Here is a 57,671-nt window from a genome sequence, read left to right on the forward strand (position 1 = left end):
AATTATCGTTGGGGTAAGCTTGCCTGAGAATTCTGAATCCAAATATTTAAAGGAGGTAATATGAATATGGCAGATAAGACTATAACATGTAGAGATTGCAACTCAACATTCATTTTTAGTGAAAATGAACAAGCATTTTACAAGGAAAAGGGTTTTGACAATGAGCCCCAAAGATGTCCCGATTGCAGAGCAGCTCGAAAGCAGCAAAGAGGCAATAATAACAGAAATGGAAATAGAAGCTTTGGTGGCGGAAACAGATGGTAAAATCAAAAGGAGAGTGTCAACTCTCCTTTTTTAGTTAAAATTTAAAATATATGATAAAATATATAAGTGGAATATCCAATTTTTAAATTTTACATGTTTTGTAAACTTAAAAAAACAAATAAAAAAGAGGTGTATATTATTAAGAAAGATGAATTGCAATTAAATGAGGAAATAAAGGATAATGAAATTCGTGTCATTGACAGCGACGGCTCAATGCTGGGAATTATGCCGACAAAAGCAGCAATGGAGCTGGCTTTTGCCAAAAAGCTCGATCTGGTAAAAATAGTGCCTAATGCCGTACCCCCGGTCTGCAAAATAATAGATTACAACAAAAGTGTTTTTGAACAGGCCAAAAAAGAAAAAGAAGCCAGGAAAAACCAAAAGGTTGTTTCTTTAAAGGAAGTAAGGTTATCGGCCGGAATCGAAGAACATGACTTTGAGGTAAAATTGAAGAGCGCCTTGAAATTTCTACAGAACGGAGATAAAGTCAAAGTATCAATAAGATTCCGGGGAAGAGAAATGAGATATACCGGTGCAGGAAAAGAAGTACTGGAAAAGTTCGCTGATGCAGTCAAAGAGTTTGGAACTATCGATAAGCTTCCAAAACTCGAAGGAAGAAACATGATAATGATAGCTGTCCCTAAAAAACAGGTATAATCAGGACATCTTTATATACATTGCTCACAAAGTACATGCCGAAATTTTACAGTTCACCACAATTTCAAGGCGTGTACTTTTTAATGGAGCCTGCAATTTATTGAGGTTGGCAGGTCTGGCATTTATTCATTGAAAACCGTCCCAGGATTGGACAGGTTTTCTTTTGTTTTATAGTCTGCAAAGTCACTGAAAATTCATATAAATAATAGTTTGCCGCTTTCGATGTTAAATATCAGATTGATATTTGATAAAGTAGGGTGTTTTGTTATATAATGGTATACAAATGAATACTGTTTATTAGATATTTTGTTCTCAAAGTTGTGGAATGCATTTACATGGAAAAAAATTGTTTTTAGAGTGATTATATTGAGTTATTGGTGGTATTAATTATACTATTGCTCAATTATTACTATTTCCATAATTTTTATATGTATTTGCATGTCAAAAACTTAACAAGCTTATTGATTGTTTATAATTTTTTTGCTAAAATTATAAACATGTAAATGTTGAAATTTGTTGAAAAATGTAATTATTCAGAATAATACTGCTGGAGGAAAATATGAAAAAAAATATTTTGGTTATCGGAGCTGGGTATGCGGGAATACTAACAGCAAAGAAGCTAGCTAAAAAGTTTAAAAAAGATGATACCGTAGCTATAACAATCATTGACAAGAATCCCTTCCATACGATGCTTACCGAATTGCACGAGGTTGCTGCAAACCGTGTGGACGAGGATAGTATAAAAATAAGCCTTAAAAAAGTGTTCGCCGGCAGAAAAGTAAACGTAGTGCTTGACACAGTCGAATCCATAGATTTTAATAACCACAGGGTCACCGGTAAGAATAACAAATATGATTATGAATACCTGGTTGTTGCTGCCGGCTCAAAGCCGACTTTTTTTGGTGTGCCCGGTGCAGAAGAGTATACTCATAAGCTCTGGTCCTATGACGATGCGGTAAAATTGAAGGATCATATTCATAACTGCTTCAGACAGGCTGCAATTGAAACAGATCCTGAAAAGAAGAGAAGGCTGTTGTCCTTTTATGTGGTAGGAGCCGGATTCACCGGTGTGGAAATGGTTGGTGAACTTGCCGAATATGTTCCTTTCCTCTGCGAAAAATACGAAATAGACAGAGAATTTGTAGAGATGGTAAATGTTGATGTTCTGCAAAGGGCGGTGCCGATATTGCCTGAAAAGCTGTCTGCAAAGGTTGAAGCGCGCCTGGAAAAAATGGGTGTAAAGCTGATGCTGAATTCCGGAGTTTGCGGCGTTGGAGAAGACTTCATTGAAGTTAAGAAGAACAGCCAATGTATAAGATATACAGCCGGAACAGTTATCTGGACCGCCGGTATCGAAGGTTCCGATATTACCAATGAAGCGTCTAAAAATCTTGAATCGGTCAACAGAGGACGCATTAAAACCGATTCTTTCCTCAGATCGTTAAATGATGAGCGCGTTTATGTCGTAGGTGACAACATGTTCTACATTCCTGAAGGAGAAGAAAGACCTGTTCCCCAGATGGTAGAAAATTGTGAGCATAGTGCGGCAACATGTGCGAATAATATATATTGTGCAATTACAGGAAAAGGGGAGATGGAGGTTTACAAGCCATCCTTCCACGGTGTAATGGTATGTGTAGGCGGACGGTATGGAGTTGCAAGAGTTGGTCTGCCAAATCACATGTTCAACCTGCCATCCTTTTTTGCAATGTTTGCAAAACACTTTATCAATATTATTTATTTTATACAGGTATTGGGCTGGAATAAAATATTCAGCTACATTAAACATGAGTTTTTTACAATCAGAAATTGCAGAAGTTTTGTGGGCGGGCATTTTTCCAACAGAACACCAAGCTTCCTGATGGTTGCCCTGAGAGTCTGGCTGGGTGCCGTATGGCTCTTTGAAGGGATTATGAAAGTGGTTGAAGGCTGGCTGACCGCACCGAAGCTTACCGGATTTTTCGGAGGAGCTACCTCCTGGTACAACAGCATTCTAGCAACCTCAACTGCCGCAGCTGCCGGAAGTCAGGGTGCAGTGGATGCCGTAAGTTCGGCCACCAGTACGGGTGTTGCCGAAAGTACCGTGAAAGCGGCTGTTGACGCTGTAAGTGCAGCTACAAGCACAGGTGCCGCCGAAAGTACAGTCAAGGCTGCAGTTGATGCAGTTACTGCCGCGACAGGTGCCGCAACAGACGGTACGGTGCAGGAAGCTGTAAAATCCATAGGAACAGCTATAATGAATTTTGATTTTCTTGGTTTATTCCGTTTGATTTTTGTAAGCGGCAAAGACCTGGCCCACTCCACATTGAGTGATTACGCTTTTAGGATTGATGTACCTTTGATGAACTGGTTCCTGGACAAGTTTGTTATCCACAACAATTCGATGCAGTTATTCATGCAGGGCTTCATAGTAATAGCAGAAATACTGATAGGTCTGGCACTTATCGGCGGTCTGTTCACAACACCTGCATCGGCGCTGTCTTTGGTACTTCAGTTTATGTTTGTATGTACAACAGGACTTTATCTGGGAACCTTCTGGATGATATTTGCCGCAATAGCCGTGCTTATCGGTGCCGGAAGAACATTTGGCCTGGATTACTACGCAATGCCGTTCCTGAAAAAGCAATGGAAGAAACTACCTATTGTGAAAAGGTTGTATATTTATAATGACTAATGAAAACATGATGCCACATAAAGATCTTGAATTTATTGTTTATGACGGGGCACTGGAACTGGTGAAGGAAAAAGTAAACAATGCATTGTCCGCTGCTCCCGTTATTATCCGTAAATATACCGGGCATTTGACGGCCTCGACAGGCAAATACATCAGGGCCGTCTCACTGCTCATATGTGCTCAGAACAGGGAAGGAAAGATCCATCCGAATGCCGTCAGTTTTGCTGCGGCTATTGAACTGCTCCATCTGGCAACACTGGTGCATGATGATGTTATGGATGATGCCGGAATCAGGAGAGGCCGGGTTACCCTCCAGAAGAAGTACGGAAAAAAAACTGCGGTTATCTGCGGAGATTACCTGCTTAGTATTGCCTTGAAAATGGCTGCTTCGGTTCCGAACAGAGAAGATTATATCAAACTGAACATGCCTGACTATGTGAGCAGAGTGTGCCTGGGGGAATTAAACCAGCATATCAATAACGGTTTTTTTGATTTATCGGCCTTTAAGTATTTGAAGATAATATCGGGAAAAACAGCTGCCTTGTTTGAAGCAGCCTTCTGTGCCGGGGCTGTACTCAGCAATTACGATTCGCAGAAAACCGAAGGAACCCCTGAGCTTGAAGAGAAGACCTTAAATAAATACATGCGCCTGGGAAGGTATATCGGAATGATTTTTCAAATTCAGGATGACTGCATGGACTTTGAAAAAACCGAGGAAGTTGCAAAAAAACCGGTACAGTCCGATTACCAGCAGGGGGTTATAACTCTGCCGCTGATATATGCCTTTCGGAAGATGCTGGGGTTAAAGGAAAAAGCCCGGAGCAACAGCCTTACAAGAGAGGAAATAAATACTGCTGTTTCTCAGACAGGCGGTTTGGATTACACACACGGGATATCCGGAAGGTATTATGATAAGTCAATGAAGTTGATAGAACAGCTTGATATTTCTTCCGATAAACGGTCAAAGCTTATATACGTCCTTGATAAGGCTTACGGAAAATCCTGATTTAAAGCCGGAATGATGCAGGTGAATGAATGGTTCTGAAATTACTGAATTATACCGAAATTAAAACCAAGATAACAAGTATTTTTGCATTCCTATTAACGGCAGCTTATATTTTCTATGCCGGAAAACCTATTAATTGGAGACTGACACTTATATTTTTCATTTCAATGTTTGTCTTTGATTTGACTACGACAGCCATAAATAATTATATTGATTCTAAAACCAATCATCAGAACCTCGGCTTCAAAAGAGGGACCGCTCTGTTGATAATATATGTATTATTCGGGATATCTGCAGGTGCCGGCCTGTATCTGGCCTATCTTACCGATGTGGTAGTGCTGCTGCTGGGTGCGGTATGTTTTCTGTGCGGCGTTTTTTATACCTTCGGGCCTGTACCCATTTCAAGAATGCCTTTGGGGGAGATATTTTCCGGAGTTTTTTACGGAGTGCTGATACCTTTAATCCTGTTGTATGTCAATATGCCCCAGGGCACTTATTTAACTTTAAAGCCTGGATGGGAGACCATAAGTCTTAATATAAACGTAATGCCGGTTGTAACCATATTGTTGCTTGCGGTAGCTCCTGCCTGTACTACCGCGAATATAATGCTTGCCAACAATATTTGTGACGTGGATAAGGACATAGCCGTTATGCGTTATACCCTTCCGTACTATCTGGGAAGAAAGCCTGCTCTGTATTTGTTTGCAGCCTTGTATTATATCCCCTATGCAGCTGTTGTACTGCTGGTATGCCTAAAGGTTATTTCGCCCATATGTCTGATAACTCTGCTTACTCTGGTAATAGTTCAAAAAAATATTAAGGAATTTTTTAAACTTCAGGATAAGGAAAAAACTTTTATCTGTTCTATTAAAAATTATATAATTATTATGGCCTCCCTAACTTTGACGATTTTTATTTCGGGATTATTTTAGGGCTATAAAGTCAATTACTGTTAAGCCTCTGCAGCCTTAAACTCAAACCGGCAGCTTTGGGAAGATTGTAATTGACTTGGTTAAATAATTAACACCAGTCTTAACCAGAACGGAGGGTTACATGAAGTTTTTCAAAAAAAGTGACATCATACTTGTTTTGACAATTGTTTTAATTGGTATATTATCTATGTTCATATATAAGTTCAATTTTGCTGAAAAGCCTGCCAGGGCTGAAATATACTATAAGACACAGCTGATTGAATCAATAGATCTTACAAAGGGGAAGGATGTTCATTTCTCCATACCGCAGAACAAGAATGTAATATTTCATCTTGATCCTGACGGAAATATTTCCTTTGAACATTCCGATTGCCCCGATAAAATATGTATAAAAACAGGGAAACTGAATACGGTAGGCCAGACAGCCGCCTGTCTGCCAAATGAAATTTTCCTTAAAATCGTCCCGCAGGATGGACATGAAGAACAGGATATTGATATTATAGGTTAATGAAATTACCAAATCCGTGAAAAGGGGGCAGGCATTTACTGCTCATTATATACTGCTGCAGAGAGGGTAACGGCTGAAGATGAATTCAATAAAAAGCAATCTTTCAAAAACAAAGCTTCTGGTTTTAACTGCATTACTTTTTGCCGTGGCATTGGTACTTTCAGTTGTTGAAAACTCGCTGCCCTCCTTAAGCTTGTTGGTTCCGGTTCCCGGAATAAAGCTGGGGCTTTCAAATATAGCTGTTATGTATGCATTGTTTTTTCTGGATAAGAAACCGGCTTTTGCAATAGCTGTTTTAAAAGGCCTGTTTGTGGTGATGACCAGGGGTCCTATAGCCGGACTTTTAAGTTTCAGCGGAGGAGTGCTTTCTGTCCTTGTAATGTCATTGCTGATATTTGTTTTTAAAGACAGGATATCCTATCTGGCTTTGAGCATATTTGGTTCAATAATGCATAACGTGGGACAGTTTATTGTTGTATCGTTTATTTACAACAATATGTATCTATGGGTATATCTTCCCGTACTTTTAATCTCTGGCGTGGTTGCCGGAATAGCAACCTCAACTCTCTTAAGATTTATTTTACCGGCTTTTAACAGGCTGGTTTCAAATAAATAAAACAAATTAATCTATTTGGAGGAACTACTATGAAAAAATTACTTTCACTTGTACTGGTTTTGGTTCTTGCCGTTACTTTTGTAACAGGCTGCGGATCAACAGCAACTCAACCAGGCACAGATACCGACAGTGCAGCAAGTACTGCACCGGGTACAACATCAAATACCGAACAGGGCACAGGTGATGCGGTCAAGACCGGACTTGCAGTTATATCTACTGCCGGAAGCTCCACTGATGCCGGAGAGAAGGACGGACTGGCAGAAGTTGATTCCGTTGCCGTCGCAGTAGCCGTAGATAAGGACGGCAAAATAGTGAAGTGTGCTATTGATACTGCCCAGACAAAAATCAATTTTTCCAAAGAAGGTAAAGTACTTTCAGACCTTAAAGCAGAATACAAATCCAAACAGGAACTCGGTGCGGATTACGGTATGAAAAAGGCTTCAAAGATTGGCAAGGAATGGTTTGAACAGGCAAATGCCTTTGCTGACTATGCAGTTGGAAAGACAGTTGCAGAAATCAAGGGTATTGCTGTAAATCAGGAAGGTATTACTACAGATGCTGAATTATCAACATCTGTGACAATACATATCTCTGATTATGTAGCTGCTGTCGAAAAGGCCGTCAACAATGCCAAGGATTTAGGTGCAAAAGCCGGTGACAAACTGGGCCTTGCAATAGTAACAAGTATTTCCGGTTCAAAGGATGCGGGTGAAAATGATGGTCTGGCTCAGGCTTACTCAAACTACACTGCAACTACTTTTGATGCGTCAGGAAAAATAACAAGCTGCGTTATAGATGCATCACAGTCAAATGTCAATTTCTCAAAAGAAGGAAAGATCACTTCCGACTTAAAAGCTCAATTACAGACAAAGGATGAGCTGGGTGAGGCCTATGGAATGAAAAAGGCATCAAAGATCGGCAAGGAATGGTCTGAACAGGCCGATGCCTTCTCCAAATATGTTGTTGGAAAAACAGTTGACGAAGTTAAGGGCATAGCAGTAAACGAAGAAGGTGTTGCAACAGCCGCTGAATTGACAAGTTCGGTTACAGTTCACATCTCCGACTTTACAAGCGTTATTGAAAAAGCCTCAAAATCTGCTAAATAGTAATAAAAATTATTTAAGTTGTAAAATCTAAAATAGCATTATAAGATAAGTATAGTATTTTATAAACAATGGGAGGTAGTTGTTCAAACTACCTCTCTAACCATTTGAGGTGAGAATTTGTCTAAAAAGATTATCGCAATAATATTATTACTGGCAACGGCTTTTAACATAACCTCCTGCGGAAAACCTGAAAAGAAGCGATATGAGGCACAGTTCCTGGAACTGTTTGATACTGTGACACAGATTGTAGCCTATTCCGACAGTAAGGAAGAGTTTACAAAACAATCCCAGCTGGTATATGACACACTCAAGGAGTATCATCAGCTGTATGACATATACAATGATTATCCCGGTATTAACAATATCAAAACCATAAATGAGAATGCAGGCATAAAGCCTGTAAAAGTTGACAGGAAAATAATCGACCTGCTTCTTTTTTCAAAGAAGTGGTATGAAAATACAGACGGAAAATTGAATATAGCCCTGGGGGCGGTTCTTAAAATATGGCACAAGCACAGGGAAGAGGGCCTGGCGGATGAAGCCAATGCAACCCTGCCCAATATGGAAGAACTTAAGGAAGCAAAAAAGCATACAGATATAAACAAGGTAATAATTGATGAAGCCAATTCTACGGTTTTTCTTGAAGATCCCAAAATGAGTCTGGATGTGGGCGGAGTCGGCAAGGGGTATGCCACCGAACAGGTCTGCCTGAATGCTGCTAAAAACGGCTTTACTTCAGGGCTGATAAGTGTCGGAGGCAATGTCAGGGCCATTGGCAGCAAGGGCTCCCAACAGGAGATGTGGAATGTGGGTGTCCAGAATCCTGACAAGGAAAGTGATAAAAATACGCTGGATATTGTATATATATCCGATATGTCCCTGGTTTCCAGCGGAGTTTATGAAAGATACTACATTGTCAACGGAAAGAGCTATCACCACATCATTGACCCCGACACCCTGTACCCGGCCGACAATTATCTGCAGGCAACCATTCTCTGCAAGGATTCGGGAGTGGCGGATGCCACAGCAAAGGCAGCGTTCATACTTCCCTTTGACAAGGCGCTGGAATATATAAATTCCATGCCTGATGTAGAAGCCATGTGGGTATTTAAGGACGGCAGCATAAAGTACAGCGACGGTTTTGAGAAGTACTTGAAGAAGCCTGATAAAAAATAAATATTGTTTTATTCATTACTATTTTGTGGCCGCTATTGTGGCTCATGGAGGTTAATATGGAAAAAAGGAAGTTTGGCAAGACCGGGCTGGAAACGTCAATTCTGGGGTTCGGCGGGTTTCATCTGCTGGAAATACCTGTAGCCGAAGCAAAGTATCTTCTCAACAGGTATCTTGATGAGGGAGGAAACTACATAGAAACTGCCGCCAGTTATGGTGACGGCGAATCGGAGCGGAAGATTGGGCAGTCAGTGGCCCACCGGAGAGAGGAATTCATTCTGGCCACCAAGACGGGGGAGAGAACCAAAGCAAAATGTCTGGAATCACTTGACAGAAGTCTGAAGAATCTGAGAACGGATCATGTTGACCTTTTTATAATGCATGCAGTCGGTACAATGTCCGAGCTGGACACCATCCTCGGGCCTGGCGGAGCTCTTGAGGGAGCTCTTCAGGCAAAGCGTGAGGGAAGGATAAGGCATATCGGCATTTCAATGCACGGGCAGCCCGATGTATTGATCAGGGCATTGAAAGAGTACGACTTTGATGCGGTCATGACTACCATAAACTATTATGACAGGTTTAATTTCCCCGAGATTGAAGAGGTGCTGGTACCCCTGGCGCTTGAAAAGGAAACTGCAATCATACTTATGAAGCCGGTTGGAGACGGATTGCTCTGGAAATCGGTATTGCCGGCCTTCCGCTATGCATTTACCCAGCCCGCATCGGTAATTGTTGCAGGTATCAATAACAGGGAGATGCTTGAGACCGATCTGGAATTTGCCGAAAAGTTCTTTCCCATGTCAAAAGTCGAGATGGAGCAGCTTTATGCCAATGCCCCGGAGCTTGGAAACTATGTCTGCAGGCAGTGCGGAAAATGTGCCTGTCCCGAAGGGATACCAATTCAGGAAATTTTCAGATACGAAGGGTATTTCGACAGACAGATGGCCGATGGAATTGTAACCAATGCCGCCGAATATTCCCTGAAGGAAAGACTCCGTTTCTGGTTCGGAAACAGGGAGCTGGCCATGGAACGCTATGGAGCGCTTGCCGTCAAAGCACATGAGTGCAGCCGGTGCGGAAAATGTATTCCGGAATGTCCCTACGGCATTGATATTGTCAGAAAGTTATCCATTGCAGATTATAAGCTGGGCGGAAAAGACATATACTAACATTGGTTTAAAGAGGTTGCCGGTTAATTTGAATTACATTTACGTTCCGGCTGTAAATTTATTTTGATGAACGAAGAGAAGCAGATTAAAACAATGTGAAAATTGATAGTATTTCCGTCTGACATCCGTCAATGGATTGCCCACGAAGTTCTTGCCTGAAATAGTATGACTTACCAGAAGCACGTCCTAGCCGTCGCAGCAACTCGCCATCGTGGCTCGGTATGTTGCTCAAATTGACATCGTGTCAATTTGCCGGCATGACGTACTTCTGGTAAGTCTACGGATTTCGGGCAAGCTCTTCTAACCGGGCTTCCCATTGACGGATGCCGGCCTCGCATACTATCAAGATATATTGGTTTTAATCTGATTCCAGCCGGTATAAATAAATTAATGCCGGAAAGGAAATAGATCTACGCCGGCACAACCCGTTAAACCAATGTGAGATATATGAGGAATAAACCCGTTAAACTGATGGAGATGACCATGCAAACTTTTAAGGATTTATATAACAGATTGGTAAAAGCTGCTGTTCAAAACAGGGTGGAGGAAGAAGTTGAAGAGATACGGAAGCAGGATTTTGATCCCCACCAGCTGGACTGCCTTTTGCACCCGAAGGATTACGGACCTGTATGGCGCCTTGGGGATTGTGACTGCTGTGACGACGACGGGAAGAACTGTCCCACTAAATGCCTGTTTGACGCACTTGAAAAAGACGAAAAGGGAAATGTTTCGATTAATGTTGAGAAATGTGTGGGCTGTTCGGGCTGTGTGGACAGGTGTAAAGCTGAAAAACTTGTGGGGAGCAGGGATATACTCCCAACCCTGGATGCGGTCAACAATGCCCAGGGACCTGTATATGCAATGATAGCGCCGGCATTTACAAGCCAGTTCAGTGAAGAGGTCACGCCGGGCAAGCTGAGGAGCGCCTTTAAGCGTCTTGGTTTTGCAGGTATGCTGGAGGTGGCGCTGTTTGCCGATATTCTGACACTTAAGGAAGCGCTGGAGTTTGACCGGAACATACTTGACGAAAAGGATTTTCTCCTTACCAGCTGCTGCTGTCCCATGTGGATAGCTATGATAAGGCGGGTATACAGCCAGTATGTTCCCCACGTTCCGGGTTCGGTATCGCCCATGATAGCCTGCGGGCGGTCCATTAAACTTCTGGAACCCAATGCAGTAACGGTATTTATCGGGCCCTGCATTGCAAAGAAGGCAGAAGCCCGCGAAAAGGATATAGCCGATGCTGTGGATTTCGTACTTACTTTTCAGGAGGTCCAGGATATATTTGAGGCGGCTGGTATTGATCCGGCCCGACTGCAGGAGGATTCCAGGGATCATTCCTCAAAGGCGGGGAGGATATATGCCAGAACAGGCGGTGTAAGCGAAGCTGTCCAGACCACTGTAGAGAGACTCAATCCCCACAGAAAGATTTCTGTAAAAGCCAGGCAGGCCGATGGGATGCCTGCCTGTAAAGAACTGCTGGGAGCCCTTAAAGAGGGCCGGATAACTGAGAATTTCCTGGAGGGCATGGGCTGTGTGGGAGGCTGTGTCGGAGGCCCCAAGGCCATTCTGAACCGGGAGGACGGCAGAAAAAATGTCATAGCCTACGGCAGCCAGGCGTTATATTCCACACCCATCGACAATCCATATGTCATAGATCTGCTGCACCGGCTTGGCTTTGATACAATCGAAAGCCTTCTGGAGCGCAGCGACATCTTTACAAGGGAATTCTGAAAGCCCCAGAACTATAGCTGCCTCAGCTATTGGCTATAGGGTGAAAATATCACAGATTAAAGACATTAAGATTTTGTTTGCTTTACAGACAGATTATTTTAAATCAACTGGTAACGTGAGGACAACTTCATAAAATAAGATGCACGGTTAAAAACAATTACGCTAAATTGTCGACGAAGGTAAAGCGGTTTTGCCGGCAAAGCAGCAGGACGCTGCTTTGAGCTTCAAATCGAGACAGGATGTCGAGTTTGAGCGACGGCAATAACCACTTTAAATGAGGCGATACAATTTTCGTAATTGTTTTGGGTGCGCCCTTATTTTATGAAGTTAGTGCGGAAGTTACCTGTTGATTCTAAAAAATTACAAAGATAAAGCAAAATCACTTTAGTTATCTTAATCACCTTTTCTTGGCCGTAACTCATTATGGTAAACCGGCATATATTGTAAGGGGATGCTGCACTTATTTGCAAATCCTTTAGAAAAAAAGGAAAGAGTGATTTATTTGAGAATACATGTTGTACGCCGCGGAGACAGTATCTATACCATTGCACGCAGATATAATGTCTCTCCGCAAAAAATAATTTCCGACAATGAGCTTACAAATCCTGCGCAGCTGGTAATAGGACAAACTTTGGTCATACTTGAGGGAACCCGCAGGCATGTGGTGGCTCCCGGACAATCCCTGTATTCCATTGCTGCCATGTACAGAATCGGCGTGAATGAAATACTTCAGGCAAATCCTCAGATTACCAACCCTTCACAGATTGCAGCCGGTCAGACCATAGTTATCCCTCCCAGAACCATTAATTTCGGGAATATACAGGTAAACGGCTATACTTTCCCCAATATCAACCGGGACGTTCTCAGGAGAACCCTGCCCTATCTCACTTATTTAAGTATTTTCAGCTATCAGGTAAGGGCCGACGGCAGCATGAGAGGCATAGACGATGAACCCCTTATAAATGCGGCCAGGGCTGCCGGAGTGGCACCTTTGATGGTTATTACAAATCTGGGGGAAACGGGCGGTTTTAACAGTGATATCGCCCGTGCAATACTGACCAGTGAGGAGGTTCAAAACACCCTTCTGGACAATGCCATCAGCAACATGCGGGACAAAAATTATTTCGGGCTGGATATAGATTTTGAGTACATTTATCCCGATGACAGAGAAAACTATAACAATTTTCTGAGAAAGGCCGTTAATACACTCAGGCCGCTTGGCTTTTCGGTTACTACGGCACTGGCGCCAAAAACCTCGGCCGGGCAGGTGGGCAAACTCTACGAAGCGCATGACTATCCCGTACACGGAGCCCTTGCGGACCATGTAATTATTATGACCTATGAATGGGGCTTCACCTATAGTGCTCCTATGGCAGTCTCCCCAATACCGGGTATCAGAAGAGTGCTTGATTATGCAGTTACTGCCATTCCAAGGGAAAAGATATTCATGGGCATGTCGAATTACGGCTATGACTGGACACTGCCATATCAGCCGGGAACTGCTGCCAGAACGGTGACAAATACGGGAGCTGTGGACCTTGCCAGAAGAAGGGGCGCCGAAATCCAGTACGATGAAGAATCCCAGGCTCCGTTTTTCTATTACTATGATGACAACCGAAGACAGCATGTTGTATGGTTTGAAGATGCGAGGAGCATACTTGCCAAGTTGTCTCTGGCAAACGAATTCAGACTGGGAGGGGTCAGTTATTGGACAATAATGAATTTCTTCCCGCAAAACTGGCTGGTTTTGAGCAATGTTTACAATATTCAGAAAGTTCTGTAAATATATAAAATTTACCTTTTGTTTATAGTTATTGACATTAGGTTTTGCATGTGTTATTGTCTGCTTTGAATAGTTTATAATTATTCATAACTTAAGTGGAAAGCCTTGGAAGCGCAAGGTTTGAATGAAAGAAATCCATCGTATTTATGCGCGGGTGGATTTATGGACTCTATTTAATGAAAGGAAGCGGATATGAACAAGGCAGAACTTTTAGGTAGATGGACCAAAGAAAAGTCTGAGGAGCTTTACGGTATAAAAAACTGGGGTAACGGATATTTTTCCATTTCAGATAATGGAGAGGTTCTTGTAAACCCATATAAGGAAAATGAATCGGCTGCAGTCAGCCTTATGAATATTATTTCAGGTGTGCGTGAACGTGGACTGGATATGCCTGTGTTATTGCGTTTCGAGAATTTATTGGACTCACAGATTTCTTTCCTGAACAATTCTTTCAGTGATGCAATGAAGAAGCTCAATTATAAGGGGGCTTACAGGGGAGTTTATCCTATAAAGGTCAATCAGCAGCAGCAGGTTGTGGAGGAAGTGACCAAATTCGGTCAGCGTTATCACCATGGCCTTGAGGTGGGAAGCAAGGCCGAGCTGGTTGCTGCACTGTCGGTTATAAAGGACAAGGAAGCCTGTCTGATCTGTAACGGTTACAAGGATGAAGAGTTTGTCGACCTGGGACTATATGCCGTCAAGATGGGCTTTAAATGCTTCTTTGTCATAGAAATTCCCGGTGAACTGGAAATTGTATTGGAGAGGTCAAAGGCCCTGGGTATAAAGCCCAATATAGGCATAAGGATAAAGCTGTCTGCAAAGGCGGGCGGACATTGGACCGAATCGGGAGGAGACCGCAGCATATTCGGATTGAATATGTCACAGGTTATAGCAATGGTGGATGAGCTGAAAGAAAAAAACATGCTGGATTCACTCAAGCTTCTCCACTATCATCTGGGTTCTCAGATACCCAATATCAGGGATATCCGTTCGGCCGTCCTTGAGGCTGCCCGTGTTTATGCTGAGCTTGTAAAAGAGGGTGCGCCCATGGGTTATCTGGATCTGGGCGGAGGACTGGCAGTTGATTATGACGGCTCCAACACAAATTATACCTGCAGCCGTAACTATACTGTCGAAGAGTATTGCACCGACATAGTCGAAGCTGTTATGACCACCCTGGACCTGACTGACATACCGCATCCCATAATTGTGACCGAGTCGGGAAGAACCACGGTTGCATATTATTCGGTGTTGCTGTTTAATGTCCTTGACGTCGAAAAGTTTGAGGAGCACGAAATACCCGATAAACTGGATGAAAATACTTCTGAGCAGATAAAGAACCTGTTTGATGTCAATAAAAATATTACACAGAAAAATATTCAGGAGTGTTACAATGATGCTCTTTACTACCGCGATGAAATTCGAGACATGTTCAAGCATGGCAGGCTGAGCCTCAGAGAACGTGCTTTCTCCGAGAAGATATTCTGGAACACCATAAACCAGATTGCAAAGGAAAAGCAGAAACTGAAAAATGCCCCGCCCGATCTGGAAGATATTGAAAGTGCAATAGCCGATATATACTATTGTAATTTTTCAGTGTTCCAATCAATTCCCGACAGTTGGGCAATAGATCAGCTGTTCCCAATCATGCCTCTTCACAGGCTGCTTGAATTGCCAAAACGCAATGCTGTCATTGCCGACATCACCTGCGACTGTGACGGAAAGATAGATCACTTCATTGATCTGCACGATGTCAGGAATACCTTGCCTTTGCACGATATGAAACACAATGAGGATTACTACCTGGGTGTATTCCTTGTAGGTGCATACCAGGAGACACTGGGAGATCTTCACAATCTGTTTGGTGATACAAATGTAGTCAGCGTCAGGATAAATGGTGACGGAACCTATGACCTGGTCAAGGAAATTCATGGAGACAGTGTATCTGATGTTCTGTCCTATGTTGAATTTGACCCCAAGGATATGCTTGTCAGCTTCCGTGAAAAAGCAGAGGATGCTATCCGCAACGGTCTGATATGTGCCAGTGAAAGACCTGAAATCATGAGGGCGTATGATAACGGCCTTCGCGGCTATACCTATTATGAGAGGTAAGAGTAGGGCTTTTAAAATCATAAAACCCTGCTAAAAGGAACTGCCTGACACTGCCGGCGAAACATAAACGTGTTTTGCCGGCAGTGTCAGGCATTATTTGTTATTAATGGTGTATTACTGCGCTCTTTTATCTGTTACTGCAGCATTATTATTTGCCCACGAGAGTTCGCCGGCATCATAATGCGGAGGGCCGGCAGGAGTCTGTGCCGTAAGGACGATGTCGGCGTCATTGGGAAGTCCCTGCCAGGTGTTTTCCGCTACATTTGCATTTCCTCCGTCAACGAATATTCCGCATCTGGTGTCCGATATATTATTTCCGACAACTTCTCCCTGGGAGGATTCCAGCAGTTGAATACCGGTATCCAGGGATGAGATTTTGTTGTTTTTAATAATATAATTGTTTGCTCTTTCCTCAACGGTTGAAATTCCGGCAAGTAATTTAGCAGTTTCGGTTTTACCCGGCCCCGTCAGGGTACAGTTGAGAATTCTGGCTTCACTGGCCATAATTCTGATCAGCTCTGTCGGATAGTTGTGAGTACTGGTAATTGATATTCCATTCAAAGTCACAACAGGTACGGTAATGATTACCGGTATGGAGTCACTGGCCGCAATAATCTGTGGATCGTCCTCCCCCAGCAGAGTTACTCCCACCTTGGTAATATTTATTGTGCTCACGGTTTGAAAAGTTCCTTTAATATGAATGGTTCCGCCTGATTCCACCACTGACAGCGCCTGCTCAATTGTTCCGAACGGACGTGAACTGCTTCCGTCTCCGTTGGCGGCTCCGGCCTCTACGTATACATTTTTGAGGGCTGACGAATCTTCAGATTTTACCTGGACGGCCGTATTCGGGGATGCTGAAGATTTAACGGCAGATTTTTCTCCGGATTTTTCTGGAGCTTTAGCTGCTGACTTACCCGAAGATTTATTCGGAAGGTTGAATTTCCAGACAAAAATCAGGGCGGTCGTGCCGGTTTCAGCTTCTTCGGATTTATTGCTCAAGGGCACAGGTTGAGCAGTATCACGATATCTTACCGTTAATTTGTCTCCGGCCTTTGCATTTATAACCGACATGCCTATATCCGTTAAATCCGACTCTAAATCCATACCATAAATGCTTCCGGTAATTAAAGTGTCATTCTGGAATAGAGCAAATTGATTCTGGGACGGGTTGGCCACCGTGAACCATAATGCATAGGCACCGTCTTCTTCCACAGTTATGGAATCACTCCCGTCGATATAGGATACTCCCTGCATGAAGCCTTTTTCGTTGAGAGGGATATCGGCTTGAGGAACCACACCCTTAATTCCGGAACTGTAGCCATTGGAATTATCGGTCTCAGGGCCGTCGTAATTCAGAAATAGTTTTGGGAAATAGGGTTCCCAGCCTATTCTGCCGCTTCCGAACTCTACCAGGGATACGCCGTCCGGATTTGTCAATGCAATTCCGTGGTTCTCATATACTCCTCCCAACCAGTCGTTTACAAGCTGGGTTACATCAATTTGTACTGTTTTATTCAAGTCTTCCGAGGTTATTTTGAATTCCAGCGGGGTTGCAACCATCCCGGGTTTTCTGTCATATGTAACGTAGTTAGCGTCAAAAGATCCGGTCAATCTGTTGACAACTATTGAACTTTTATCTTCTTCTGTTTTTACCATAACGCTCAATTGCAGAATAGCACGGTCTACAGAATTTGTAGCTACTGTTGTAAAGTCGAATTTCAGTAAACTTGTGCAAGTTCCGAACAGTTCATCTTTACCTGCGTAAAGCAGCGGGTAGAAAGAAAAAATATTACTTGGCTGCGCCGACGAGATAAATGTGTTGTGGGCAGCGGTTAAAACTATAGGAGGCATTGATATTCCTTCCTTTCACAATAATATAGTTTTATAGTTTATATACCTACATAACATATTATTTTATGAGCCGGTGTAATGTTACCATCTCAGCAAAAATTGACATATGTATATCAACTTGATATAATAAAACTAAATCAAGTTGATATAGTTTTGTGTGCATTTCATTATTATTTTGTGGCCGCTATGCGGTTCAAAGCCATAACACGGCTTAGGAGGTCAATATGCCAAAAGAAAATACCACTGTTTATATTATTCTGGGATTGTTGAGCCATGAAGACTTGAGCGGTTATGATATAAAAAAGCGAATCGATCATCAGATAAGCTTTTTCTGGGATATTGGATACGGGCAGATTTATCCCACACTTTCAAGGCTTGTAGCAGACCGGTTGGTTACCAAACGAACCAGCGAGAGTTCCGGGGGTCCCGAAAAAAACCTGTACTCCATAACTCACCAGGGCAGAGAGGTTTTGAAAGAGTGGCTGAAAACTCCTGTACAAAAGGAATATACCAAATATGAGATACTGGTGAAGCTCTTCTTCGGGCATGCGGTTTCCTTTGAGGAAAACAAGGAGAGGATAGAAGCATTTAAGGTCAGACAACTTGAGACACTCAAGCTGATGGACATGTTTAAGAGAAATTTGGAAGAGGTTATGGACAGGGAGGAGGAGCATCTTTTTTATTATCTGACGGTTTTATTTGGTGAAAAGATATTCCAGGCCTATGTCCAATGGGCTGATGAAGCTGTAAATCTGCTTGAGGCCAGATATCAAAAAGAATAGATTAAGAATCGTGATTGGAGGGTAAAACCATGAAACTGCAAAAGACCAGAAATGCATTACTGTTAATTTCCCTGATACTGTTCCCTGTTACTATCAACTACCTGTCTCCCTATTTAATTGTATCAGGAAGCTTTGAAGGTATAGCCTCCGGCAGCTTTTTGCTGTTTTCAAGCCTGTTTGTGACTTCATTGTTTTTCGGAAGGGCTTTTTGCGGCTGGATTTGTCCGGCAGGCAGTTTACAGGATTGCTGCAGTAAAGTAAATAATAAGCCCGTAAGTTCAAAAATTAATGTTATCAAATATATGATATGGATTCCGTGGGTACTGTCAATAGCGGCAGGTTTTATAACCGCGGGAGGTATAAGCACCCTGGAACCGACTTATTTGACCGATTACGGCGTTTCAGTCAATAATGTCTATGGTTATTTGATATATTTACCGGTTGCAGCATTCGTAATAATTATATCCTTTGTTTTGGGAAGACGTTCACACTGTCATGCTGTTTGCTGGATCGCACCCTTTGTTATAGCAGGAAGCAAAATAAAAAATAAATTTAAATATCCTTCTCTCCATTTGGAGGGTAATGCTGATAAATGTATCGATTGCAAAATATGTGACAAAAATTGTCCTATGAGTCTCAGTGTAAGCAATATGGTGAAACAGGACAAGATGTACAATGACGAGTGCATACTCTGCGGTAATTGCAGCAATGTATGCAGCAGGAATGCCGTTTATTTCGGATTCCGCTCTTCGAAATGAAAGCTGTGAGACGCAGTATTCCTTGATATCGGCCCTCTCATTGTAAAGAATTCTTAAAATTTGTACCATACTTAAACAAACGTAACTTGATTTTTAGTCATATATGCACTATCCTCATAAAGTGATGATATATAAAGTAATGATATATTGAAACATGGATAGAGGAGAGACTGCCCGATATGGTTTTAATTCGACGCAATGAGAAGGCTGTTTTAAGGCTGTGTTTTTATCTGTTACTGTCATTATTCACTTTTCTCCGGCAGCCTGTATATGCAGAAGCCGGCAGCAAAACAGTCAAGGTGAGCTATTTCTATATTTCTGCCTGTTCCTCCTGCCATGATACCGAAGAATATCTTGCAGGGGTGTCGGACAGATGCTCTTCGGTTCTTAAAGAAAAGAACATTAATCTTCTCATATATAAATACAATACTGCCGAGGGTGAGAATCTAAACCTTCTTGAAACCTATCTCAAAGAGTATGATGTCCCCGAAAAGGAAAAAGATTTGCCCGTTGTTTTCTTCGGGGAAACATATATTTCAGGTGAAAAGGCTATTAAAGCCCGATTTGAAAAGGAACTGCTGGATTTAAAGCCCGGAGCTCTCAAAGTGCCCGGAGTGGTTAAAAGTGACAGTAATGAAGCTTTCCAGCATTTCAGCAGTTTCAGGGCTTTAAGCACATTTGCCGTTGGCTTTGCAAACGGACTCACACCCTGCTCACTGTCAATGCTGTTGTTTTTCATTTCATTATTGCTTGCAAGGGATATCAACGTCATAAAATTGGGCCTGCTCTATTGTGCCGGCAAGTTTGTAACATATCTTCTTTTGGGAACCCTGTTGTTTAAAACTCTGGGGAGTATAAATACAGGGTGGCTGGGGAGCGTTGTTAAAATACTGATGCTTGCAGCTGTGGCTATTTTTATCTGCCTTAATGCAATGGATTTTGCAGCCGCTAAAAGTGAACGTTACGACAGGATCAGACTGCAGCTGCCCGCCAGGATCAGAGGCTTGAATCATAAATGGATCAAAGTCGCAGCCAAGGTGGACAATCCGGCCGCATTATTGTGGATAAGCCTGCTGCTTGGAATATTGACATCCATAGGCGAGTTCCTGTGCACAGGGCAAATATATCTTACAACCATTCTCTATGTTCTGCATAGCAATACCGAGCTGAATATCAGGGCATTTCTATATTTTATCGAATACAATCTGGCCTTTATAGCTCCCCTGGCAATTATAACACTGGTCGTGTTCAAGGGCAGGGAACTGCTGGATGTATCTGAATTCATACGTAAAAACATGCATTATATAAAACTTGTTAATATAATAGTCTTTTTACTGCTTGGACTATTTCTCTTTTTCAATCTTTAATTGCTGTCAGCTGACGGAAAGCGGGGTGGACAAATGCCTGTTAAAAACATTTCTTTCTTAAACGGAAGGAAAGAGGTACTCAGAAGATATAAATTTACGTCACTTCCCATAAGGGAGCAGATGATAATTAATAAAAGTATCGAATTTTTTTCTGACCCCGAACCCTGTTTCATTCACAGGAGCGCAGTTTTAAAAAGGCTTCTGGCTGAAATCGAGAATTATTTTACCGCCGTGGCCCAGGGCGGCAGCAATGAGGTCAGGTGTTCGGCCTTCACTGAAAAATTCGGGGATATGATCAACTTCGGAGAGGGTGCGGAGAGTCTGGAATTTGATCTTGAGAGGTAAAGAGGCAGGACTTTTTGAGCGTTGAAAAATAAATCCAATAAAAGGTGGGGTCTTCCTTGCGGGCAAAGAAAAGCTTTAAGAAAATTCAAATTTTTAAAGGATTTTTACTATCATATATACTGATTCTGATCCTTCCATTTGCTTTTGGCAGCTTTGTATACTTCAAAGCTCTGGATATAATTGAGAAGGATGCCAAGGATGCCAGGATTTTTATGCTGGAACAGAGCAGTACCATCATAGACAATTATTTGAAGGATTTAAACAAAACGGTGGTATCAATGTCACTCAATCAGAATCTGAACACTCTGATGTACATGAATCAGCCTGGTTACGGATCTTCCGATGTTTATTATCTGAGTCTGACCCAGAAGGAAATGAAGTCTTTCAGTGCTTCCACTACCTTTGAAAGCAGCATTTATGTGTTCCTGAAAAAAAGCGATCTGGTTATGACAAAGACAGATACCGTATTCGGCATTAAGGAATATTATCTGACCAACCATTATAATATGCCATATGATACCTGGAATCAGCAAATTCTGGATTCGGTCCATAAAATGGATATAGATCCCGACAATATAATCATAGATCAATTAATTCCCCAAAATGAGAAAAGATACCTGACATATGTACAGACACTTCCCTTAAGCGCGCCCGAAAAAAAACTGGGCGCCATAGTTGCATTAATTAATACCGATGACATAAATAAACTGTTAATGGCGGTTGATGAGTCGGGAACCGGCTATACATATATCCTGGATAAGAATGGCAGGGTCATTACAGGAGTTTCAAATGACAGCCGCAGGGACTTTCCCTCGGTATCAATTGACCCCGGCACAGCCAGGGGATTTTTATTTGAAAAGATAGACGGTGAGGAGATGGCGGTAATCCATACGCAGTCCCAGTTCAACAAATGGACTTATGTTACGGTCCTGCCCACAAAGGTATTCTGGGACAAGGCAATATACATCAAAAAAGTCATACTGGCCATAGTGATTATTTCACTGCTGATGGGAGTGGGGATTTCCATATATCTGACAGGAAGGAACCTCCGCCCCATCCAGGAGACAATGCTGACTTTGAGGAAGGTATTTAAGGGCGAACTTGGAAATGGCAGGAACGAATATGATTTTCTGAAAAACGGTGTAACCAAATTGATAAATACCCATGAGGAAATGAAGAAATCCATGGAAAATCAGGCGCTGCTCATGAAGTCCACCTTTATCAGCAGACTTATCCATGGTGAGATAAACGATCAAAATGAAATGGAAATACTCTCGGAGCACCTTGATATCAATTTGACGGGTAAGAGGCATATTGCTGCAATTATAGTCCTTAACCGTTTTTCAAATCCCGTAAACAGGGAAGCTTTGATTGAACAGGATATTAACAGGGCAATCATTGAAAATGTGATAGAGAAGCATATGGGACTCAATTGTTTCACTCATATAATTGATGCCGACCAGATTGCTCTGTTACTGAACTTTAATATCGATGACGACAGGGAATGTGAAAAAATCATTGAAACCATATTTGACAATGTTAAAAATGAACTGCAGGAAATATTCAATATCAATGTAAATTTCAGCGTTGGAAACCTGTACGGGAAGGTCTCCGACATTAACCTGTCCTTCAGTGAAGCCAAGAATGCCCTTACGGCTTTTAACGAGATAAATACCGACAGCTCCATAATATGGTACAGGGATGTCAAAAAGGAGTCCTCCGGGTATTATTACCCTGTGGAGCTTGAGCTGCAATTAATAAATATGGCCAAGTCGGGGAATAAAAATGATATCGACAGGGTCATGGATATCATATATGAAGAGAATTTTGTACAGCGCAGTCTGACAAATTATATGGAGTACAACCTTTTCTTCGATATGAGGGGAACTATCATAAAAATTATCGGGGATACCGGCAGCAAACTGGATATTAAAGAGGTAATAAGCAGTAATTACAGCTCAATGGAAATCAGAGATATCTTCAATACTATGAAAACGGCCTATTACAGCATATGCAACGAGGCGAGGAACAAGAAAAAGAGCCATAACAGCCAGCTGCTGGAAAAGCTTGTGGAATACATCCAGTCGAATTATTTCTCCTCAGAGGTAAGTGCATGCAATATAGCGGCCCAATTCAATATATCCGAGTCCTATTTCTCACAGTTTTTTAAGGAGCAGACAGGAGAAACCTTCAGTGACTTTCTGGAAAAGATGCGGATAAACCGGGCCTGCGAGCTTTTGACCGGGAAGACCATGTCTGTTGAAGATACATCCAGGCTTGTAGGGTATAACAGTGCATATACCTTCCGGCGGGCCTTCAAGAGGGTAATGGGTGTTCTTCCCACCGAATACAGGGGTTGAGCCGAGGGATGATACATTTTCTAATGAAATGTATCATCCCTGTTTTATTTGTATTCTTGTAATTAATACCATTAAAGCCGCTTTATAATCAAATGTCACATCAAAAAAAGAACTGATTCTATCTTTTTTTTCCGAGCCGTTTTAAAATCACATTGTACTCATCCATATGGCCTGATTCACAGCAATATCAGAAGTAAAAGAGTGTGTTTGCAGAAATATTCAAACATACGGAATAAATAATAAGAATTTTGGGAGGTCTAAAAATGGCAGCAGCAGATGCAGTAATACAAAAAGGGAGGAAAGTTTTAAAACAGCCGGGTGCCGGGAGCAGCCTGTCAAAACGTATATTAAAACATTGGCAGCTTTATCTTTTAATACTGCCATCACTTTTAAGTGTTATTATATTCAAATATATACCCATGTATGGGGTTCAGATTGCATTCAGAGATTACCAGCCTGCCAAGGGCTTCATGGGAAGTCCTTGGGTCGGACTTAAATATTTTCAGGATTTCTTCAGCTCCTACCAGTTTTCCCGTTTGTTGATAAATACTCTTTCCATAAGTATATATTCATTGCTCGCATTATTGCCGGTACCGGTGATTCTGGCACTGTCTCTGAATGAAACCAGATGGAGATTTTTTAAGAAATCTGTTCAGACAATCACATATGCCCCGTATTTTATATCAACAGTTGTCCTGGTCTCCATAATATTTCAGTTTTTATCGCCATACGGCCTGTTAAATAATCTGCTGGGGTTGTTTGGAATTGAAAAAGTTGATTTAATGGCCAATCCTGCACTTTTTAAATCACTTTATGTATGGTCGGGCGTATGGCAGCAGGCAGGTTACTACGCAGTCATTTATCTTGCCGCGTTGGCAGGAATAAACAGCGAACTGTATGAGGCGGCCTGGATCGATGGAGCCTCAACCCTCCAGAAAATAATTCATATTGATTTGCCGGGTATTATGCCGACAATAATTATTATTCTCATATTAAATACCGCATCCATCTTAAATGTTGATTATCAAAAAATACTGCTGATGCAGAATCAGCTGAATATGGAAGTATCCGATGTAATTTCCACCTATGTATACCGGCAGGGTCTGGTTTCGGTACAGTATAGTTTTTCATCAGCCATAGGCCTGTTTAATTCGGTTATATCAATGATATTGTTCTACGGAGTCAACTTTATGGCCAGAAAATATTCGGAAACCAGCCTGTGGTAAAGGAGGAGAACAAATGGCAAATAATAAGCAGATTTTATCCCACAGTGACAGGATATTTCATATTTTTAACAATTTATTTTTAATCATATGCTTCATAGTTGTATTTTTTCCGCTGGCAAATGTGGTAGCCCAGTCCTTTAGTTCCCCTGCCAGTGTTGTTTCGGGAAAGGTGCTTTTCCTGCCTGTCAAACCGTCTTTGATAGGGTACAAAAATATAATGGAAGACAGGGAACTGCTGTCGGGCTTTCTTAACTCATTTATTTATACAGTTTTAGGAACCCTGATCAGCGTCGCTCTCACTGTCACAGGAGCATATCCCCTGGCAAGGAAGACCTTTGCCGGCAAAAAGGTTTTTACATGGATTTTCACATTCACCATGATTTTTAACGGGGGCTTGATCCCGACCTATCTATTGGTCAAGGACCTTAATATGCGCGATACCGTTTGGGCAATGGTACTCCCCAATGCTGTAGCTGTGTGGAATCTATTCATTGCCAGGGCGTTTTTTGAGAACACCATACCCGACGGGCTATATGAAGCGGCTGAGCTGGACGGATGCAATGATATAAGAATATTCACCTCCATAGTCCTTCCGCTGTCCAAACCCATCCTGGCCGTTTTGGTGCTGTTTTATGCCATTGGTATATGGAACAACTATTTTGACGGATTGATTTACCTTACAAAGGCATCAAAATTCCCGCTGCAGCTTGTTCTTAGAAATGTGCTTATAAAGTCACAGATGCAGACAATCCTCCAGGCCAGTTCGGGACAGGATCAGAGTGAAATAATGGCCTTGACCGAGGTAATGAAATATTCGATTATTGTCTTTTCAAGTTTACCTGTAATGCTGCTTTATCCGTTTATCCAGAAATACTTCGTAAAAGGGATCATGATTGGATCGGTAAAGGGATAAGGTTCTTATATAATTGAGGAGGTGGTGATTGAAGGATTTATTTGAACAGTAAAATTTTTATTAAAACTAATTAATCAGGAGGAACATGTATGAGAAAAAAATTAGCATTGATACTGGGCTGTGTTTTAAGTGTGTCAACCCTTCTGTCGGCATGCGGAAGCAATGCCCAGTCTGCCGGATCTGCATCGGCATCAAACGTTTCAGCGGCTTCGGGCGCCGATACCGGCCTGTCGGAGCCAGGACAATTTCCCCTTGTGAAAGAGAAGACGACAATAAAAGCCCTGATTGGCTGGGGAACACAGACCGACATAAACAAGAACTGGAACACCCTGGATTATGAGGAGAAGACAAATGTCCATGTTGAATGGCAGGTAGCCTCTGCCGGTGATTTCAGAGAAAAACGCGCACTTGTCATAGCAAGCGGAGATCTGCCCGACGTATTCCTGAACGGATACAACGATTTTACAGCCGCGGATGAAATGCAGTACGGCAGCCAGGGCAGTATCATACCTCTGAACAATATAATTGATAAAAACAGCATATACCTGAAAAAGATTTTTGATGAGAATCCATTATACAGGAAAATAGCTACTTCTCCGGATGGCAATATATATTCGATGCCCACATTTTCAGTTTGCTATCACTGCGACTACTCTCAAAAGATGTGGGTAAATGTGGCCTGGCTCAATAAGCTGAATATGCAAATGCCCACTACCACAGATGAATTTGAACAAATGCTGGCAGCATTTAAGGAAAAGGACCCCAACGGTAATGGAAAGGCGGATGAAATGCCTTTGATGACCACCACCGACGGATGGCATTATCAATTGGAAGGTTTCCTGATGAATGCATTTGTACATTGTGATGCAGATACGCACCTTGCATTAAACAACGGAAATATCGAAATGACGGCAATAAAGCCTGAATTTAAAGAAGGTTTGAAATATTTGAATAATCTGTACAAGAAAAAATTGATTCCTCCCCAGGCGTTTACAACAAATGCAACTTCAATGCAGAAGCTCAATGAAAGCGGAGATGCGGAGGTTGTGGGAGCAATTCCCGGCGGCGCCAACTACATATTTGCAGGCGGCCCTGCCGTATCGGACAGGTGGAGGGATTATGACATACTGCCTCCTATCGCCGGTCCCAACGGTTTCAAATCGGCTCCCAACTATTCTGCAACCAGGGATATAATAACAGGAGATGTTGCCATATCCAGCGCTGCCAAAGACCCTGCTCTTATTATGAGATGGATTGACTGGCTGTACAGTGAGGAAGGAACTCTGTGGCATGATACCAATGGCGGCAGAGAGGGCACTGAATACAGAAAGGCTGACGCCGGTGAAGTGGGTCTCGACGGGAATCCTGCAAAATGGACTTCACTCAAAGTCAGAAAACCTGAAGACAATGTGGTATGGGAACAGTTCTTCCCCAGCAATATGACGAAAGAATTCAGAGCAGGCTGGAAGTCACCCAGGGAATGGAATGTTCCGAACGATTCACAGGCTCCCGAGGTACAATTGTTCCAGGGGACTAAAGCATATGAAGCCGTTGCTCCCAGGAACGAAGACTCCCTGCCCAACCTCTTTGTAACAAGTGACAAGATCTCGGATTACACACGTATAAAAACAGGTATTGATGATTACATCAAGGAATCGGTAGTTAAGTTTATTACCGGAAATATGGATGTCGAAAAGGACTGGGACAGCTATGTTGAAAAGATGAAGAAGATCGGTCTGGACGACTATCTGAAGATGGCCCAGGATGCCTATGATGCTAAATTTAAGAATTAATTGACCAATGAAATATGAGCTGTCACATTTACACAGTGTACCGCCATACCGCCCAATTGGACAAATCGGGCGGTATTTTTTGTATCTGGATAAGCCCCTGCTTTCCGTGTTTTACGTTTCTCTGCTTTTAGCAGTTATAGTATTGCATTTTTTATTTTGGTATGTTATACTTCAAATAAGGTACTATAGTACCTTATTTGAAGTATAACAGTGGGGGTAATCATTTTGTCAATAATTCAAACGAAAAAACTAACAAAAAGATATGGCTCGAAAAATAGTGTTTGCAATATCAGCCTGACAGCAAATGAAGGTGAAATTTATGGCTTTCTAGGCTTGAACGGCGCGGGAAAAACAACCACAATGCGTATGCTGCTGAAAATGGTTCGGCCTACATCGGGTGACATTTATTATTCAGGACAACCCATTTCAAAACTGCCTTCCGAATTTTGGAATCAGGTAGGTTATTTGATTGAAACACCGCATGCCTATCCAAACTTCACAGTTGAAGAAAACCTTATATTATATGCAAAGCAAAGGCTCATTCCCCATTCGGAAATCAAAAAACGAATAGACGGCATCTTGCAGCAGCTATTGTTGGATGCTTACAGACAGGTTAAGGCAAAAGACCTCTCTTTGGGAAACAGTCAAAAAATTGGATTGGCAAAGGCACTGATTCATAGGCCTAAAATCCTTTTGCTGGACGAGCCGGCAAATGGATTGGATCCGGAAGGGCTTGTAGCCGTACGCCATTCTTTAATAGAATTGGCGAAAAATGGTGCCACCATCTTTATATCAAGCCATCTGCTGGACGAAATGGAAAAGCTGGTAAATCGAATTGCAATAGTAGCCAATGGACGTCTGTTAAGGGAAATAAGCCTTTCCGAATTTGAACGGGAAAGACAGTCAAAACTTTATATAAAAACGGTCGGCTCTATTAAAAACCTGGCTGGATACTTTACTGCAAAATACCTGCAAAGCACATTGATAAGTGGGGAAGAGATACTTGTATCGGGCGTATCGATCCCCCAATATTCCACTTTATTAAAACAGCTTGAGCAGCAGAATTTTCATCCGATGATTTTTCGCCCTGTGCAGGAAAGTCTGGAAGCATTCTTTCTTAGAACAATTAAGGAGGTGCATTAATGATGAAACAGATATGGTCAATGATTAAAATTGAAGTTTACAAAATAATACGAGGCCATATACCGATCTATATTCTGGCTTTTTATAGCTTTTTAATATTTATTCACATGCAAAGCAGCACATGGGAAGCTTTTTTGAATAATACTTTCTTTATGTACTCCACCGTCATTGGGCTAATGGGATTCGGTATTTTAAGCAGTTGGGCCTTTGGCCGGGAGTATCAGGATGGAACCTATAAAGATATCCTGTCCTTGCCGATTCCCCGTACAAGCTTGGTCTGTGCAAAGTTTTTGGCATTGGAACTGTGTTTTATCGGTACGACTGTGATTGCTATCGGGGTAACTTTTGGTCTGGGTTCCTGTTTCGGTTTAACAGGCTTTGATTTATTTTTGGCCGGAAGCGTTGTAAAACGGTTGTTTATTGCAACGTTATATAATATCAGCCTTAGTTTCCTGTACCCGTTCATTGCTGGTATTGTGCGGGGAGTTTTAGCTCCGGTCAGTGTTTCTTTCGGTGCTTTAATCATGGCGGTTGTTTTTGGTTCACAACCTGTTGGACGCTATATCCCATGGTCGGTTCCGGGAATATATCTGAGCGATCCTCAGATAGTTAATTCAGCCGGCAGATTGTCGATTTTCATTATAGTAATCATTGGTGTCTATGGTACGATATTATGGTGGAATTATGCCGACCAAAAATAGGAGGAATGTAAAGTGAATGATAATGTTACCCGCCGCCGTGGCGTTACACTGGAAAATGCGATTTTAGACCAGGCCTGGTTATTGCTCCAACAAAAGGGATATGTCAAATTGACCATGGACGATGTGGCTCTTGCTGCAAAAACAAATAAAAATACAATTTATCGACGCTGGCCTCAAAAGAGTCATCTGATTTTTGCCGCTATAAGCCGGCAAGCGCCATCCATAAATTTTGAAATTGGAGATCAGGGCTCGCTGAAAGAAGATTTAACAGCTTTATTTAACAGCTTAAATCCTATTTTTAAGATTATCAAACCCGATGATCTGCGGGAATTGATTTCAGATATGTTTTCCCATACGACATCTTACGATTTATTTAACGGTATTAATCACGAAAATAGTATTCGTAATTCAATTGATACCATAATAACGAGGGCTAATCATCGCAACGAGATTTCACTTTCGATAAATACTATTTCTGAAAGAGCTCTGAACTTACCGTCCCTGCTTATTATCAACGAGATTGTTTTGCATGGAAAGCTCACAGAGACAAGTATTGAGGACATCATCAACAGTATTTTGCTTCCAATATATAGGGCTTGTTTGTAGTTGAAGAAAGTAAATTAATAGGAGGAAAAATAATATGGCAGAGAAATTGTCGAGTTGGTTTGACCGGGTTGAGTCTTCGCAATTTGAAGCATACTCGGAAAAGTACAAGGAAATTATGCTCATGACCCGCCGTAACGGAATTCTTGAGGTAAGACTGCATACCGGCGATGGACCCTTGAAATTCAGTTGGAAAGTACATAGCATGTGGTCACAGGCCTGGATTGACATCGGGCGCGACCCTGAGAATGAGGTAATGATTCTTACAGGAACGGGTGACAGATGGCTGGACGCTGACCCGGAAGTTTGGAAAAGGCCGTTCAGGGAATGGACGCCGGATGATAAGCTCAAGATGTATCACGAATCATTGCGGCTGCTGGAAAATATGATTTTTAATATTGATATTCCGACTATCGCCGCTATCAACGGACCCGGCACACACTGTGAGATTGGAACCCTGTGCGACATTACTATTTGCACCAAAGACGCGGATTTCTTCGATCCCCATTTCATGGGCGGAACGCCTCCCGGAGATGGCATGCTCCTGACATTACAAAATACGATTGGCATCAAGCGCGCATCATACTATGCATATACCGGCCGGAAAATCGACGGGAGAACCGCATTGGAACTTGGTATAGTAAATGAAATATTACCTCGTGAAAAGCTGCTTTCCCGTGCATGGGAACTGGCTGAAATGATGATGGAACGGCCCCGTGCTGCAAGAGAATTGACCCATTCCATTATATCGCGCCCCTGGAAGCAGGCGCTTGTCAATGACCAGGGATTCCATCTTGCACATCAGATGTACCACATGTCGAACGATGAGGATACAGGCTTCCTTGAAAGGTTGATGAAAAACAGAGAGCGTTTTCAGGCCAAGCATGAATAGTAATCTAAAAATATTTGAAGTTGCAAATATCCGTTCTAAAATATTAGTTTTAGACAAAATGATATTAGAAATTTACATTTTAATTTCCCGGTAAATCAGGTAAATTTTATATATTATTAATTGGAAAAAGTGAGGAAGTTATGAACCTTAATTCTATCAGGGGAAATAATAAAAAATTAACACTATGGTATAAGCAGCCTGCTGTCCAATGGCAGCAGGCACTGCCGCTGGGGAACGGGCACATGGGTGCTATGATTTATGGCGGAATAAATACCGAACGGATTGAGCTTACAGAAAACACCTGTTATTCGGGAGAAGCCTCCGGGCGGAATAATCAGGAAGGTGCCGCACAAGCCGTGCCCGAAATAAGGAAGGCCTTGTTTAAGCACGACTATAAAACAGCAGGTGAGCTGTGTGAAAAAATTATAGGCAGGAGATTAAACTATGGAACCAATCTGCCTTTTGGAAACCTGCTGATTGATTTTGAAAATTGTTCTGATGAAATATCCGGCTACAGCAGGGAATTGCAGCTGGATAATGCATTGTCGGCTGTAAGTTACAAAGCAGGTGAAGTTCAATATTCAAGGGAGTTATTTGTTTCCCATCCCCATAAGCTTGCCGTAATGCGTCTCTCCTCCTCTGCCTCAGGAAAACTGTCCTTTACGGCGTCAATCGACGGTGCCAAAAATCCGTTTTCCGTTCATGCTGAAGGCCGTGACCTGGTTTTAGAGGGTAATGCATTTGAAAACATCCATTCCGACGGAAAAACAGGGGTTGCCATTCATGGAAGATTGCGCGTTATAGCAGGGAAGGGGACTTCGGCTGTGGTCGGAAACTCCATATGTGTGTCGGGGGCCGACAGTGCCTTGATTCTTTTGGCCATAGGGACCGACTTTGCTGAAAAGGATATACGGAATGCATGTAAAGATAGGATTGATGCGGCTTCGGGAATAGCTTATGAAACATTAAAGGATGAACATATAAAGGATCACCGGAGTCTGTTCGGGAGAGTCGAACTGGAATTTGAAGATGAATGCGGGGCCGGGGAGGATATGCCCACCGACCAAAGGCTGGACAGGGTGAAAAAGGGAGGGGAAGATCCTTCGCTGACGGCGCTGATGTTCCAGTACGGACGTTATCTGCTGATGTCCAGCTCCCGGGAGGATTCGGCGCTCCCGGCCCATCTGCAGGGCATCTGGAACGACAATGTGGCATGCAGCATGGGCTGGACCTGTGATATGCACCTGGATGTCAATACAGAGATGAATTACTGGCCGTCCGAAGTAACAAACCTGTCGGAATGCAATGTGCCGCTGTTCAAGTGGATCGAGGAGAGACTTGTTCCCTCCGGGCAGCGGACTGCCCAGGTCACATACGGGTTGGAGGGCTGGGCCGCGCATGTGGTATCCAATGCATGGGGATATACGGCTCCGGGCTGGGCAGCCTCGTGGGGCATAAATGTCACAGGTGGGTTATGGGTGGCAACCCATCTGTGGGAGCATTATTTATATACCGGTGACAGGGAATTTCTGTGCAATAAGCTGTATCCCGTCTATCGTGAGGCGGTGAAGTTCTTCCTGAAATACCTGGAAAAGGACCCCGGGAGCGGTTACTATTTATCGGGGCCTTCCATGTCTCCTGAAAACTCCTTTGTGCATGACTGGAACAATCCGGTGGAATGCTCCAATTCAATGGGAACAGTATGTGACACCGTAATGATACGTGAACTTTTCACTTCCTTCATTTCAACCTGCCAGCTTCTGGGAATAAATGATGAACTGCTTGGAGAGGCAAAAGAGAAGCTTGGCAAATTGCCTCCTTTCAAAATCGGTGCAAGGGGACAGCTGCAGGAGTGGTTCTATGATTATGATGAGCCTGATGCCCACCATAGACATACCTCCCATCTGCTTTCGGTCTATCCGTACTGGCAGATCAGCCCCGAAACGACACCTGAGCTGGCGCAGGCCGCAAAGGTAAGCATCCGGAGACGTACCACTCCGGCGTGGAGATGGGAGGACACCGGATGGGCGAGAGCTCTGCTGATACTGTACTCGGCAAGGCTTCTTGAGGCTGAGAACACCTATCGGCACATACTTGCCTTCCAGAGAGGGCTTACCAATGACAACCTGCTTTCCTTCTGCCCTCCGGGAGCCGGGGCCGAAACAGATGTATACGAGATGGACGGGACTACCGGGCTCTGCAGCGGAATAGCCGAAGCACTCCTCCAGAGCCATAACAACCTTATCAATATACTTCCAGCATTGCCTGAAAAGTGGGGCACGGGGTATGTAAAAGGGCTCAGGGCCAGAGGCGGTTATACGGTGGGCATCGTCTGGAGGGACAACGAACTTGAAAGTATTGAATTGGAAGCCCGGAAGGATACCGTCTGCACAATAAAATATAAAGGCAGAAAAGTCGATATCCCTGTGGTTAAAGGAGAAAGATATCTGTTGGACCGAAAATTAAAGGTTATAACAATATAACCTGCATGTCATACTTTACTCGGCGGGAAGTCAGATACTTCCTGCTGTGGATATGCTGTACAAATATACTGGAAATGAGTACGAGAGGAGGAGAACATCATGCCGGTACTTGAAACATACGAGTGGTGTGATTTCTGGTGGGAAAAGACCGACAGAAGGGATAAGCCGAGGGTTTTACTGATAGGTGACTCAATCACCAGGGCATACAGGCCGAAAGTGAACCAGCTGCTTAAGGAGGCTGCATATGTGGATATGCTTGCCACCTCCAGGGCTGTTGACAATCTCTCATTGAAGCATGAAATAGGATATATCCTGTCCCAGGAGGACTTCAGGTATAAAGTTATACATTTTAATAACGGGATACATGGGCTGCACCTGTCCGACCGGGAATATCAAAGGGGCCTGGAGGAGATTGTGGGATATATGATTGAAAATTGCCGGAAAGCAAGGCTTATCTTAGCCCTATCCACACCTGTGACTGTTGAAGGCAGAAAAGAGGTTATCAATACCGAATTGACGGATAAGCTGATTAACAGAAATAATGCCATGAAATTGACAGGAAATAAATATAACCTTCCTATAGATGACTTATATACACCAATGCTTGGAAGGAGCGTTTACAGAGCCGAGGATGGCCTCCACTACAATGCTGAGGGGGAAAATGCCCAGGCAGATATAGTGTCCCTGAAGATAATGGAATTTCTTTAATGATGAAAGTCCCATACAAATGAAATTGTACCTTTATATTTTAGTTTCTTTATATTCCTTCGGAGTACAGCCTGTGATTTTTTTAAATATATAGGAGAAATATTTGTAATCGCCATAACCTACCTTATCAGCCACTTCATAGGTTTTAGAGCCGGCCTCCAGCAGCAGCGCCTTGGCTTTTTCAACTCTGAGCTGATTCAGCCAGTCGATAAAGTTTATATTCATTTCCTCCTTGAAAATACGGCTCAAATAATTGGGAGTTACATATACGATGCTGGCCATTTCACTGAGACTGATATCTTTTTGGTAATTTTCTTCAACATATTGGAGAACGAATTTTATTATACTTTTGTATTTCATGGTTTTGTTTTGCTGAATTAATCCAAGCATTTTATTAAAAAAGTCCAGCAGCCACATATGCAAATTATCCAGAGTATCAAGTTTGTCTATTTCCTTGAAGGGGTTGAAGTTGTTTCCAAGGCTGTTTTCAATGTTGATACCCGTTTCTTCCACACAGTTTACGGTTGTGACAATCAATCTGCTGCAGATGTTTTTTATACTTTCGGGGGCAGTGCCGCTATGGGCAAATCTGCTGAAGATATTGGACAGGGTCTGCCCTATGCCCTCGGTATTTAAGGCCTTTAAATAATTTATAATATCCTTTTCCTCATTATAAGGATAGGGCACCTGGGAGGCAGCCTTCCTTTCAAATTTCCCCGGATTATATAAGTTAATACTGCTTTTGCCTGAAAATATTTTATTTTTCAGGGCTGTAACTGCTTCGGAGTATGACTTTGAAATATCCTTAATGTTTTTATACACATTTCCGATACCGATTGAAATGGATAGTTTCAGGTACTTGTCCATACTGCGCTGTATGCCGGTACATACATTTTTTACCATGGATTCGCTTATATTTTCCGAACTTATTATTCCTATCAAATGCTCAAATTCACTGTAGCATACCAGACCTGCCGCCGAAGCCAGCAAAAGCTCTTCGGCAATATTCATTACGGAAAATTTCATAAGTTCCTTATCAGCGTCGGATAAATTATCCGTCAGTATCAGAAAATCATCAATATCCACAACAAATACGAGATATTGAGGGCCCGAGAGATCATAATTAAGAATTCCGGCCTGTTCAAGAACATTATTATCCGATGGGTACTCACTCTTCAGAAGCTTTGTTATGAAATTGGACTTTATATGAGGCAGGTTTTCATTAAGGATTATATTGTTATGAACACTTCGCTCCTTTTTTAACTGCTCATTTATAATTTCACCGCGGATTTTTGTGATAAGAGAGATCAGTTCCTCGGCTCCGACAGGTTTAAGCAGGTATTCGGTAACTCCTAAACTCAGTGCTTCCCTGGCATAGGAAAAATCCTCGTATCCGCTTAATATAATAACTCTCGTGTCAGGCAGCATTTTCTTAATATTACCGGATAAAACCAGACCGTCCATGACAGGCATGCGGATATCGGTAATTACAATCTCAGGTTTTAAATCCAATACTTTATCCAGGGCATCTTTTCCATTGGAGGCCTCGGCAACAATTTCCACATCGTGTTGTTTCCAGTCTATAGATGTTCTTATCCCTTTTCGAATTACGGTTTCGTCGTCAGCAAGAATAAGTTTCAGCATATTTATTACCTCCGGTTAAATTGTGAAAGTGTATTATGAATGCATATGGTCAAAATTAACCATTCAGGTCAAATGGCTGTCTTACGGTGACTGTGGTGCCGTTTTCGTAAGAACTTGAAAATTTTATTCCGTATTCATTTCCAAAATAAAGCTTTATTCTGTCGTTAACATTTTTAATGCCAAAGCCCCTGTTGTTCTTTTCAACCTTTTCCAAAAGTTTGGTAAGCTCTTCTTCATCGGCCCCTGCGCCGTCATCCTGAATAATATAAACGACATCATTTCCTTCTCTCAAAACGCTTACCGAAATTGTACCCTGACTTCCTTTTTTCTCAATTCCATGATATATTGCATTTTCAACCAGGGGCTGTAAAACCAGCTTAACCACCTTACAGCCCAGAACTTCGTCGGATACGTTTATTTTAAACCTGATAAGCTCCTCAAAACGTTTTTCCTGAATGGTTATATAATTATCCAGGTGGTCAATCTCATGTCTTACGGTGGTAAATTCGTTGCCGCTGTTCAGACTCAGACGGAACAGCCTTGACAGGGCCTGAATCAGATATGAGCTTTCAACGGCGTTTTCCATCCTGCACATCCAGTAAATGGTGTCCAGCGTGTTATAAAGGAAGTGAGGATTTATTTGTGCCTGCAAGGCTTTCAGTTCAGCTTCCTTTTGTTTGATTTGAACCGTATAAACTTCATTTATAAGCTCATTCAGCTTTTTAGACATTTTATTGAAACTTTTGCCTAAAAGCGAGATCTCATCATTTCCCTTCACATTGATGCTGACATTAAAATTTTCGTTTTCAATATATTTCATATACCTTCTAATCTGTTTTAAAGGACTTAAAACCTTAAGTGAAAAGAATAAAATAAGCAGCAGGCAAAGAGCCAGACTTATCAGGACTCCGTAAACAGTTATGCTCCTGATTATCTTTGTATCATCGGATAACTGATCCAGAGGCACGAGGTTTATCAGCTTCCAGCCTGGCCGGGACAGATTTATATAGGTTACAAGAAAGTTATGCTTATCGATCACGGAGTTAAAATACCCGCTTTGAGCAGAATACATTTTGGGGTTGTTGTATTTGGTGTCCAGTTTGGTACCCAGCTTTTGTTTATCCATTGCCGATATTATTGTTTCATTTTCATCTATGATAAAGTAATCGCCTTTTGTTCCCAGCATTTTACTTTGATATATTTTTGATATTTCCTCCTCGGAGATGTTAAGCTTTATAATGGCGAGGTTTGAGGAAAGATCGTCCAGGTCCTTGAGCAATCTCAGCAGGGAAATAACGGCTGTCCTTGAATTGTCATAGTTTTTAACCATATCTGAAATAAGCATGCTTTCACCGCGCAGCGCATACAACTGGCCTTCCTGTTTGCCGGTTATGGTATTCTCAGCACTTGCAGAGTCAAAAACCAGGCCGTTAAAGCCTTTAACGTATATGGAATATATATTTGATTTAAATACTATAAAATTATTTACCGAGTTCTGAGCTGATAATAATTTATTTTCTGAGTTCAGTACCTCGTTTTCAGGCAGCTTGAGATAGCCCATAAACTCTTTGTTTTGCCATAGATATACCGAGGAATTCTGTAAATCGGTAAAAACAAAATTTATATTGTTTGCTATCTGCTTAACCGTATTAAAATTTGACTGGCTGACCCGTTCTTTTATAATTGAGGTTGATTTTATGTACGATAATCCCCCCACAATCAACAGCGGTATTATTACAATGAATACGGATATTGTCATAAATTTGTACTGAAGGCTGAAGAAATGCTTATTAGGAATACTCGTCACCCCCACCGGTTTATATAATGATTATAGTACATCACATGCAAGTTAAAAAGGTCTTGTGTGAAAGGTGTATAAAATCGCTGACATTTTTATAGAATTATCTACTTTTATTAATTTTTTGCGGAGGTTAAAATACTGTCATAAGAAGTCAATTACTTATCAGCTGAAAGCTAGCTTTCGCCTGGAAGGCGAAGGCTTTGAACCGTAATTGACTTTGGCCGGCCGGGATTCCTTATATTTCAAAAACAGGAGGAAATTTTAATGAAAAGATTATTACTTAAGGGTACTTGCACCGCAGTGGTATTGTCGGTTGCAATGTCGGTACTTGCAGGCTGCGGCAGTGGGCAGAACGCAGCTGAACAATCTGCTGCGGCACAGAGTACGGCAGCTTTGGAAACACCTGCCCCCGGATCAAAGTCCGAACCGGTAAAAATATCTTTTATGGATCTTTGGGCCAAGGATAAGGCAGAAAATATATCTACCTCGGTAAGGGAAGCGCTGGCAGATTTTCAGAAAAACAATGCGGATATAATCGTTGAGGAAGAAGCTATAGGTGATCAGACTGCCTATTATACAAAAATAAAAACCCTTGCAGCTTCAAATGAGCTTCCCGACATATTTATCTGCAAAGGTTCAGAACTGGCAATGTTCGCCAAAAATCAGGCAGTTGCACCCCTGGATGAAATACTGGATGCGGATGCGGCCTGGAAGGAAGGTTATGTAACCTCTGCATTTGATGATTTGACCAGTGACGGAAAAATCTATGCGGTACCTTATTCCATGCTCAGTACACATGTTATTTACTACAATAAGAAAATTCTGGCTGATGCAGGGGTGCAGGCATTTCCTGAAACTTGGGCCGATTTCAAAACAATGATAGATAAGATCAAAGCAAAGGGGATAGTGCCCATAGCCCTTGGAAATAAAGAGCAGTGGGTTGCCGAATCCTGTATACTCAGCACGCTTGGTGACAGATTCACCGGGCCTGACTGGTTTAACGGCATAAAGGACAACAAGGGAGCGAAGTTCACAGATCCGGATTTTATCAAATCCCTGGCGGCACTGCAGGAACTCGGTAAGGCCGGCGCTTTCAACAAGGATATGAACAGTATAAACAATGATCAGCAGAAAACCCTTTATTTCAACGGCAAGGCAGCCATGTTTATGGAGGGAAGCTGGGCAATAGGTGCGGTTATGGCCGGACCGGAAGAAATTGCCGGCAATACTGAAGTGGCCGTATTGCCTTCGGTGGACGGAGGAAAAGGTGATCCAAAATCCATGTCAGGCGGTGCAGGCTCAGGTTTTGCTTCGGGAGTCAAGGGATTTGGAAGCAAAAAAGAGGCTGTTGCAAAGGTACTTAAGGCCATAAGCGGTCCCGAATATGCAAAAAGCATAGCTGAAAAGGGTGAACCAACAGCCTATAAGGTTTCGGATTACGACAAAAGCAAAGTATCTCCTCTGGCCGTAAAATATGCTGAGATGGCTTCCAAACTGAAATTCACTCCCATATATGACTCCTACCTCAATCCGGCTGTTGTCAGCAAAATGAATGCCGGCCTGCAGGAACTACTTATCAGTACCATAACACCTGAAGAGCTTGCAAAGAGAATTCAGGCCGAATATGAAAAAGTAAAATAAAAAAGTAAAATAATATGAAAATTTTCCGGAAATCGCATTGGTTTCCGGAAAATTTTTAAGGAGACATCATATGAATCATGCTAATTCACTAAAAATAAAAAATTCAACTCTTTTAAGTCTCCTGGCACCGGGTCTGGCAATCTATTTATTTGTCATAATAGTTCCTTTATTTACCGCGCTGGGATACAGCCTCACAAACTGGATGGGAGGCCTGGATAAAACTTTTATCGGACTTGAAAATTATGCGGCGCTTGTGAAGGATGAAATATTTTGGAGTTCTCTGCGTAACAACCTGCTGATTGTTCTTCTCACGGTTATTATACAAATGGGACTTGCTTTTTTACTCACGGTATTATTCATGTCGAAGGCAATGAAACTGAAGGAGGTACACAGGACAGTAATTTTCCTCCCAGTGGTTTTGTCGGCGGTTGTTGTAGGTTTCATCTGGCAGATGATCTACAGTAATGATTACGGCTTGCTGAATGCAATATTGAAAAGCCTGGGTCTGGAAAATTTGATTTCTCCCTGGCTGGATGACCCCGACCAGGTTATATTTTCGGTGACGGTACCGCTGATCTGGCAATATCTAGGTGTGCCTTTAATTATATTCATGTCGGCTGTACAGGGAATTCCCAAGGATATATATGAGGTCTGCGAGCTGGACGGCGTGGGTGGCATAAAAAAAGCCGTGTTCATAACCTTCCCGCTGATATATGACACCATCAAGGTCGCCATAATGCTGAGCATATCCTCCAATATGCTGGTATTCAGCCATATCTACGTAATGACCGGAGGCGGTCCGGGAACCAGCTCCATGGTATTGGCGCAGTATGCATACAACACCTCTTTTAACAGCATGCAGCTGGGTTACGGCAGTTCTATTGCCATAGGAATATTCATAATAAGTTTCGGAATAATCATCATATTTAAAAAGCTGGCGGAGGTGAAGCAGGAATGAAATCCATACTGAGTAAAATCGGGAAATATGTATTTAATATTATAATGATCATGTTTTCTATTACATGTATTTTCCCTGTGATTTGGATATTATATTCTTCACTGAAAACAAAAGATGAATTTATGCTTGATATTATCTCATTACCTGCCCGCCCCCGGCTTGATAATTACTATCATGCCTTTGTGGAAGGAAAAATGTACACCTATTTTATCAGCAGCATATTTAACAGCTTTACTACGGTTTTCCTCGTAATACTGATAGCTTTTTGCATAGGTTATGTTTTATCCAGATACAGGTTCAAAGGCAGAAATTTTATATATACCTTATTTATAGCAGGAATGCTGATACCGGTGTATGCGCTGATTGTTCCGCTTTTTGTGCAATTCAAGGTTTTAGGGCTTTATGACAGATTTTTTACTCTTGTAATCCCGTATATTGCCATCAGGCTGCCGCTGGCCATATTTCTTTTTGAGAGCTTTATAAAAACCGTTCCCGTCGAGCTTGACGAGGCGGCATATATGGATGGAGCCTCAACCTTCTTTACCATGTCAAGAATTATACTTCCGGTATGCAAGCCTGTATTGTCCACAATTCTGATTCTGGCTTTTCTGGATACCTGGAATGAATTCCCGTTTGCTCTGGTACTGGTAACAAAAGAAATATACAGAACCATTCCTGTCGGTCTCACTAACTTCTACGGACAATATACCACCGATTACACCACATTGATGGCCGCTATGGTCCTGTCAATTCTGCCGGTAATTATTGTTTACCTGCTGTTCAATAAGAAGATTATTCAGGGTATGACCGCCGGTGCAGTTAAAGGGTAATTCAAAAATTAAACAATGGAGGATGGAACATGTTAAAAATAACAAGATGTAAGGCCAATCCAATAGTGTCCCCAGGAATTTATGACTGGCGAAGGGCAGCGGTATTCAATCCCGGAGTGGTTTTTCACAATAATAAATTTTATATGTATGAAAGAGCGGCAGGGTCACTAAAGCCTTTTCAAACCTGTATTGGCCTGCTGGAAAGCGGTGACGGCATAAATTTTTCTCCTGTTTCGGATAAACCGGTATTTACTGCCGGAATGCTGGGTTTTAAAGGAGGGAGTGTGGAGGATGCCAGAGTGGTAAAAATAGAAGGTGTATTTTATATGTGTTATGCCCTTCAGCCTTATGAGTTTGACTGCTGGCCAACAGGCAGGGGAGTGCCCGATTACTTTACCGGCAATTACCCCGGCTGGAAGGAAGGCAATACTGAGCCAATGCTCACAAGATCCGGAATAGCCGTATCGGAAGACGGTGTCAATTTTAAACAATTGTGCTATACCACCCCCGCGGAAATTGACGACAGGGACAACGCTCTGTTCCCTGAGAAAATAGGCGGCAGGTTTGCTCTCCTGAGAAGACCCATGCAATATGTGGGCAAAGAGTATGGTACTGACATACCCGGAATATGGATATCCTATTCGGATGACTTGCAGAAATGGTCTGAGCCTGAGCTGATCGCTGTGGCCGAAAACTTTGGGTGGGAGGGTACCAAAATAGGTGCTGCAGCAACGCCGGTAAAAACGGAAAAAGGCTGGCTGGTTCTTTATCATGGTGTCGATGCAAACTCGATTTACCGTGTAGGGGCGATGCTGCTTGAGCTCGAAAATCCCGGAAAGGTTATTGCAAGATCGGCAGAACCCATAATGGAACCGCAGGAGTATTATGAAAAATACGGTCTTGTAATCCCAAATACGGTATTTCCCACAGCCAATATTGTTAAGGACGGATTACTGTACATATATTACGGATGCTGCGATACCTGTATCTCACTGGCTACTGTTCCGTTAGGTGAATTACTGGATCATTTATTAAAATTATGATTTGCATAGGGATAATTTCCTGAATCCAGGATATCCTCAGGATGCAACAGGTTTATTCTGCGGGATTGCAGCAGGTAAAAACAGATGGCTCAGGCCGTCTGTTTTTGTGTCTTTACGCAAGTACATTTTGATAATAGCTCTTGAAAACGAATTAAAAACCGGCATTTACACATAATAAAAAATAAATTTACAACTTTTTTGCATGGATTTAACAAATCTCAAGAAATATCGAGAAAAATTAAGATTCCTGGGTTATAATTATGTTTAAACAGAATATTTTTGATTTTTATTGATTTTTTCAGATATTTTTTGTATAATCACGCTTGTATTATTGACCGGCGGCAAGCCGGACGGCTTTTTACACCGCTGTATGTAAATGGTGCGGAGTCCGGCTGTTACAAGCCAACTGGAACAAATTCCATCAATATTTTGCGGCCGCTATGTCGGCTCAAAGCCATAGAATGGCTTAGGAGGTTTGCTTGAAAGACTTCACTTGCGTTCGTCTTCCAAGCAAACCTGTGAATTTATAGCCGTGCGAAATATTCAAAGTATTTACCAATACTTTGAAAGCGCACATGGCCAATTAACCTCCTTTATTCGCCACATTGCGGATGAGGAGTGAACAAATTTCATTATTATTTTGTGGCCACAAATGTGGCTCATGGAGGTTAATATGGGAAAAGCTTTAATTATTGGTGCCGGCGGCGTTGCAAGTGTTGTAATCCATAAATGCTGCCAGAACCCCGATGTATTCGAAGAAATATGCATAGCCAGCAGAACAGTTGAAAAGTGTGAGGCCATAAAAGCAAAACTGGATGGAGGAAAAACCAGAATCCAGACTGCCCGGGTTGACGCAGACAACACCGAAATGGTTATTGAACTTATAAATAAATTTAAGCCGGACATAGTTATAAACGTAGCGCTTCCGTATCAGGACCTCACTATTATGGATGCATGTCTTGCCACAGGGGTACACTATCTGGACACTGCAAACTATGAGCCGCCCGAAATACCGAAGTTCGAATATAAATGGCAGTGGGCCTACAGGGAAAGATTTGAAAAGGCAGGTGTCACGGCTCTGTTGGGCAGCGGCTTTGACCCCGGTGTAACAAGTGTTTTTTGCGCTTACGCTCAGAAGCACTATTTTGACGAAATACATTATATTGATATAGTTGACGCCAATGCAGGCGATCACGGCTACCACTTTGCTACAAACTTCAACCCTGAAATCAATATACGTGAAATAACAGCACCTGGCAGCTACTGGGAAAACGGAGAATGGGTGGAGACAGAACCTCTGGAGCTCAAAAAAGTGTATGATCTGCCCGAGATAGGACCCAAGGACATATACCTGCTGCACCATGAGGAAATAGAATCCCTGGCCCTAAATATCAAAGGCGTAAAGAGAATAAGATTCTGGATGACTTTTTCGGAAAAATACCTCACCCACTTGAGAGTGCTTGAAAATGTGGGTATGACTTCAATAGAGCCGATAGAATTCGAAGGCAAAAAAATTATTCCGCTTCAGTTCTTAAAGGCCGTATTACCCGATCCTGCTTCACTTGGACCCAGAACAAAGGGCAAGACCAACATTGGCTGCATCATCCAGGGTATAAAGGACGGAAAACCCAGAACATATTATGTCTACAATGTATGCGTCCATGAGGAATGCTACGCCGAGGTAGGCTCCCAGGCCATATCCTATACAACAGGGGTTCCTGCCATGATAGGTGCCATGATGATATTGAAGGGAATCTGGAAGAAACCGGGAGTATACAATGTGGAAGAGTTCGATCCCGATCCGTTTATGGATGCCCTGAACAAATACGGGCTTCCCTGGAAAGAGGATTTTTCTCCCAGGCTTCTTGATTAATTTCTGATTGTGTTCTGATTGATACGAAATTGAACATACGCCGCTGTTCACATTGCTTGATGCAGGTATGCAGGTGGACAGCGGCGTATAATATATATCCTCATATGGAAAGGCCATGGTAACGGTTATGGATATTAATATTGATATTGATTTTGGGAAATTGCCCACACCCTGTTATATAGTCGATGAAAGACTTCTTATAAAAAATCTTGAAATACTGGATTCGGTCCAAAAAAGGACGGGCTGCAAAATTCTGCTGGCCCAGAAAGGCTTTTCCATGCATGCGGTTTATCCCCTGATTGGAAAGTACCTTAAAGGTGTTACCTCCAGCTCGCTTTTTGAAGCCAGGCTGGGGTATGAAAAAATGGGGAAGGAAGTCCATGTATATGCTCCCGCATATATCGAAGAGGAGTTTGATGAACTGCTGAAATACACAGATCACATAGTGTTCAACTCCTTTGCCCAGTGGGACAGGTTTAAGGCCAGGGTCAGGAGCTACCCCGGCAAAAGGATAGAGTGCGGGATACGCATAAATCCTGAATATTCAGAGCAGGAGCATGCAATATATGATCCCTGCTCCAGGTATTCAAGGCTGGGAGTTACACTGAAAAATTTCAGGCCGGAGCAGCTGGAGGGTATAGACGGGCTGCATTTCCACACCATGTGCGAGCAGAATTCAGACACCCTGGAACGTACTGCCGGAGCAGTGGAAGAGAAGTTCGGGGAGTTTATAAAAAACATGAAGTGGCTGAATTTTGGGGGAGGACACCATATTACAAGGCAGGACTATGATATTGAGACACTTGTCCGGACCATAAGCCGCTTTCAGGAGAAATACGGCGTACAGGTATATCTTGAACCCGGTGAAGCCGTGGCTTTAAACACAGGCTACCTGGTGGCGGAGGTACTGGATATAGTAGAGAATGAAATGAATATAGCAATCCTTGATACTTCGGCGGCCTGCCATATGCCCGATGTGTTGGAGATGCCCTACAGACCCAACATAATAGCTGCCGGGAAACCCGGAGAAAACAGGTATACTTACAGGTTGGGAGGTCCCACCTGCCTGGCGGGAGACATAATAGGAGACTATTCCTTCAAGGAACCCCTGAACCCGGGGGACAGATTGGTGTTCTGTGATATGGCTCATTACACCATGGTAAAGAACAATACCTTCAACGGTGTCAATCTTCCGGCCATAGCACTTTACAGCCAAAAGGACGGGCCGGAAATAGTAAGGAAATTCCAATACAGTGATTTTGAGACAAGATTATCGTAAATATTGTTTAGAATTGAATATTGATTTTTGTATAAACCTAACAAAAAAGTTGGGTTTTTTGCTTCTATATGACACAAAATTATATGAAGAGGTAAGTTTTATAAATTAAATTGATCATCCTTTGATGCTATTATAAATACATAAGGCATGACTGAACATTGAGCTCATGCCAGTATATTAAAGGAGGTCATGAAAATATGAAAAAAGCTATTAGTAAGGCCCTTGCTGCAGGTATGGCTATCGTTATGACGTTATCCATAGCAGCTTGCGGTTCATCGACACCGGCAGCTACTTCAACCTCAACCGCGGCAGCCAGCAGTGCTGCTCCGTCATCAACCGCAGCAGAATCATCTGCACCGGCAGGGGAGCCTGTAAAACTCACATTTTGGCATATCCAGACAACAGAACCTTTCCCGGGGCTTATGGAAGAGTGGATGAAGAATTTCTCGGCAGAAAATCCAAACTATACTGTTGAGGTTACAGCGGTTCAAAATGACGCTTTCAAACAAAAGCTTCTGATTTCAATGAGTTCAAATCAATCGCCGGACATATTCCCTCACTGGTCGGGCGGACCGATGAACCAATATGCCGATGAAGGAAAGATTGCTGACCTAACCACTTACATGAATGAAAATAACTATAAAGACCGCTTCATGACGGCAGCTATAAACCAGGCTACATATAAAGATAAAATTTGGGCAGTGCCTGTTGAAAACACATCGGTGGCAATGTTCTTCTATAACAAGGAGCTGTTTGCCAAGTATAATCTGCAGGTTCCAAAGACAATTAAAGAACTTGAAGCTCTTTGTGACACTTTAAAGAAGAATGGTATCATACCTTTCTCTCTGGCCAACAAGACCCAGTGGACAGGTTCCATGTATTACATGTATCTGGCTGACCGTTTCGGCGGACCCGAACCTTTCAATGCGGCGGCACAGCGTACGGGTTCCTTTGAAAATGAAGCATTTACCCAGGCCGGAAACAAGATCCAGGAATGGGTCAAGAAGGATTACTTCAACAAAGGCTTCAACGGTCTTGATGAAGATTCCGGACAATCACGTACTCTCCTTTATTCAGGAAAAGCTGCAATGACACTTATGGGTTCGTGGTTCCTTTCAACAGTTAAAGGTGAAAACCAGGAATTTTTCGATAAGAACGTAGGTTCATTCCCATTCCCGGCTGCTGACGACGGAAAAGGTGATCCCAATTCAGTTGTCGGTACTGTCGGAGATAACTTCTATTCAGTTTCCGCAACCTCCAAAGATGTTGCAGGAGCCTTCAAAGCTATAACCTACCTTATAGACGACAAGGCTGTGGCTACACGTATTGAAAACGGCAGAGTTCCTCCTGTAAAGGGTGTAAAGGTTACCGACCCGCGCCTCCAGGATGTATTGAATGCAGTTGAAAAGGCCCCTTATGTTCAGCTGTGGTATGATCAGTATCTCCCGGCTGAAGTTGCCCAGGTTCACAAGGATACTTCACAAGCCATATTTGGTCTTGCCAAGACTCCGGAACAGGTAAACAAGGAAATGGAAGCAGCGGCTAAAAAATACTTTGGCAAATAATAATCAGTAAATTAAAGTATCTATAATTGATTGGGTATCACTCATCTGATACCCATCAATTATATTACTGTCAAATATATTACTGTCAAAATATTTATTCCTAAAAATAACCGGTCTGAAATAAGCTGCTTATTCAGAGGGGAGGAGAAACAATGCAAAGTACCAAATCACTCTTAAGCTACAGAAAACGTAATACAGCAATTGCAGCAACAGTATTCCTTATTCCGGTATTCCTCTTTATCTTGATTTTTATAGTTTATCCTATTATCAATTCTTTTTGGCTAAGTCTTCACAATTGGAACGGAATCAGTTCCAAGAAGATTTTTTACGGCTTGGAAAACTGGAAAACACTTGCGACCGACACCGTCTTTTACAAGTCTTTTCTTAATAATATAATAATAGTAATCCTGTCAATAGCTATACAGCTGCCCATAGCCATGGCACTGGCCTTCCTGCTGGATACGGGAGGAAAGAAACTGAATTTCCTCAAGATGGTCTATTTCCTGCCTATGCTCATGTCCTCAGTGGCAGTCGGTTTCCTCTTTAAATATACCTATGACCCCCAGTTCGGACTCATAAGTGCAGTGTCCACATTATTCGGGGGAGAAGGCATGGTGGATCTGCTGGGAAATCCAAAGGTCGCCATTTATGCCGTTATCACTGTCATATGCTGGCAGTACATTCCGTTTTACATGGTATATTTCCTGGCGGCTTTCAGTTCCCTGCCCGAGGAACTTTACGAAGCTTCAATAATCGACGGTGCCACATACGGACAGTATTTCTGGAAAGTTGCACTGCCCTGTATGAAGGGTACTGTAAAGAGCGCTGCGGTTCTTTCGCTGGTGGGTTCGTTAAAATATTTCGATCTTATATACGTTATGACCCAGGGGGGGCCTAACGGTGCGACAGAGCTCATGGCCACGTATATGTACAAAAACGCCTTCCAGACAATGCAAATGAGCTATGGCTCAACTATTGCATCAGGTATGTTCCTTGTAATTACATTGATTTCATTGCTGACCCTCAGGGCATTGAACGGAAGGGAGGAGGCGTAAAGGATGACCAGGAAAAAAATTTCAGCCGGAAAAATAATTATAGCATTATTGGCCTTGTTATGGTTGGTTATAGCAGGAGCTCCATTTTACTTCATGGTAATCTCAGCCTTCAAAGAACAGTTTGAAATTCTCACCACAGGTGTATTTTCAATACCCAAGGGTTTTTATATGGACAACTTTGCAGGTGTTATTAAAAGCCAGTTTTACAAATATTTGCTGAACAGCACCTTTGTGGTGATTGTTTCACTGGTACTTATTCTGGTTACGGCACTGTGTGCGGCATATCCATTTTCAAGATTTAAATTTAAGCTTAACAAGCCCCTGTTCGGACTTGTGGTAGCTGCAATGGCAGTACCCATACACGTGACTCTAATACCAATCTTTCAGCTGACCCAGAAAATACACCTGTATGACACCATTTATGCGCTTATAGGGCCGTACACCGCCTTCAATCTGCCCATATCGGTATTCATCCTGACCAGTTTTATGGCAGAAATACCGAAGGAGCTGGAAGAATCTGCCGAAATAGACGGCTGCGGCAAATACAGGACCTTCTTCCATATCATAGCGCCTTTATCAAAGGCGGGACTGGCCACACTGGCCATTTATAACGCCGTCAACATGTGGAATGAATTCAGCTTCGCACTTGTACTGACCCAGTCGGCAAAGAGCAGGACATTGCCTTTGTCAATATGGGATTTCCAGGGACAATATAATTCCAATGTCCCTATGATAATGGCCGTACTGACCTTTTGCGCACTTCCCATGATAGCTGCCTTTGCCATCGGACAGGATAAGCTGATCAAAGGTATGATGGCAGGAGCAGTAAAAGGCTAGAGCTGAAAATATATAAACTTTTTTGCTGCTACCCGGGGATAAATATAGTGTATAATAAAAGTACATATATTATCCCTGGCGGTTTATACGTACATGGCCGATAACCTCCTTTATCAGCCTTACAGCGTAGAGGAGTGAACAAATTTCATATCTGTTTTGCGGCTGCTGTTGCGGCTCAAAGCCATATCATGTCAAGGCCATAATATGGCTTGGGAGGTTAAGTTGAAAAGATTACTTCTAACCCTTATTGTACTTATAATAGTTCTTCCGCTGTCGGGCTGTTTTTACGACGGGCACATGGGTATGACCACTCAGAGAGTGCAGAAAAAACAGCTGACTCTGTACAGCATTCAGGGGGATTCTGCCGTCAACGAGGTCATTACCGATTCAGTCAACCGGTTTGAAGGCAGCAATAGCGGCTTTGAGGTGGTACATGAATTAATTCCCAATGATGTATACAAGAGCAGACTTTCTGTGTGTGTGGCTACAAATCAGATGCCGGACGTATTTCCCACCTGGTCCGGAAGCATATTGAAGGAATATGTAAGCATCGGGGGAGTGGTAAACCTGAGCAGTTATATGAGCAAGGATGATTATAGCTCCAGATTCAACAAAAAAGCACTTGATATGGTTACCTTCGGAGACGGAATATGGGGTGTTCCGGTAGAAAATATGTCCCTTGCAATGATTTTCTATAACAAGAGTATCTATAAGACGCTTAACCTGTCGGAACCCGCCAATTTCAACCAGCTCAAGAAGAATATCGAGGTGCTTAAAGAACATGGTTATATACCTTTTGCCCTGGCCAACAGAACGGCCTGGACGGGTTCCATGTTCTATATGTATTTTGTGGACCGTCTGGGAGGACCTGAGGTATTTGACAATGCTGCAAACAGGAAAAATAACGGTTCCTTTGACAATGAAGTATTTGTAAAAGCTGGTGAAATGGTACAGCAGCTGGTTGACATGGGAGCTTTTCCCCAGGGGTTCAACTGGATGGATGAGGATGCCGGTGATGCGCGCAATCTTCTCTATAATGAAACAGCAGCCATGACTTTGACCGGAAGCTGGTTTTTGAGCAATGTAAAATATGAAAATCCCGGATTTTATGAAAAGATAGGAGTTTTCCCTTTCCCAGCAATTGAAGGAGGAAAGGGAAATCCAAACAATTCCATAGGTACCCTGGGGGACAATTTTTACTCTGTGGCAGGTTCCTGCAATTACACCGATCAGGCCTTTGAGCTTGTGCAATATCTCATTGACGATACTGCGGTTCTAAAGCGCATTCACGCAGGCAAAATTCCTCCAGTTAACGATGTCAGCATAGAAGATCAGCTGACAAATGAGGTGTTTGATTTTATAAAGAAATCTCCGAATGTTCAATTCTGGTATGACCAATACCTCCCTCCCAAGCTTTCGGAGGCCCATTTAGCCCTTACAAGGCGGATATTTGGGGGTGAGGACCCTAAACATGCTGCAAAGAGTATGGAAGATATAACACGACAGTACTATAGTCAATAAAGGGTGGGCTTATGAAGAACTGGTTATTACAATTAGCTAAAAAGAAAATGAGGAATATTCCTTTCAGATCAAAACTTACTTATTATCTTGTAATAACAATATGCTTGACCGTATTGATTGTGGTGGGCTTTTCATATACTGTGACCAGCCGTTCCATAAAACAGCAGGCAAAAGATATGACAATGCTTCAACTCCAGCAAAACACCTCAAACCTTGAGGACTACCTTCAAAACATTGAAAGTACCCCCGACAGTATAGTCACAGACAGAAGCTTTCAGGAATATCTTTCGAGACACGATGAAGACAGCATGGATTTTTCGGCCACTGTCGACGATGTTTACAGATCCATGTCCAATATAATGGGTTCCAAAAGAGATATATTATATATGTTTCTTTATAAGGCCATCGACAATAATATTCTTTATCTGGGGCCCACAAAAGCCGGACAGGACTCAGACTACTCCAATGTGGCAGCCTACATGTCGAAAAAGGATATTTCAGGAAGTCCCATAAGGGTCAGCTTCAGACAGGATCCCATTTTGCCGAAGAAATATACCCTTACGATATACCAGCCCATATTTGATATATACAGGATAAAGAGACCCATCGGCATGTTGGGCATATCGGTAACAGAGGATGTGGTGGCCAGATTTTATTCCCACAGCAAAAGGGATCTCCCTCTTGATACCTTTATTATGAACGGTCAGGGTACAATTGTTTCCCACACCGACAAGAGTAAAATCAGCTCGAATGCCGAACTGGATGAAATCCTGGATAAGCACGACGGTTCAGCCGAGCTAGGAGGAAAGCTGGTTGTATATAAATACATAGAAAATTGGGATTGGTATGTGGTAGGTACTCTTCCCATCAGCTACCTCCTTAGAGATAATAATGTCATGCTTCTGGCAATACTGGCCATAGTTATTTTCACCATAATCCTGGCATCATTTATCTCATTGATTTTCAGCAGGCATTTGCTGCGGCCCTTTAATGATCTGATATACAGGATGTCAATGGTATCAAAGGGGGACCTGACCACACGCATAAACCTGTCGGACCACGGCTATGATTTCGAACAGGTATCAAAAGGCTTCAACCTCATGGTGGAACAGATAAATGTCCTCATGCAGAGAATATATGATGAACAAAGGCAGTTAAAGGAGATCGAGTTTAAAGCACTCCAGGCACAGATAAATCCTCACTTTCTTTATAACACACTGGAGTCAATACATTGGCAGGCCCTTATGAACGGGCATCATGAGATTTCGACCATGGTAAAAGCCCTGGCCGGTTTCTACCGTATAAGCCTGAGCCGGGGAGAGGCCATTATCCCATTAATGAGTGAGTCCCAGCATGTTGAAAACTATTTGACCATACAGGAAATGCGGTATAAGGACAAGATGGAAAGTTATATAGATATTCCCGAGGAATTTCTCGAGGTAATGATACCTAAAATGACCCTTCAGCCCCTGGTGGAAAACTCGATATATCACGGCCTGAGAGTCAAGCAGTCAAAGGGCTTTATAAAAATAACCGCTGTCCGTGAAGGGGAGGATCTGATCGTAAAAGTCATAGACAATGGTATAGGTATGGTTCCCGACCAGATAAAAAGCCTGAACCGTACACTGGAAGATAACGATTCGGATGTGGGATACGGAGTCAGGAATGTTCACAGGAGAATAAAGCTTTTTTACGGAAACCCCTATGGTTTGTTCTATGAGAGCAACGAGTACGGCGGTGTCACCGTAAATGTCAGATTGCATATTAACCGGGAGGAAAACAATATATAATTTGCAAGGGTTTCTTTATGAGTTGGGAAAATAGACTTAAGAACCTGTTTAGTATCTCATTGCACTCGTCATTTTGGTGTATTTTGCGCCATGCTGCGTTAAATTTTCTAGGAATAAACAAATTATTCCTTCGAAAATTTGCCTTGCCTGGCAGAAAATTCACTCAAAATGCCAAGCACAAGCAGATACTAAACAGGTTCTAAGGGAAAAGGTTGGTGAAGTATATTGTACAAAGTGCTGATAGTTGACGATGAGGTAATGATACGGAACGGCCTGTATAATATGATCCCATGGAAAAAGCTGGAGATAGGTGACGTCCGGACTGCTTCCTGTGCACAGGAGGCCCTGGAGCTTGCCCGTGAAACCAAGCCCGATATTGTACTGACCGATATATGTATGCCCGAAATGGACGGTCTGGAAATGACCAGGCTTATGCTTGAATTCCTTCCCGATCTGAAGGTGCTTGTACTTACCGGCTATGATGATTTTAAATATGCTCAGAAGAGCTGCTATCTAGGTGTTAAAGAATTCATACTGAAGCCGGTGGATGAAGTCAGCCTGGCAAACAGCATCAAGCTACAGGTGGAAAACATAAAAAACGAGCTGCAGTCCTCCTTGAAATGCAATATCCTAAACAGGAAAAGAGTATTGGAAAATCAGAGGGCCTTTGAAAAATCACTCATGCAGCTGACCGAAAAAGCCAATGAGACCGAAGAAATGGATATTGATGATCTGGTTCTGGAGGAGAACTGCCGGTATCAGGTGGGGCTCATATCACCGGTGCTGTCGGGCGACAGTGTGTGGGTGCAGCATAAAAATCTATTGTTGATTTCAATTAAAACCATTCTTATAGATATGATCGATTCCAATAATTCAGGCTGGACCTTTCAAAACAGGGACGGAGATATTGTTGTGATATTTTACATAAAAAATAGTGATGACAGTGCCGAGGACCAGATATCCAGGCTTCAGGAAATTGTAAATGTGGAATATGACGTGGATCTGGAGACCGGTATCGGTCCCATAGTGGCCAATATTTCCAAAATAAAGACTTCATACAAAAAAGCAAAAGAGAATGTGAAAGCAAACAAAGCGGAATTTAATTTGCAGGAGGACAGCCTGGGTATTGAAGGCTCCAGGCAGAAGGATAAGCTGTCGTACTACAGGAATCAGATGCTGGAGAGCATACCGGATACCGAAGCGGTAAAAAAATACCTTAAGCTGTATATTGACGAGGTAAAAAACTCAGGAATGAAAAAGGTGAATGCCGAGCAGAAATTCTATGAGCTGGCTTCGGCCTTTTACTGGGAATATCTCAAAACCACAGGCTATCAGGCCGACGGCCGTCTGGAGACCCTGATAACGACACTGCGGAGCAACGACCTTGAAAACTGCTGTGTTTTCATAGAAATGTTTATTGCAAAACTGATGTATACCAACAAAAAACAAATGCATGAGATAGTTGAAGCCGCCACCAAATATATTAAGGAGAATCTGACCGAGGACCTTACGGTATTTACCCTGGCAGAGCAGTTCCATGTTGCCCGGAATTATTTTTCCAGGCTGTTCAAGAAGGAAATGGGAGAGGGCTGCAACGAATACATCACCAGGCTCCGCATTGAGAAGGCAAAGCAGCTTTTGGGTGCGTCAAGGCTGAGAACCTACGAGATTGCCGAAAAGGTAGGTTATCACGACACAAATTATTTTTCTCTGGCCTTTAAGAAAAATACCGGATTATCGCCGAAAGAGTTCCGGGAAAAGCTTAACAATCCCGAATAAAATAATTGGTAAACTGTTTTCCAGTCTCATGACAAATTTGCAGGATTTGCATTAAAACTGCGATTATTAAGGAAACTAATACTATAATCATGATCAGGAGGTATTGTACTATGGCAGTAAATACCAGAATTTTTCACTGTGACGAATACTTTCGTCTCCCAAGAAAGGAAAAAAAGGAATTTGACAGTATTATTCTAAAAGAACTGGAAGAGAATCCTGTCAGGCATCTGGAGACTGAATGGGGAAGATTTGAAAATATGCCGCCCATGTCCGAAGAGGAGATTGACAGGCTGGCAGAGGATGTTTTGAGTGAGATGTCCCTGGAGCAGAAGGTTCACCAGATGTCCTGCGATAATTATGCAAGATATGCACCCATTAATCCTCCGAGATATAATTTCATACCCTATTATGCCGGAGAAAACCTGGAACTTGACATACCGGCAGTCAAATTTACAGACGGACCTACGGGAATAGTGCTGGGCTATCACGCCACCGCCTTCCCTGTCTCCATAGCCCGCGGCTCCTCCTGGGATACCGAACTGGAGGAACGTGTAGGAGATGTCATTGGAATAGAGGGCCGCTCGGGCGGCGCAAATTTCTTTGCCGGGGTGTGTATAAACCTGCTGCGCCACCCTGCCTGGGGACGTGCCCAGGAAACCTACGGAGAGGATACTGTTCTGCTGGGTAAAATGGGTGCGGCTTTGACAAAGGGCGTTCAAAAGCACATGATGGCCTGTATAAAACATTACGCCGCAAACAGCATGGAAAACGCCCGCTTCAAGGTTGACGTGCAAATGGACGAGAGGACCCTGCGGGAAATCTATCTCCCCCACTTTAAGGCATGTGTGGATGCGGGCGCAGCTGCGATAATGAGTGCCTACAACCGTGTAAGAGGACAGTGGTGCGGGCACAACAGCTACCTTCTCAATCAGATACTCAACGGTGACTGGGGTTTCGAAGGTCTGGTGATGTCCGACTTCATATGGGGTGTGAGAGACACCGTTGAAGCGGCTAACGGCGGAATGTGCATAGAAATGTATGCGACACAGTATTTCGGAGAAAGACTTGTGGAAGCAGTCAGGGACGGAAGGGTGGACGAAAACAGGATAGATGAGGCAGTCAAGCGCATTCTGAGGCAAAAGATCAGATTTTCCTTTGTGGGTGACAGGGCCCTGTACTCTGAAAATAAGATGGGATCAAAGGAACATGCGGCCCTGGCTCTGGAGGTATCTGAAAAGTCCACGGTCCTTCTTAAGAATGACGGCATATTGCCTCTCGACAGGAACAGAATCAAAAAAATCACTGTGGTAGGAAGGCTGGCAGCCCAGCCCAATACCGGCGACCTGAAGGGCAGCAGTGCCGTATTCCCTCCATATGTGGTCACTCCCCTTCAGGGGCTTGTCAATGAAGCCGGCGGCAGCATTGAGATATGCTATGTTGACGGAAGGACTCCTCACCAGGCTCAGGAACTGTCCAAAAATGCCGATGCAGTGGTTGTTGTTGCAGGTCTTACTTCACTTGACGAGGGCGAATTTATCACAAACGGCGGAGATGTGGGCGGGGACAGAAAAAATTTGGGCCTGCACTCTGAGGATGAAGATCTTATTGAGACGGTTTCCGGGGTCAATCCCAATGTAATAGTGGTATTGCAGGGCGGCAGTACAATAATTGTAGAGCCCTGGAAGAAGTTCGCCAAAGCAATTCTCATGCAGTGGTATCCTGGTATGGAGGGAGGAACTGCACTTGCAAACATTTTGTTCGGGAGGGTGAACCCGTCGGCCAAAATGCCTGTTACGGTTCCGGCGACTCCGCAGCAGCTTCCCTATTATGATATGGATGCCACCGAGATTGTTTATGACTATTACCACGGGTATTTCCTTGCCGATAAAAACGATTATGCCGTCACTTACCCCTTCGGCTTCGGCATGAGTTATACCACCTACAGCTACAGCAACGCCAGGGCTTCGGTGGAAAATGGAAAGATAGCGGTGAGCGTTGATGTTAAGAATACCGGTAAAATGGCCGGAGATGAGGTTGTTCAGCTCTATGTGGGCTATAAAAATTCCGGGGTGGAGCGCCATGTGAAGGACCTGAAGGGCTTTACAAAAGTCAGCCTGGAGCCGGGGCAGGAAAAGGCGGTTACCATTGAGCTTGACAGTCGGGAACTGGCCTATTACTGCGAAACCTCCAAAGGCTGGATAGTGGAAGATATAGTTTATATTGCCATGATAGGAGCATCCTCGGCAGATAAGGAACTTTTAAAGGCAGAATTCACTCTGAAATAGCTGTGGATGACAAGAGGCAGGTAAATAAGCAAAGTTAAATTATAAAATTTTAATAAAACAGTACGGTAAACAGCCGTCAAAACAGCCCGTGTGAGATGTAAAGTGCACCACAAATGTTGGATAAAAAAATCTAACTTTTGGAGGTGTACTTTTTTATGACTGAGTTCAGCAAAGATTTTCGGATTAAATTGGTAAAGGAAGTAAAAGAATTAACCATAGGCAGTATATTGTTTAGATGCTGCAGACTTCTTCATATATTTTTGTCATTAATTCAAAAATTCTATCGTCCATGCTCCAAACCTCCTGAGAATTTAATTATACCATATTACCCTCTATTGACAATGTACAATACGTTTTTGAGTGGTTAATTTGCCCTGCGGCTGCGTGTTGTGCTTTGTCAATAGAGGGTACCGTCAGCATTTATATATGACCGTCACAGAATACAGCCACTTTGTTCATGTATTTGCATTTAATTACTTTTTAGGACTATAATTATGAGATACAGAGTTGAACTCAGACACAAAGAAAAGGTTGGTGATTTTTATGGAAAGAACAAGATTGGGACGGACGGGTCTGATGGTTGCGAGAAGCAGCTTTGGAGCACTTCCCATACAGAGGGTTTCCTTTGATGAAGCAAAAGAACTGTTATTAAAGGCATATGATAATGGAATTAACTTTTTTGATACGGCCAGAGCTTACACCGACAGCGAAGAGAAGATCGGATATGCTCTTTCAGAAGTCAGAAAAGATATTATAATAGCTACTAAAACCTTTGCCAGCGATAAAAAGACACTGTTTGAACACCTTGAGACAAGTCTTAAAAATATGAAAACCGATTATGTGGATATACTTCAGCTTCACAATCCTGCCGAACTGCCTGATCCCAATGATCCGGACAGTACTTATGCAGGACTTCTGGAAGCGAAAAAGAAGGGCATGATACGTTTTATTGGCATCACAAATCATAGAATAAAAACAGCAATGGAGGCAGTTGCATCAGAGTTGTATGATACGATGCAATTTCCTTTGAGCTCCCTATCCTCCGACGTGGATCTGGAGCTGATAGAAGAATGTATAAAATATGATGTGGGCCTGATCGCCATGAAAGCAATGTCAGGCGGTCTTATAACAAATGCCGCGTCAACCTTTGCTTTCCTGCGCCAGTATGAAAATGTCGTACCCATATGGGGCATTCAGCGGGAGAGGGAGCTGGACGAGTTTCTGGCCCTGGAAAAGAATCCTCCTGTGCTGGACCAAGCCTTGTGGGAGGTCATCAATAAAGACAGGGGAGAGCTGGCGGGCAATTTCTGCAGGGGCTGCGGCTACTGTATGCCATGTCCCGCAGGTATAGAGATACCTACCCAGGCAAGAATCTCCCTGCTTTTGAGGAGAGCCCCCTATCAGCAGTTCTTGCAGGATGCTTTCAGGGATAAAATGGAGCTTATAAACAAATGTATAGAATGCGGCCAGTGCAGGGAGCATTGTCCATATAAAATAGATACTCCAAACCTGCTCAAAAGCCAGCTGGCAAATTACACCGAGTTTTATAATGAGCATATGTAAGGCTGCAATAACCACAAATATACTTTAACTTATACACTAAAACAATAAAACACAAAGCGGCAGAGAAACAATATATCTTTACCGGTATGCGAGGACAGAATTAAATTCAAAGGGAGGCACGTGGTCGGTTTTAGCAAGTTGGGAAAATATCTTAAATCCGGAAGGAATTATGCCGGCAGCAGTATTACCGGACTGAACAATACAGATAGACTGCAATAACCACAAAGACTTTTTAACTTATATGCTTAAACAACAAAACACAAAGCGGCAGAAAGACATGGGGTTTACCGGTACGCGAGGACAAAATTAAAGTCAAAGGGAGGCTCGATAGAAAGCAGTTGCTGAATTTTTTGGCAAAGTTCAAATGATGCAGCCGTCAAAGCGACAGGAGGTCGCTTTGAGCATCAAGAGCAGCAGGAGGCTGCTTGTTGTGCGACGGCGGAAGAATTTGAACGAGCCAATAAAAATTCAAGCAACTGCTTGGGGAGCAATCCCTTTGACTTAATTTTTGTACGGGAGTACCGGTAAACCCTATTCCAGCTTAC

At 42.7% G+C, this 57,671-nt stretch carries 44 protein-coding genes; 41 read left to right on the forward strand and 3 right to left on the reverse strand.

The window, feature by feature from the left end:
• The first annotated feature begins 66 nt into the window (after window positions 1-66).
• The 13 genes from CTER_RS27740 (at window position 67) to speA (ending at window position 15,734) form a co-directional block, all read left to right on the forward strand.
• Complete coding sequence (locus tag CTER_RS27740) at window positions 67-264, forward strand: zinc-ribbon domain-containing protein (RefSeq protein ID WP_004627885.1); 198 nt, start codon at window positions 67-69, stop codon at window positions 262-264.
• Between the two features lie 93 nt (window positions 265-357).
• The gene (gene infC, locus CTER_RS17855; RefSeq protein ID WP_004628006.1) at window positions 358-921 is read left to right on the forward strand and encodes a translation initiation factor IF-3; all 564 of its coding nucleotides are present in this window, start codon (window positions 358-360) and stop codon (window positions 919-921) included.
• A gap of 559 nt (window positions 922-1,480) precedes the next feature.
• Complete coding sequence (locus tag CTER_RS17860; protein ID WP_004627976.1) at window positions 1,481-3,595, forward strand: NAD(P)/FAD-dependent oxidoreductase; 2,115 nt, start codon at window positions 1,481-1,483, stop codon at window positions 3,593-3,595.
• Window positions 3,588-4,601: a polyprenyl synthetase family protein gene (locus CTER_RS17865; protein ID WP_004627981.1), complete on the forward strand. Its 1,014-nt coding sequence runs from the start codon at window positions 3,588-3,590 to the stop codon at window positions 4,599-4,601. The genes CTER_RS17860 and CTER_RS17865 overlap by 8 nt, the downstream gene beginning before the upstream one ends.
• 29 nt (window positions 4,602-4,630) lie before the next feature.
• Window positions 4,631-5,533 carry a UbiA family prenyltransferase gene (locus CTER_RS17870; protein WP_004627936.1) on the forward strand — a complete coding sequence of 301 codons (903 nt, stop codon included), beginning with the start codon at window positions 4,631-4,633 and terminating at the stop codon, window positions 5,531-5,533.
• Window positions 5,534-5,654: 121 nt separating this feature from the next.
• Complete coding sequence (locus CTER_RS17875; protein WP_004627990.1) at window positions 5,655-6,041, forward strand: NusG domain II-containing protein; 387 nt, start codon at window positions 5,655-5,657, stop codon at window positions 6,039-6,041.
• 79 nt (window positions 6,042-6,120) lie between these two features.
• Window positions 6,121-6,657, forward strand: a complete 537-nt coding sequence (locus CTER_RS17880; RefSeq protein ID WP_004627972.1) for a Gx transporter family protein — start codon at window positions 6,121-6,123, stop codon at window positions 6,655-6,657.
• Between the two features lie 29 nt (window positions 6,658-6,686).
• Complete coding sequence (locus CTER_RS17885) at window positions 6,687-7,763, forward strand: hypothetical protein (protein WP_004627968.1); 1,077 nt, start codon at window positions 6,687-6,689, stop codon at window positions 7,761-7,763.
• Window positions 7,764-7,880: 117 nt separating this feature from the next.
• A complete protein-coding gene (locus CTER_RS17890) occupies window positions 7,881-8,939 on the forward strand; it encodes an FAD:protein FMN transferase (RefSeq protein ID WP_004627999.1) in 1,059 nt (352 codons plus the stop codon).
• Window positions 8,940-8,995: 56 nt separating this feature from the next.
• Window positions 8,996-10,105, forward strand: coding sequence for an aldo/keto reductase (locus tag CTER_RS17895; protein WP_004627984.1), 1,110 nt, complete (start codon window positions 8,996-8,998; stop codon window positions 10,103-10,105).
• A 483-nt stretch (window positions 10,106-10,588) separates the two neighbouring features.
• Window positions 10,589-11,839 (forward strand): [Fe-Fe] hydrogenase large subunit C-terminal domain-containing protein, encoded by a 1,251-nt coding sequence (locus CTER_RS17900; protein ID WP_004627876.1) that lies wholly within the window; start codon window positions 10,589-10,591, stop codon window positions 11,837-11,839.
• Window positions 11,840-12,341: 502 nt separating this feature from the next.
• Window positions 12,342-13,622, forward strand: coding sequence for a LysM peptidoglycan-binding domain-containing protein (locus CTER_RS17905; RefSeq protein ID WP_040761569.1), 1,281 nt, complete (start codon window positions 12,342-12,344; stop codon window positions 13,620-13,622).
• A gap of 192 nt (window positions 13,623-13,814) precedes the next feature.
• Window positions 13,815-15,734, forward strand: a complete 1,920-nt coding sequence (gene speA / locus CTER_RS17910) for a biosynthetic arginine decarboxylase (RefSeq protein ID WP_004627983.1) — start codon at window positions 13,815-13,817, stop codon at window positions 15,732-15,734.
• A gap of 114 nt (window positions 15,735-15,848) precedes the next feature.
• Here the strand turns inward: speA and CTER_RS27110 are convergent, their stop codons facing one another.
• A complete protein-coding gene (locus tag CTER_RS27110) occupies window positions 15,849-17,588 on the reverse strand; it encodes a DNRLRE domain-containing protein (protein WP_004628004.1) in 1,740 nt (579 codons plus the stop codon).
• Between the two features lie 224 nt (window positions 17,589-17,812).
• Here CTER_RS27110 and CTER_RS17920 point away from each other — a divergent pair, with 224 nt between their 5' ends.
• The 14 genes from CTER_RS17920 to CTER_RS17985 all read left to right on the forward strand — a co-directional run bounded on the left by CTER_RS17920 (window position 17,813) and on the right by CTER_RS17985 (window position 33,662).
• Window positions 17,813-18,370 carry a PadR family transcriptional regulator gene (locus CTER_RS17920; RefSeq protein WP_004627890.1) on the forward strand — a complete coding sequence of 186 codons (558 nt, stop codon included), beginning with the start codon at window positions 17,813-17,815 and terminating at the stop codon, window positions 18,368-18,370.
• A gap of 29 nt (window positions 18,371-18,399) precedes the next feature.
• Window positions 18,400-19,128, forward strand: coding sequence for a 4Fe-4S binding protein (locus tag CTER_RS17925; protein ID WP_004627899.1), 729 nt, complete (start codon window positions 18,400-18,402; stop codon window positions 19,126-19,128).
• Window positions 19,129-19,307: 179 nt separating this feature from the next.
• Window positions 19,308-20,495 carry a cytochrome c biogenesis CcdA family protein gene (locus CTER_RS17930; RefSeq protein ID WP_004627980.1) on the forward strand — a complete coding sequence of 396 codons (1,188 nt, stop codon included), beginning with the start codon at window positions 19,308-19,310 and terminating at the stop codon, window positions 20,493-20,495.
• Between the two features lie 33 nt (window positions 20,496-20,528).
• Window positions 20,529-20,840, forward strand: coding sequence for a hypothetical protein (locus CTER_RS27115; RefSeq protein ID WP_004627989.1), 312 nt, complete (start codon window positions 20,529-20,531; stop codon window positions 20,838-20,840).
• Window positions 20,841-20,896: 56 nt separating this feature from the next.
• Window positions 20,897-23,200, forward strand: a complete 2,304-nt coding sequence (locus CTER_RS17940) for a helix-turn-helix domain-containing protein (RefSeq protein ID WP_004627971.1) — start codon at window positions 20,897-20,899, stop codon at window positions 23,198-23,200.
• 263 nt (window positions 23,201-23,463) lie between these two features.
• The gene (locus CTER_RS17945) at window positions 23,464-24,426 is read left to right on the forward strand and encodes an ABC transporter permease (protein WP_004627954.1); all 963 of its coding nucleotides are present in this window, start codon (window positions 23,464-23,466) and stop codon (window positions 24,424-24,426) included.
• A gap of 13 nt (window positions 24,427-24,439) precedes the next feature.
• Window positions 24,440-25,339 (forward strand): carbohydrate ABC transporter permease, encoded by a 900-nt coding sequence (locus CTER_RS17950; RefSeq protein WP_004627912.1) that lies wholly within the window; start codon window positions 24,440-24,442, stop codon window positions 25,337-25,339.
• An 89-nt stretch (window positions 25,340-25,428) separates the two neighbouring features.
• Entirely contained in the window at window positions 25,429-27,132 is a 1,704-nt protein-coding gene (locus tag CTER_RS17955) for an extracellular solute-binding protein (RefSeq protein WP_004627914.1), read from the forward strand.
• A 225-nt stretch (window positions 27,133-27,357) separates the two neighbouring features.
• On the forward strand, window positions 27,358-28,275 hold the full coding sequence (locus CTER_RS17960) for an ABC transporter ATP-binding protein (RefSeq protein ID WP_004627944.1): 918 nt from the start codon (window positions 27,358-27,360) through the stop codon (window positions 28,273-28,275).
• Window positions 28,275-28,976: an ABC transporter permease gene (locus CTER_RS17965; protein WP_242835008.1), complete on the forward strand. Its 702-nt coding sequence runs from the start codon at window positions 28,275-28,277 to the stop codon at window positions 28,974-28,976. Before CTER_RS17960 ends, CTER_RS17965 begins: the two co-directional genes overlap by 1 nt.
• A gap of 12 nt (window positions 28,977-28,988) precedes the next feature.
• Complete coding sequence (locus tag CTER_RS17970; protein ID WP_004627908.1) at window positions 28,989-29,582, forward strand: TetR/AcrR family transcriptional regulator; 594 nt, start codon at window positions 28,989-28,991, stop codon at window positions 29,580-29,582.
• Window positions 29,583-29,616: 34 nt separating this feature from the next.
• Window positions 29,617-30,471, forward strand: a complete 855-nt coding sequence (locus CTER_RS17975; RefSeq protein ID WP_004627894.1) for an enoyl-CoA hydratase/isomerase family protein — start codon at window positions 29,617-29,619, stop codon at window positions 30,469-30,471.
• A 140-nt stretch (window positions 30,472-30,611) separates the two neighbouring features.
• Window positions 30,612-32,954, forward strand: coding sequence for a glycoside hydrolase family 95 protein (locus CTER_RS17980; RefSeq protein WP_004627956.1), 2,343 nt, complete (start codon window positions 30,612-30,614; stop codon window positions 32,952-32,954).
• Window positions 32,955-33,053: 99 nt separating this feature from the next.
• Window positions 33,054-33,662 (forward strand): SGNH/GDSL hydrolase family protein, encoded by a 609-nt coding sequence (locus tag CTER_RS17985; RefSeq protein ID WP_004627941.1) that lies wholly within the window; start codon window positions 33,054-33,056, stop codon window positions 33,660-33,662.
• A gap of 33 nt (window positions 33,663-33,695) precedes the next feature.
• Here the strand turns inward: CTER_RS17985 and CTER_RS17990 are convergent, their stop codons facing one another.
• Window positions 33,696-35,306, reverse strand: coding sequence for a response regulator (locus CTER_RS17990; protein ID WP_004628002.1), 1,611 nt, complete (start codon window positions 35,304-35,306; stop codon window positions 33,696-33,698).
• Between the two features lie 55 nt (window positions 35,307-35,361).
• Window positions 35,362-37,113 (reverse strand): sensor histidine kinase, encoded by a 1,752-nt coding sequence (locus CTER_RS17995; RefSeq protein ID WP_200859479.1) that lies wholly within the window; start codon window positions 37,111-37,113, stop codon window positions 35,362-35,364.
• A 258-nt stretch (window positions 37,114-37,371) separates the two neighbouring features.
• Here CTER_RS17995 and CTER_RS18000 point away from each other — a divergent pair, with 258 nt between their 5' ends.
• The 14 genes from CTER_RS18000 to CTER_RS18065 all read left to right on the forward strand — a co-directional run bounded on the left by CTER_RS18000 (window position 37,372) and on the right by CTER_RS18065 (window position 57,126).
• Window positions 37,372-38,748: an extracellular solute-binding protein gene (locus tag CTER_RS18000; RefSeq protein ID WP_004627932.1), complete on the forward strand. Its 1,377-nt coding sequence runs from the start codon at window positions 37,372-37,374 to the stop codon at window positions 38,746-38,748.
• A 70-nt stretch (window positions 38,749-38,818) separates the two neighbouring features.
• Complete coding sequence (locus tag CTER_RS18005; protein WP_004627930.1) at window positions 38,819-39,706, forward strand: carbohydrate ABC transporter permease; 888 nt, start codon at window positions 38,819-38,821, stop codon at window positions 39,704-39,706.
• Entirely contained in the window at window positions 39,703-40,536 is an 834-nt protein-coding gene (locus tag CTER_RS18010; RefSeq protein WP_004627915.1) for a carbohydrate ABC transporter permease, read from the forward strand. Before CTER_RS18005 ends, CTER_RS18010 begins: the two co-directional genes overlap by 4 nt.
• 29 nt (window positions 40,537-40,565) lie before the next feature.
• Window positions 40,566-41,579: a glycoside hydrolase family 130 protein gene (locus tag CTER_RS18015; protein ID WP_004627925.1), complete on the forward strand. Its 1,014-nt coding sequence runs from the start codon at window positions 40,566-40,568 to the stop codon at window positions 41,577-41,579.
• 673 nt (window positions 41,580-42,252) lie between these two features.
• A complete protein-coding gene (locus tag CTER_RS18020; protein WP_004627877.1) occupies window positions 42,253-43,452 on the forward strand; it encodes a saccharopine dehydrogenase family protein in 1,200 nt (399 codons plus the stop codon).
• A gap of 127 nt (window positions 43,453-43,579) precedes the next feature.
• Window positions 43,580-44,731: a carboxynorspermidine decarboxylase gene (gene nspC, locus CTER_RS18025; protein WP_040761580.1), complete on the forward strand. Its 1,152-nt coding sequence runs from the start codon at window positions 43,580-43,582 to the stop codon at window positions 44,729-44,731.
• A 197-nt stretch (window positions 44,732-44,928) separates the two neighbouring features.
• A complete protein-coding gene (locus CTER_RS18030) occupies window positions 44,929-46,296 on the forward strand; it encodes an extracellular solute-binding protein (RefSeq protein WP_004627960.1) in 1,368 nt (455 codons plus the stop codon).
• 152 nt (window positions 46,297-46,448) lie between these two features.
• Window positions 46,449-47,351, forward strand: a complete 903-nt coding sequence (locus CTER_RS18035) for a carbohydrate ABC transporter permease (RefSeq protein WP_004627994.1) — start codon at window positions 46,449-46,451, stop codon at window positions 47,349-47,351.
• A gap of 3 nt (window positions 47,352-47,354) precedes the next feature.
• A complete protein-coding gene (locus CTER_RS18040; RefSeq protein ID WP_004627948.1) occupies window positions 47,355-48,188 on the forward strand; it encodes a carbohydrate ABC transporter permease in 834 nt (277 codons plus the stop codon).
• Between the two features lie 222 nt (window positions 48,189-48,410).
• Complete coding sequence (locus CTER_RS18045) at window positions 48,411-49,709, forward strand: extracellular solute-binding protein (RefSeq protein WP_004627920.1); 1,299 nt, start codon at window positions 48,411-48,413, stop codon at window positions 49,707-49,709.
• Window positions 49,710-49,720: 11 nt separating this feature from the next.
• Complete coding sequence (locus CTER_RS18050; RefSeq protein ID WP_004627882.1) at window positions 49,721-51,499, forward strand: sensor histidine kinase; 1,779 nt, start codon at window positions 49,721-49,723, stop codon at window positions 51,497-51,499.
• 234 nt (window positions 51,500-51,733) lie between these two features.
• A complete protein-coding gene (locus tag CTER_RS18055; protein ID WP_242835009.1) occupies window positions 51,734-53,278 on the forward strand; it encodes a response regulator in 1,545 nt (514 codons plus the stop codon).
• 110 nt (window positions 53,279-53,388) lie between these two features.
• Complete coding sequence (locus CTER_RS18060) at window positions 53,389-55,563, forward strand: beta-glucosidase family protein (protein ID WP_004628008.1); 2,175 nt, start codon at window positions 53,389-53,391, stop codon at window positions 55,561-55,563.
• Between the two features lie 543 nt (window positions 55,564-56,106).
• Window positions 56,107-57,126, forward strand: coding sequence for an aldo/keto reductase (locus tag CTER_RS18065; RefSeq protein WP_004627874.1), 1,020 nt, complete (start codon window positions 56,107-56,109; stop codon window positions 57,124-57,126).
• Window positions 57,127-57,671: the final 545 nt, after the last annotated feature.

Origin of the sequence: Ruminiclostridium cellobioparum subsp. termitidis CT1112, assembly GCF_000350485.1 — a bacterium.
GTDB classification, from domain to species: domain Bacteria; phylum Bacillota; class Clostridia; order Acetivibrionales; family DSM-1351; genus Ruminiclostridium; species Ruminiclostridium termitidis.

What these genes read in the sequence shown, in the direction of transcription:
- CTER_RS27740 (WP_004627885.1), top strand. Translation starts at nt 67, where the DNA reads ATGGCAGATAAGACTATAACATGTAGAGATTGCAACTCAACATTCATT.
- infC (WP_004628006.1), top strand. Translation starts at nt 358, where the DNA reads ATGTTTTGTAAACTTAAAAAAACAAATAAAAAAGAGGTGTATATTATT.
- CTER_RS17860 (WP_004627976.1), top strand. Translation starts at nt 1,481, where the DNA reads ATGAAAAAAAATATTTTGGTTATCGGAGCTGGGTATGCGGGAATACTA.
- CTER_RS17865 (WP_004627981.1), top strand. Translation starts at nt 3,588, where the DNA reads ATGACTAATGAAAACATGATGCCACATAAAGATCTTGAATTTATTGTT.
- CTER_RS17870 (WP_004627936.1), top strand. Translation starts at nt 4,631, where the DNA reads ATGGTTCTGAAATTACTGAATTATACCGAAATTAAAACCAAGATAACA.
- CTER_RS17875 (WP_004627990.1), top strand. Translation starts at nt 5,655, where the DNA reads ATGAAGTTTTTCAAAAAAAGTGACATCATACTTGTTTTGACAATTGTT.
- CTER_RS17880 (WP_004627972.1), top strand. Translation starts at nt 6,121, where the DNA reads ATGAATTCAATAAAAAGCAATCTTTCAAAAACAAAGCTTCTGGTTTTA.
- CTER_RS17885 (WP_004627968.1), top strand. Translation starts at nt 6,687, where the DNA reads ATGAAAAAATTACTTTCACTTGTACTGGTTTTGGTTCTTGCCGTTACT.
- CTER_RS17895 (WP_004627984.1), top strand. Translation starts at nt 8,996, where the DNA reads ATGGAAAAAAGGAAGTTTGGCAAGACCGGGCTGGAAACGTCAATTCTG.
- CTER_RS17900 (WP_004627876.1), top strand. Translation starts at nt 10,589, where the DNA reads ATGCAAACTTTTAAGGATTTATATAACAGATTGGTAAAAGCTGCTGTT.
- speA (WP_004627983.1), top strand. Translation starts at nt 13,815, where the DNA reads ATGAACAAGGCAGAACTTTTAGGTAGATGGACCAAAGAAAAGTCTGAG.
- CTER_RS27110 (WP_004628004.1), bottom strand. Translation starts at nt 17,588, where the DNA reads ATGCCTCCTATAGTTTTAACCGCTGCCCACAACACATTTATCTCGTCG.
- CTER_RS17920 (WP_004627890.1), top strand. Translation starts at nt 17,813, where the DNA reads ATGCCAAAAGAAAATACCACTGTTTATATTATTCTGGGATTGTTGAGC.
- CTER_RS17925 (WP_004627899.1), top strand. Translation starts at nt 18,400, where the DNA reads ATGAAACTGCAAAAGACCAGAAATGCATTACTGTTAATTTCCCTGATA.
- CTER_RS17930 (WP_004627980.1), top strand. Translation starts at nt 19,308, where the DNA reads ATGGTTTTAATTCGACGCAATGAGAAGGCTGTTTTAAGGCTGTGTTTT.
- CTER_RS27115 (WP_004627989.1), top strand. Translation starts at nt 20,529, where the DNA reads ATGCCTGTTAAAAACATTTCTTTCTTAAACGGAAGGAAAGAGGTACTC.
- CTER_RS17945 (WP_004627954.1), top strand. Translation starts at nt 23,464, where the DNA reads ATGGCAGCAGCAGATGCAGTAATACAAAAAGGGAGGAAAGTTTTAAAA.
- CTER_RS17950 (WP_004627912.1), top strand. Translation starts at nt 24,440, where the DNA reads ATGGCAAATAATAAGCAGATTTTATCCCACAGTGACAGGATATTTCAT.
- CTER_RS17955 (WP_004627914.1), top strand. Translation starts at nt 25,429, where the DNA reads ATGAGAAAAAAATTAGCATTGATACTGGGCTGTGTTTTAAGTGTGTCA.
- CTER_RS17965 (WP_242835008.1), top strand. Translation starts at nt 28,275, where the DNA reads ATGATGAAACAGATATGGTCAATGATTAAAATTGAAGTTTACAAAATA.
- CTER_RS17975 (WP_004627894.1), top strand. Translation starts at nt 29,617, where the DNA reads ATGGCAGAGAAATTGTCGAGTTGGTTTGACCGGGTTGAGTCTTCGCAA.
- CTER_RS17980 (WP_004627956.1), top strand. Translation starts at nt 30,612, where the DNA reads ATGAACCTTAATTCTATCAGGGGAAATAATAAAAAATTAACACTATGG.
- CTER_RS17985 (WP_004627941.1), top strand. Translation starts at nt 33,054, where the DNA reads ATGCCGGTACTTGAAACATACGAGTGGTGTGATTTCTGGTGGGAAAAG.
- CTER_RS17990 (WP_004628002.1), bottom strand. Translation starts at nt 35,306, where the DNA reads ATGCTGAAACTTATTCTTGCTGACGACGAAACCGTAATTCGAAAAGGG.
- CTER_RS18000 (WP_004627932.1), top strand. Translation starts at nt 37,372, where the DNA reads ATGAAAAGATTATTACTTAAGGGTACTTGCACCGCAGTGGTATTGTCG.
- CTER_RS18005 (WP_004627930.1), top strand. Translation starts at nt 38,819, where the DNA reads ATGAATCATGCTAATTCACTAAAAATAAAAAATTCAACTCTTTTAAGT.
- CTER_RS18010 (WP_004627915.1), top strand. Translation starts at nt 39,703, where the DNA reads ATGAAATCCATACTGAGTAAAATCGGGAAATATGTATTTAATATTATA.
- CTER_RS18015 (WP_004627925.1), top strand. Translation starts at nt 40,566, where the DNA reads ATGTTAAAAATAACAAGATGTAAGGCCAATCCAATAGTGTCCCCAGGA.
- CTER_RS18020 (WP_004627877.1), top strand. Translation starts at nt 42,253, where the DNA reads ATGGGAAAAGCTTTAATTATTGGTGCCGGCGGCGTTGCAAGTGTTGTA.
- nspC (WP_040761580.1), top strand. Translation starts at nt 43,580, where the DNA reads ATGGATATTAATATTGATATTGATTTTGGGAAATTGCCCACACCCTGT.
- CTER_RS18030 (WP_004627960.1), top strand. Translation starts at nt 44,929, where the DNA reads ATGAAAAAAGCTATTAGTAAGGCCCTTGCTGCAGGTATGGCTATCGTT.
- CTER_RS18035 (WP_004627994.1), top strand. Translation starts at nt 46,449, where the DNA reads ATGCAAAGTACCAAATCACTCTTAAGCTACAGAAAACGTAATACAGCA.
- CTER_RS18040 (WP_004627948.1), top strand. Translation starts at nt 47,355, where the DNA reads ATGACCAGGAAAAAAATTTCAGCCGGAAAAATAATTATAGCATTATTG.
- CTER_RS18050 (WP_004627882.1), top strand. Translation starts at nt 49,721, where the DNA reads ATGAAGAACTGGTTATTACAATTAGCTAAAAAGAAAATGAGGAATATT.
- CTER_RS18060 (WP_004628008.1), top strand. Translation starts at nt 53,389, where the DNA reads ATGGCAGTAAATACCAGAATTTTTCACTGTGACGAATACTTTCGTCTC.
- CTER_RS18065 (WP_004627874.1), top strand. Translation starts at nt 56,107, where the DNA reads ATGGAAAGAACAAGATTGGGACGGACGGGTCTGATGGTTGCGAGAAGC.